The sequence below is a fragment of the Brevibacillus sp. BD137 genome, from assembly GCF_041644655.1.
GTDB classification, from domain to species: domain Bacteria; phylum Bacillota; class Bacilli; order Brevibacillales; family Brevibacillaceae; genus Brevibacillus; species Brevibacillus brevis_D.
Genome location: NZ_JAOTNO010000019.1, coordinates 1 through 57146 on the forward strand (window position 1 = coordinate 1; position 57146 = coordinate 57146).

Sequence of the window (57146 nt, forward strand, 5' to 3'; positions counted from 1 at the left end):
TTTTTTATATGCGGGTGTAGTTCAATGGTAGAACTCCAGCCTTCCAAGCTGGTCGCGTGGGTTCGATTCCCATCACCCGCTCCATATGTTTACGAGAAACGAGAAACCGAAATGGTTACTCGTTTTTTTTTGTGTTTTTGACAAAGCTTGTCCGACAGGTTATTTATGCAAAATCATGTCGAGTTGAGTCATTTTGCTTTCCGGGGCTACAATATAGAGGTAGAGAATGAAATGAACGAAGGAAAGGGTGGCACTTTTATGAACAAAAACATGAGCATTGTTGGTGTACCGATGGATCTAGGTGCAGACCGCCGCGGAGTTGATATGGGACCTAGCGCAATCCGTTATGCAGGTGTTGTAGCACGCCTGGAAAAGATGGGCTTCAATATTGAAGACCGCGGTGATATTTTTGTAACGCGCCCTCATCATTTCACCGAGACTGAAAACCATAAATACCTGGATGAAGTCGTGGAAGCCAATGAAAAGCTTGCAAATGTTGTAAGCGATATCATGACTGCTGGTCGATTTCCGCTCGTATTGGGTGGAGATCACAGTATTGCCCTTGGAACCATTGCGGGTGTGGCTAAGCACGTAAAAAATCTAGGTGTCATTTGGTTTGACGCTCATGGTGATTTGAATACAGGTGCCACTTCTCCATCGGGAAATATTCACGGTATGCCCTTGGCAGCGAGCTTGGGGTATGGGCACGAGCGTCTGACGAACATTGGGGGATATACACCAAAGGTAAAGGCAGAAAACGTGGTCATCATCGGAGCGCGTGATCTGGATCAAGGTGAGCGTGAATTGATCAAGCGTATCGGGATGAAGGTTTTCACCATGCATGAAATTGATAAGTTGGGTATGGCTCGAGTCATGGATGAAGCAATCGCGCATGTGTCCAAAAACACAGATGGCGTGCATTTGAGCCTCGACTTGGATGGACTTGATCCACACGATGCTCCGGGAGTAGGGACGCCAGTAATAGGTGGTATCTCCTATCGTGAAGGGCATGTCTCATTGGAAATGCTGGCAGATGCAGAAATTCTTTGCTCGGCAGAATTCGTAGAGGTCAACCCGATTCTTGACCGAGAAAACATGACAGCTCGCGTTGCAGTCGCTTTGATGAGTTCCGTTTTTGGTGATAAATTACTATAAAATAAATGAAGAAGATCATGAAAAAAGAGAGGCTTTTAGCCCTCTTTTTTTGTTTTACCGCATCTTTACTTTGATGAGGGAAAGCTGTACATTCTAAGGATGGAGACGAAGTTTATTTAATAGCTGATCCAGTTGTACACTTAGTGTAACTAATTCTGGAGTAATGCAGGCTTGTTTTTTGTACTGATCGTTGAGTTCTTTTCGCAGCATTTCAATCTCGAGGAGAACGTCTTTTTTTGACAATCGTTGCACTCTCCTTTCCACCCGTGAGATAAATGAGCTATCATTACTTATATATAGAAGAAAGCAATACGCTTATTCCTCTATTTCCCAACAAAATATCCGCACAAACACAAGATTAAAAATGAAACCATATGCAGTATCATCCGTATATAGGATTACGGTATTGTGGGGAGGATCGCATGGATTTTGTAGAGAAACGGTTGACTCAGCGGGCTAAACGCGGAGACCGTGAAGCTTTTGCGGAGTTAATCGAGATTTATAAAGATAAAATATTTCAGCTCGCATATCGTATGGTGGGAAACCGTCAGGATGCAGAGGACATCGCGCAAGAAACATTTTTGCGTGTCTATGCCAATCTGCATTCATACGATGACAGCTATAAGTTCTCCACGTGGATCTACAGGATCGCGACCAATCTATGTATCGACCGTGGCCGGAAAAAACGACCTGACTTTTCATTGGATGAAGAAACCGAACCAGGGCAAGGCCTGGACTGGTATTCACGCCTGTCTTCTAACGAGCGAACACCGGAGGACAAAGTCGTAACGCAGGAGCTGCAAGAGACTGTGCAAGATGCTTTGTCTCACTTACAGCCCAAATATCGCTCGATTATGATCTTGCGTTATATCGAGGATTTGTCGTTGCAGGAGATCAGCGATATCGTAAAGCTTCCCATAACGACAATCAAGACGCGTATTCACCGAGGAAGGGAAGCATTACGCAGCAAGTTGCGATTGATGTGAGAAAGGAGAAAATCACGATGGAATGCCGGGATATGATTTGCCTCATCCATGAATATCTAGATGGGGACACTGATGAATTAGCCAATCTGCAATTGCAAGCACACATAAAGACTTGTGTGAGTTGTCGTCAGCATATGCATGAGTTGCAGAGAGCCATCGCTTTTGTTCAAAGCGCTTCACATATTCATGTCTCTTCTGATTTTACAGCTCGTGTACTTGCGCAATTGCCTGCGCCGACGAAAGCGAATCTGTTATCAGGATGGCTTCGTAATCATCCGTTTTTGACAGCTGCAGCGGTATTTCTCTTTTTGATGACCGGCAGCGTACTCAACAGTTGGTTTGATCAGGATGACACTCTACAGGTATCCTCTGCTAATTTGGATAAATTAAAAATAGATCGTGAACGCAATGTCGTAGTTGTACCAGCAGGAACCAATATTGATGGAGACTTGGTTGTACGCAACGGAAACGTAGATGTTCAAGGCCATGTATCAGGAAATGTTGTGGCTATTGAAGGAAAAGTGTTCGTGGCATCTACCGCCCAAGTCGTGGGAAATACCGAATCGATCGAAGCGATCGTAGATTGGATCTGGTATGAGGTGAAAAATATTGGAAATGACTTGCTTCCGATCTTGCCATAAGAGAAAATAGAGAGTACAGCTATCAGAGCACGGCAGTGGAGCCGTGCTTTTTCCGCAGGAGATAGACTGACTTCATTAGATGGAGCGAGATATGGGGGCTTCGTTATGATATCGATATCCATGGATTATGGGGATTTGCTACGGTATGCAACGGATATTTTACTCGTTACATACGTGTTCTATAAAATCATTATGCTTATTCGCGGGACGCGCGCTGTACAATTGCTGAAGGGGATTATGGTCATCGTCATCACATGGTTCCTCAGCAAATACTTCCAGCTCACGGCGCTACACGCGCTGATGAATCAAGCATTTACATTCGGGGTTTTGGCCGTCGTCATCATCTTCCAGCCGGAATTGCGTCGAGCACTGGAGCAGCTTGGTCGAGGCAAGCTTTTTTCCCGTTCAAGCAGTACGCAGGATGAAGAGGTAGTTAGCCGCTTGGTTCAAGAGGTGGGCAAATCGGTTACGTACATGGCCAAGCGTCGCATTGGTGCATTGATCGTCATTGAGAGAGAGACGGGTCTGAATGACTACGTGGAAACGGGTATTGGCATTAACGGGCGAGTCAGCTCGGAGCTGCTGATTAATATTTTCATTCCGAATACACCGCTGCATGACGGTGCAGTCATTATGCGAAAAGACATGATTATGGCTGCTGCCTGTTATCTTCCACTGTCTGAAAACAATTCCATCTCCAAAGAGTTGGGGACGCGCCATCGAGCGGCAATAGGGCTAAGTGAGGTTTCCGATGGTATTGCGATCATCGTATCTGAAGAGACTGGACAGGTGTCCTTTGCCGCGCATGGAGCAATGAATCGCAATCTGACGGAGGCGCAACTGGCAGAGATGCTGACAGAACAGCTTCAGCCTCTGTCCAAAGGCAAATCCATGGGAAGTCGTTGGCAATGGAGGCGAAAACATGGATAAATGGTTAAACAGTCACTGGTTTGCACGTGCTGTTGCGTTGCTTTTGGCTATCATGACGTGGATGATTGTCAATTTGGAAGCCGAACAAACGACGACTCCTGAGGCAAGTCAGCCAACTTTTATTGACAGTGTCAATTTGCATGTGAAATACGATACCGATCGTTATCAGGTGGTCAAGCAGCAACGAACGGTAAAGGTCGCCCTGGAAAGTAATAATCCTTTTTATCGACACAATTTCTTCCCAGAGGAATCGTGGGAAGTGTATGTCGATGCGACGAGCCTGGGCAAAGGAACACATCGTGTACCTGTCCAGTACAAGGGATTCCCGGATGAAGTCAAGGTAGGGATCATCCCGAATATCGTGGAAATTACCTTGGAAGAGAAAAAGACCGTTGAGCGTGAAGTTTCTGTGGAGAAATTGGGACAGGTCGCCCCTGGTTACACGGCTGGAGAACCTATTGTAAAGCCGTTTAGAGCACTTGTAAGGGTACCTGAAAGCCAAGTGAATAAGGTAGCAGCAGTTAAGGCATCGGTTGACCTGGAAGGGGCTACTTCCGCAATCAAAACAACGGTTCCGCTCAAAGTCGTGGACAAGTCTGGCAACGTGATTCAAGGTGCCGATGTAGTGCCACTTACGGTAGAAGTGAACATTCCCGTAACGAGTCCGTTTGCCAAAGTGCCAATCAAATTAAACTTGACGAATGAATTGCCGAATGGCTATAGTTTGGCTAGTATGGGTATGAATGTGGAAGAGGTCACAGTCTATGGACCGAAGGAAGTCATTGATGGCATCAAATCCAACACTTATCCAGGGCCGGAAATCGATCTCAGCAACATTACATCAGATCGCGATATAGAGCTAAAGATACCGTTAATGGATAATATTGTGAAGGTAGAGCCGGAGTATTTGACCGTATCGCTGAAAGTCGTTCCATCAACGACTAAGCGTTTGGATAAGATTCCGATTCGCATTAGCGGGCTATCAGAAAGCATGGAAGCAAAGGTACTATCCACCGATGGCCAGGAGATGTCTACAATCGACTTCGACGTAATCGGCGCTCCAGTAGTGCTGAATCAGTTGAGGCATGAAGACTTGCAGGTCGTAGCAGATGTCAGCAATATGCCGGCTGGTGTGTACGAAGTACCATTGAATTATATTTTCAATCAGTCGGAGTATATCAAGACTTCTGCGGGCGCACCGAAAAAGGTCACAATTCAAATCACGAACAAGCAAAGGTAGACATAAGCTGTTGTGTGCACAAGGAAGGAAATGAGGGACAATCATGGGGAAGTATTTCGGAACAGACGGTGTACGCGGTGTAGCAAATACACAACTGACACCCGAACTGGCATTTAAAATCGGACGCGTTGGCGGTTACGTTCTCACCAGACACAAGCAGGAAGGGAAACCAAAAGTGGTGATTGGGCGCGATACGCGCATTTCCGGTCAAATGCTGGAAAACGCGCTTTTGGCTGGACTGTTATCGGTTGGAGCAGAAGTGGTCAGATTGGGTGTTATCTCCACCTCGGGGGTAGCGTATCTCACACGTGCACTTGGTGCAGATGCTGGAGTTATGATCTCCGCCTCTCACAATCCGTTTCCGGATAACGGAATCAAGTTCTTCGGCAGCAACGGTTTTAAACTGTCCGACGAAGTGGAAGCTGAAGTAGAACAGTATTTGGACGCGGCAGAGGATACGATGCCTCGACCAACAGGCGAACAAATCGGGACGGTTCTGGAATTCCTGGAGGGTGGACAAAAGTACCTCTCTCACTTGAAGAGCACCGTATCCGAGCGATTTGACGGTCTGAAGGTAGTTCTGGACTGTGCAAATGGTGCTGTCTCATCATTGGCAGCTCGTCTGTTTGCGGATGTGGACGCTGAAGTCATCACGATTGGTGCGAATCCGAATGGAATCAACATCAATGACCAGTGCGGTTCAACGCATCCTGAACGCTTAGTAGAAGAAGTTTTGAAGCATAAAGCTGACTTGGGTCTATCCTTTGATGGGGACGCGGATCGCTGCATTGCAGTAGATGATAATGGTGAAATCATCGACGGCGACTATATTATGGCGATCTGTGCCCGAGCGCTCAAGGCTAAAGGAAAGCTCAACAACAATACAGTTGTCACGACCGTAATGGCCAACATGGGCTTCTTCAAAGGGATGGAAGAGTGCTCCATCAATACGACGAAGACTGCTGTTGGGGATCGTTATGTAGTAGAAGAGATGCTGCGCGGCGGCTATAATCTCGGTGGCGAACAGTCCGGTCATATCGTCTTCCTGGACTACAATACGACAGGAGACGGTTTGTTAACGGGTCTGCAGCTCTTGAACATCATCAAGGAGTCTGGCAAGCCGTTGTCCGAGCTCAAACAAGTGATGGTCAAGTATCCGCAGCTTTTGATCAATGTTCGTGTAGAGGACAAGTCAAAGCTGAATGGTAATGAAGCTATTGCGCAGGCGATTCGTGAAGTAGAAGAAGATTTGGCTGGCAACGGTCGCGTTCTGGTTCGTCCGTCCGGAACAGAGCCAATCGTACGTGTCATGGCAGAAGGTCCAGATGCTGCACAATTGGAAGGGCTCGTGAATCGGATCGTTGACGTGGTCAAACAGCAATTAGTGTAAAAGTAGTGTAAAAAGTAGTGTAAAAAGTTGCAGGGAGCGGTTTCGATACCGCTCCCTTTTGCATACAACTAAAATACGACGACGAAATGTTGTCGCTCTTCACAATCTGTGGTACAGTGTTCATGTGCGCTAGCACCAAGAAAGAAAAACTTGGGAGGGGTTGTGCAAAAAAGAACAAGTACGTAAACCAAATGCATACCATTGGAAAGCGCCAGCACTGAGGCTGCCCGACATGGAGCCCAGTGGACGAGGTGGAGGTTTATCGAAGGATTCGGCGGATACCTCCCGGCAGCAGTATCACTGCCGCAGAGCACAGGGACAAAACATCAGGGTGATCTGATGGACAAAACCTTGTGTGTGATACGTTTTTTGCCATTGCCGAAATAGATGAAACAGTATGATCATAGAAAAAACATGGAATGGCGGGGGACTCACCCCCGTACCATTGTTCGGGTGGAAGTCCCTCGCCAAATTGGAAGGGGACCATACACTTATGTGCGGAATCGTTGGATATATTGGAAATAAACAAGCGCAAGACATCGTTATCGGAGGACTTCGCAAGCTGGAGTATCGCGGCTATGATTCAGCAGGGGTTGCTGTCGTGAATGAAAACGGCTTGGATTACTCAAAAGCGCAAGGCCGTCTGGCTGTTCTGGAAAGTCGTTTGGAGTCGAAGCCATTGACTGGTTCTATGGGGATCGGGCATACACGTTGGGCGACACACGGAAAACCGTCTGACGAGAACTCCCACCCACATACAGACGAGAAAGCGGCTTTTGCAGTCGTTCACAACGGGATTATCGAAAACTTCCTGCCATTGAAAGAAGAGCTGCTGGCAAAAGGCTACAAGTTTACCTCTGAGACAGATACCGAGGTTATCGCTCACTTGCTCGCTGACATGTACGATGGCGATATCGTTTCTACAGCGCGTCGTGCTGTACAACGTATGCGTGGTGCCTATGCATTGGGAATCATGACGGAGCACGAGCCAGATAAGCTGGTAGCGATTCGTTTGGCTAGCCCGTTGGTAGTTGGTGTGGGTCAAGGCGAGAGCTTTATCGGCTCGGATATCCCAGCTATTTTGGAGCATACACGTGACGTGTACATTTTGAACGAAGGCGAAATGGCTGTGTTGACTCGCGATGGTGTGGAACTGATGAACGCAGAGACCGGCGAGAAAATCGAGCGGGAACTGTTCCATGTCGAGTGGGATCTGGTACAAGCGGAAAAAGGCGGATATGATTCCTTCATGCTCAAGGAAATGCACGAGCAGCCTCAAGCTGTTCGCGATACCATGGGTGCCCGCATTGACGAGGACAACAAGCGAGTGATTTTGCCTGAGCTGAAAATGAGCGATGCGGAACTGGCGACATACGATCGCATCTACATCGTGGCATGCGGTACTTCCATGCACGCGGGTCTCGTCGGTAAGGATGTTATCGAAAAATGGACACGCGTACCTGTAGAGGTAGCAGTCGCTTCCGAGTTCCGTTACCGTGATCCAATCTACACAGACAAGACACTGATGATCGTCATCAGCCAATCCGGTGAGACAGCAGACACACTGGCTGCTCTGCGTGAGGCGAAAAAGAGCAACGTGAAGGTGTTGGCTATCACCAACGTGGTAGGCAGCTCCGTAGCTCGTGAAGCTGACGAAGTGATCTTTACGTGGGCTGGTCCAGAGGTAGCGGTAGCATCTACGAAAGCATACACCTCTCAAGTCGTTGCCCTGTACTTGTTCAGCCTGTATTTGGCTCAAGTAAAAGGCACCATGGCGGCTGCTGAGGTTGCTGAAGTGGTTGAGCACCTGAGCGAGATCCCTGGCAAAATCGCTTCCATGCTGAATGACGATGATCAAATTCGTCGCTTTGCAGAGGGCACGAAAGAGGTAAGCAGCCTGTTCTTCATCGGCCGCAGCCTCGACTATGCGGTATCGTTGGAAGGCTCTCTGAAGCTGAAAGAAATCTCCTACATTCACTCCGAGGCGTATCCAGCTGGTGAGCTAAAGCACGGTACTCTTGCGCTGATTGAAGATAATGTTCCAGTTGTAGCTTTGGCTACGCAACCAGACATCTACGAAAAAACGGTAAGCAACATCGTGGAAGTAAAAGCTCGCGGCGCTCATGTACTGGGCTTTGCGACTGAAGGCAACCACGACCTGGCGAAGAGTGTGGATGAGGTCATTTACATGCCAGCCACTCTGCCAATGCTCACACCGATTCTGACCGTCATTCCATTGCAATTGCTTGCTTACTACGCTTCTGTCGCTCGCGGCCTCGATGTGGATAAACCACGGAACTTGGCGAAGAGTGTGACGGTTGAGTAAGGGTTGAAGGGTTAATAAGTCGAGTTGATTCATTACAATAAAGTATTGTTCTAAGCAATAAACTTTTGCTCCAAGATAACTTCTAACAATAAAGTTATGTTTTAAACGAAATAAAGTTGGCAGCAAAAATATAAGTTCAGTTAATAATTTATATTGTCACTTCTTATATTTAAGTTTATCACCTGATTATAAGTAAAAGTGACAAATGACATCTGAAACCTGTTATGACAAATGTGTTGTCATAACAGGTTTTTTTGAGCTTTCTAAATAATTGTTAGTACTCAATGTTTTAGACTGACGATGAGGCATTAAGCTACGGGCAGAATAGCTGAAAAAAGAATGGTAATCCCTCATATCGAGTCTCTGTTCATCGAAACATGAAAAACCCTACAAAATCGTGCAGAAAAAGTCGGGAAGGTAAAAACCATCTCTGCTATCCTTTGATTAACGAGGGGAGGCTACGTCATGAATATGCTGGCACAACTGAACAAAGCTTTAAACTATATTGAGGAGAACCTGACAAATCCTGTTGATTATCAGGAGGTTGTGAAAATAGCCTGCTGTTCGGAATACCATTTTACTCGCATGTTCTCATTTCTAGCAGGCATTACTCTGTCGGAATACATCCGTCGTCGACGTCTAACTTTGGCAGCACTCGAGCTTTCACAAAGTGATATCAAAATTATCGATGCCGCTCTGAAATATGGATATAATTCGCCTGATTCCTTTTCTAGGGCTTTCCATAGCATGCATGGGGTTAGCCCTTCGGAAGCTCGGGTCCATGGACATTCCCTTAAGGCTTTCCCTCGGATGGTGTTTCAGATGACTATCAAAGGAGGAAATGAAATGATTTACCGTATTGAAAACAAAGAATCTTTTCACATCGTGGGGATAAAAAAACGGGTACCAATCATTTTCCAAGGGGTCAATCCGGAGATTGCATCGATGTATGAAGGGTTGACGCCGGAAATGATTGATGAGATGAAGAGATTTTCTGATGTTGAGCCTTCAGGGTTTATAAGCGCCTCTACAAATTTCTCTGAAGGGCGTATGGAGGAAAAGGGAGAGTTCGATCATTATATTGGCGTTGCCACTACGAAAGACGCATGGAATGGTTTAGATCAGCTGGAAGTGACGGCCTCTACGTGGGCTGTATTCACAGTCGTCGGCTCTTTTCCGAGTGCGCTACAAGAGATCTGGGGGCGAATATATTCGGAATGGTTTCCGTCATCGGGATATGAGCTAAGTAAAGGGCCTGAAATTCTTTGGAATGAGCACAAAGATATCACATCGCCAAATTTTAAAAGCGAAATATGGATGCCTATCAAAAAGAAATAAAAGCATTGGCTGCATTAACGGGAACGATAGCTTAATAAATAACGAAAACGCGGCTGCCGGTATAGATCGGCAGCCGATCTGCGCTAACGGGCAGATTAGTAGGATGGAAGACGTTGGCGGTATAAATCCAGTGTGTTCATATCTAAAATTATATTTCATTTGATAATCACCTCTTTTTTTAGATTTCAACAACAGATCAAATAGGAGTTGTTAGAAAAAGAGGTTCGCCGAAGTCTATAATATGAAAACGATTATTTTTAGAAAGAGGGGAAAATACATGTTATCTTACATCGGAAATAGTGCGTAGTTTCTTTGCCCATTAGGACTTCGAGCGGCCGTAAAAAGACGATCTGTTGTTGTTATGAATATAGAAGATATCATTATCGCAGCAGCAAGAATCTACCTAAAGAAAAACGGCACAATCTCTCTTTATCAGTTTGCCGTAGAGGAACAGTATCGTCATAAGAATCTCATGAGATATCTACTATCACAAATTGGTTACCCGATATTTTCCGCATGCCCGTCAAATCTTGAGTTCAATAATTAGTTATATGGACTCGAAATGGTCGTTTGTTGAGACGAAAAAGGGAATGAATATTTGGAAGCTTGAACCAGACTTACTTTCTGAGTCGACCTTTCAAAATTGATCGTTGAAGTAACGGGTATCGATAGCTTAGCAAAGACATCAGAGGCTGCTGGGGATCATCCGGCAGCCTCGCTAAGCTATACCAGCTAATAGGACGTTAACCATTTTTCATTAAATGCCTTTTTTGATTAATGCTATACTCAAAATAAGCATGTCAAATAACCTTCCAAAGCAGTGATGGAAAGGTCTCTCACTAATTTATCTTATTGAGAATTGAGCGATCTAAGCGCTGCATGAGATAAGCTGTCATGGGGAAATCGCTTTTTAAGAAACAAACCCCTTTTTCTCCAGCAAATCTTCTGTAGCCTGCCACAATTTGTGCTGCATTACAGCATCTCCCCCGGGATGCACCGGTTCAATTGGTTTTCCGGTCCCAACATTAAAGTACCCGCCTGTCATTTTTTGATATTCCGGCTCTACAATCAATCGTGTAATAATATCGGCTCCTCTTCGCGGGTCTCCAAGACGAAGGGCTTTCAACAATCGTTCTAATGCGGATGCAAACCAAAGCTCTCGTCCTAGTCCGGTAACATTAAATCCTGGATTTAGCGCATTTACGCTGATTCCCGTACCTGCCCACCTTCTTGCCAGTTCAGCAGTGAACATAATATTGAACAATTTGGTTTTTCCATAAATGGCGGATGAACCGCGAGCGGTAAAGGGAGTTGTATCTGTTAAATCTTCGGGGAGCTTTAAAACGCCGTGACGGCGTGAAGCTTCAGAGGCAACATTGACAACTTTGGCCTTCCCTGCGTTTTGTAGAGACGGTTTTATCGTATGTGACAACAGCCACGGCGATAAATAATTGACAGCAATCATTTCAGGAAGCCCCTCGGGAGTAATACGGGGCTCGAAGGCATGAATTCCCGCATTGTTCAACAGCACATCAATTTTAGGGTAAGCGGCTGCTATTTCACTGCCAACCCGTTTAACATCCTTTAATAGTGATAAATCTCCATAAAAAAAGTCAACCTTCGCTGATGATGTAATTGCTTCAATCTGTTTTCTAGTAGCTTCAGAACGTTCTTTACTCCTTGCAGTCAAGACAAGGTCAAAACCGCGTCTTGCCAATTCAATCGAGACAAGCTGTCCAAGACCGCTGGTGGCACCTGTTATAACAACCGTTGCTTTTTTAGGCATCATCATTTCTCCTTCATGTGATACAATTTTTTCGAATAAAAGTAGGCGAGTTAGATAGTTTGATTGATATATGTCCATCATATTGAGTTGATTGATATATGTCAATTAAAATTGAGTGATTATTTGATCGAAAGAAAGGTGAGTGAGGATGAACAATACTCCATCCAAAAATGAATCGAGGGAGAAACTGGAGATTGAGTTGGGCGAGCAGTTGAACGCACTCATCAGCGCTTCACATGCCCTAAATGTCAGATCCGCAGCGAAATTCGATTCCTCCTTACAGCCTGCAGCTTTCCATATTGTTCGCTGGCTGTACTCCTATGGCCCAACTAATGCTGCCACTTTAGCGGAATCAACTGCGATGGACCGAAGCTCGGTCAGTCGCCTTGTCAAACAGCTCCAGACTCTGGGGTATGTGAGCAGAGAAGCTTCCCCAAATGATGGTCGTGAAATTGTGCTATCTCTTACCGAGCATGGACAACAAAAATTAATAGAAGCGCTTAAGGAGAAAGAGTCTGTTTTTTTTGAACGAATCTCGGACTGGAAAGATGAGGAGCTTCATGATTTCACCCAAATGCTTAAGCACTTTAATGGATATAATCGTCGGATGAGAACGTAATCTTGGTAGCGGCTCTTTTGGAAGAACCCTCAAACAGAGGTGCCAAATCCTAGGGTTTCATGGGTATGAATAGAAGCACTATAACCACAGCGGTAGTCTAAGCCTTTATTTTTAGGTCTTAAGTCGCCGCTGTTTCATTCTCCAACAAACAATGACAGTGACTTTAAGCGGCTTTCCCCCGCTTGACTCCAGGGAGTAAGAGAGAGTATAATCATCGCTATAAAGGAACGATCGTTCCGGAAAGAGACAAACAGGCTTGTTTCGGAAATGATTTAGGCAGCACCATCGAGTCTCAGGGACTCGATTTTTAAAAACCCTTTCCGGAACGATCATTCCCAAATTCGTCAAAGAACATAAAATCGAAAAATATAGGAGGATCATTATTATGACTCAAAGATTAACGACAGCTTCCGGACATTATGTACCTGTGGGAGGCAACGTAACCTTGTATGTGGAAGATGTCGGAGAAGGGAAGCCGGTTGTGTTCATACATGGCCTTCCTGTCGGGCAAGCCATGTATGAATACCAAAGAAACGTTCTTCCATTCAAAGGAATTCGTTACATCGGTATTGATTTGAGAGGTTTCGGGAAATCTGACCGTCCGTTCAACGGCTATTCGTACAATCAGTTTGCGGATGACATTCGCCAGGTGTTTGAGCAGCTGGAGATTGAAAATGCGACACTGGTCGGCTTCTCGATGGGTGGGGCCGTTGCGGTGAGATATATGGCAAGACATCAGGGTTATGGCGTTTCCAAGCTGGTGCTAGCCTCCGCCGCTACGCCTCTCTTCACGCAAAGACCGGATTATCCTTATGGCTTGCTCGTTGAGGTTGTGGAGTCTCTTGTAGAAGCTGCACAGCAGGATCGTCCACAGCTAATTGAAGGGTTCAACAGCTCTTTGTTCCATCAAAAGCCGAGCCAGGCTTTTGTCGACTGGTACAATCGGATGTCGCTGGAGACTGATCCCATAGCTCTTGCAATGTCTCTCAAGAGCCTTGCTTATGAAGATTCGCGGGAAGAATTGGCCCAAATTCATGTGCCCGTTCGTATTTTCCAAGGCAAGCATGATACAATGTCTTTTGAGCCTCAGATTAACGGGCTTCCAAATGCGAAAGTCATCGTGTTTGAAGAAAGCGGCCATGGACTCGTGTTTGAAGAGAAGGACAAGTTTAACATCGAGATCCTGAAGTTTGTAGAAGCTTAAGTGAAACCGGACTTTCACGCACCTTCCTAGCCGCTTAAGGTTGTTTTGGGAAGAGGTGGGGTATGAGCAGAAATAAAAGTTTTGAAATTCCAAAAGTATTGGATCTGGCAATCGACGTGTTTTGGGATAAAGGGTACGAAGGTTGTTCTATGCAGGATTTGGTTGAGCAGCTTGGACTTAGCCGAAGCAGCATTTATGAGACGTTTGGAAGTAAAGAGGACTTGTACCTTCAGGCGCTGGAGCGTTACGACCGGCAATCCAAACAGCATCTGGCGGCTATCTTGTATGAACAAAGGCCTGCGAAAGAACTTCTGCTGCGCTATTTTCACGAGGTCATCGAATATACGCGCCGCAGAAGCTGCTTTATGGTGAATGCCTCGTTAGAACTGGCAGCTTCCCACCCGGAGGTATTTAAGCGGGTCCAAGCGAATATGGCTGAGAACGAGGAAGCCTTTTACCAACTGTTGGAACGTGCGGTGCAGACCGGTGAGCTGAAGGGAACCTGGGATTTGAAAGCATTGGCCCAATACCTGGTTAATGTTATGCACGGGATTACGGTGACCACGGTAACCGCGGAACGTGAAATGCTGGACAACATTGTGCGGAGTTCGCTTTACTTTCTACCGTAAGGCGTAAACAGGATAAAGAGCTGTACGACCGGAGTTGGGCTTCGGCGTGCAGCTCTTTTGGTTTATATAGATCCGTTTAGCTCGACCTTCTCCCGAGTGGTCCATAGTATCTTTGCTATGTCCCAAAAAGAACCCCACAATTAGGAAAGCCGGTAATCCTTAGCGTACAAGATACAGGCGTTTTTGTGTTACTGAGGTGTTTTCATGTTTTCAAGTTACTTTGTGGTCTGTGTCAGCTACGCTGGGGCTGGGACATTTTGCTTTGGTACTCCGCTTTTCGTAAAAAATCAACGGCACGGTCAGGGAAGTCTGTAAACAACCCGTCAACTCCTGCTGTGAAGTAGAACTGATCGAGCAACTCCTCGAAGCTTGCTGCATAGGCAGGGATTTGTCCTTTATCCGCTCGGAAGGTGTATGGATGCACTTCCAGGTCAGCTTCATGAGCCTCTTTGACAAGATTGGTAATGATCAGGTGGTCTCTTGTCGACTCTTCTTTGATGATCATCGGCTTCCATGGCCCTACGCCGTCTGCGTATTTCGCAATTTCTTTCATCGCCCCTTTTTCAAACATCCAATCGTAGTTGTAGGGAACGGCCTTACCGTTTTCATAGTTCATGGTTTCGTTCCAGCCGGTTTCTGCCATGAGCTGTACAAGCTTCACGTTCATATTCAATTGTGGATAGAGTTCCGTGCGAATCCGTTTTGCTTCATTGGGGTCGAAAGTCTGTATGTACGCTTTGTCATTCTTGGACACATAGCCGTACTTTTTCAGCACCTGCAGCACTGCGAGGCTGATGTCCTTTCCTTCGTGTCTGTGGAACCAGGGAGCTTTGATCTCCGTATAAATCCCTACGTTACGACCCGTGCTTTTGTTCATACCCTGGATCAGTTCAATCTCTTCTTCCAGAGTGTGAACACTGAAGTTGGATTTCCAGAGTGGGAAGCGATCCGGATAGTCTTGTACCTGCTTGCCGTTTTCTACTGTGAAGACCTCTGTTGTCTTCAGTTTCTTGATCTCGTCAAGAGTGAAATCAATAACGTAGTACCTGCCGTCTTTTCGTTTTCGATCAGGGTAGACCTCCGCTACATTGGTTACGCTGTCCAGATAATGGTCGTGCATGATGAGCAGTTTGTTGTCCTTTGTCATGACCACGTCTTGTTCAATGTAGTCGACTCCCATTGCGTAAGCCATCGCTTTTGCGGGCAGCGTATGTTCCGGCAAGTATGCGCTCGCTCCACGGTGGGCGATGACAATCTTATCCGCTTCGGCAAAGGATACGCTTCCAAAGCTTGTTGTAATAGCGAGAGCGGCTGCCAGGGATGTAACTAGTTTTTTCATGTTCTGCCTCCTCCATTTGGATGAAAAAAAGATCCACAAATTCCATTGGTAGGTTAAACCATACCAAATGAAATATTGTGAATCTCCTGATCTCCATCACAAAATATTATATTGTTTACTAATGTAAGGGATAAAGAAAGCGCTGTCAATAAATTGTTGGCGGCAGCGTCTTTCCTCCCTACAAATAAACAGCAAGGCTGATCGCAGGACCAACCTCACTGTTTTTTTCGTACATCAGAATGACAAATTACAACTTCACAGGCTCTCCTGCGAATACTTCCAAGTCCATAGCTGCTGCAAAAAAGGAGGGAGCTTGCTTCACAAAAGCCTGAAAATGAGCGCTTGCATTGTGGGACGCTACCGCGGCAGCGTCCTTCCACTTTTCTACCATGGTGTAGTGATATTCTTGCTCTGTGCTTTTCAGAAGGGTGTATCCCACATTTCCTTCTTCCGCTTGGCTTGCAGCAACCAGGGCTTTGGCGGCTTGAAGGAAGGCTTCTTCCTGTGCGGGTATCACTTGCAGATGGGCATGTATAATAAGCATGGTTTTCTCCCTTTCTTCCAACGAATTCGAATTATTTCCAGGTTGTCACTGTCTCAACAGGGAGACGGTAAGAGGGGTATCCTTCCTTGGCTGCTTTCCCGATACTGATCAGCATGATCGGTTGATAGCGATCCTTGTCCAAATCCAACGCTTCTGCTATTTGATCCTTTTCATAGCCGCCGATCGGGTTCGTGTCATAGCCGAATGAACGGGCAACCAGCATCAATTGCATGGATACGAGCCCAGCATCGATAAAATTGACATCGCGCAGGTCAGAAGCTGGTATATTAGCGTAGTAAGGCTTTACGGCTTTCAGTTGCATGTCCTTCACGTCCTGCGGCATGTATCCGAGCTCGACAGCTTTTCCAAATATCTCATCCATATATTCCGCATTATTCATGTCGACGAATACGGCAATGACGGCGGAAGAGGTGAGTACCTGCGTTTTGTTGAAGCGTGCCAGCTCTGCAAGCTTTTCTTTCCCTTCTTGACTTTCGATAACCACAAAGCGCCAAGGCTGCATGTTGACTGAAGATGGGGCACGTGTGGCTCCCGCTAAAATTTCAATCATTTCCTCGCGACCGATTTTTATTTCAGGATCATAAAGTTTGACAGAGCGACGACCAAACGTGATTTCACGAAAATCATTTGTTCTTTGTACAGTGTTTTTCATGTAAAAAGACTCCTTTCTGGAACAATCAAATGTTGTTTTGCATGCGTTTGAGAAAATCAGTTAAAATCAGCGTTTCATCCTCGCTGAAGCCTTCCAGAATCTGCTGGATAAAATTTCGTTTCTCGCTTTTGTACCCTTCAATCCGATGATGGCCTTCTTCGGATAGACGAACGAAGGTTTCGCGGTTATCATTTGGATTTTTGTGCCGGGTTACCATACCATCGGCTTCCAGTTGCTTCAGGTGGCGTGTAATGGCAGCACTGTCGATATTGATGTGCTTTTGTAGCTGGGACTGATTAATTTCGTTGCATTCGCAAAGGATTTGCAAGATCGCGAGACGAGTAGAGCTGATTCCGGTACAGCGTTCGAACTTGGGACTTATTTTATTGGTTAATCCGATGAGCAGATTCAGTATTTGCTCCTCTTCAAATTCCTTGCGTGTCATGAAAAATGCCTCCCGGGGGCAATATGGATAGGAATATTTGACGCATCAATAATTGATACGTCAATTAATATAGCATCTTATTTCAGGGTTTGCAACATATGGTCTGCAAAAGTCGCTGGACGGAGGTGATAGCAATTTCTTTAAGGTATCATCAAGTTCTCCCTCAAAAAAAGGCGGGACGGTATGGTCATAGCAGAAAAGTGAATCATACGAAGAGGAAATGGAGTAAGGGGAGAGGGGACATCTTACTCCAATCGCAATTAATGGATAACAGAACGAAAGGAAGCTTCACTTGCTAGGCCCTGATGCGCCGAAATCAGTAGTAGTAAGCTTTACGAAGTAAGTGATGGGTACAGTGCTGAATGTTTGATCCCAATCTTTTTTTACTTTCTCCCACGTTTTTGGATACTCGATTCGCAAACGTTCTCCGAATCCGGCAACATCCGCATGGAAATGGTTTTGCATTTTTGCTGTGACACTCTTGACCAGTTTCCGTACTTCCAATTCAGCCGCTTTTTCCACCCTTTTCAGGAATTCATTTTCAAAAGGATTTGCGTTCAACACCCAATTTTCAGACAAGCGTCCCTTCGAATTGATATGCACATCAAAGGAAATCTTGTTTCCGTCAACATGGGGAGTGATTTTGCTCTCCATGGTTTCGATCTCATAGATGATGAGTTGACCTGTCTCCTTGTCAAGGCTTCTCACTAGCCCTCCTTTACCTTTTCCGGTTATCCACGTTATGCCCTCCAAATCCATTTCGTTTAAAAATCCCGCCCATTTTTTTGTCTTACCATTGATCACGGCTGCCCCCTCAAACTTCACTTCCTTGTTAGAAGCGGTAACATTTTGCAAGAGAAAGCTTGATTCGGAATTCAACTTGGCCGTTAATTTGGCGAGTGACACAGGAGGTAAAATTTTGGCTGTTCGATTTCGGTTATCTACGATTCCAAGCAAATTCAGTGCTGGCAATTCTCCCGGTTTTTTGGTTTCCAAGACATCGCGGGCATTCCCGTTACTAACCAATACCAAGCAGCTTGGACGTATTTCATTATCCCGCAGAAATAGATCCAGCAAAGATTCCAAACGATGTGTGTGTAACAGAGCCTCGCTAATCACAATGACTTTTAAGTGTGGGCTGAACAAGGGGGTATCATGACTCAATGAAAATTCACGGATGATTGGAAGGATAGATTCACCAGTTTGGGACGCATTTAAATATGCTTTTTGTTGTGGTCCTGCCGAACTGCTTTCTTTGCTTGTTGCTTTTGGGTTAATAAATTGATAGGTCATGGTGATTGTGTCAACGTGAGGAGGGCTCTTTCCCTGCTTTTCCAGCTTTTTTTCAACATTTGATTTGTTGCTGGCATCCAATGCCAAACCGATGCCCATACCCATCTTGTCGATATCGTTGCTGCTCCAGCATCCGGTCAGTAAGAAGAGCAGGAAAACAGATAACGATGTCAAGAGGAGGAGCCACTCACGATGATGACTTTGCTTCATGCTTACCCACCTTCCAGCCAGAAATAATAAGAAGGAGAAGGGGCATTACACCAAATAAGAAAAAGGCTGCATCGCCCACAAAATCTCCAAGTGCAAATACACTATTGATTTCTTTTGGAGTCATCGTAATGATGTAGATAACAGGCAGCAATCCGAATAGAAACGGCTCCATATTTTTCTTGAAGAGCTGGGCGAGGCCTAGAGCGGCTGAGTAGTAAGCCAACGTGAAAGTAGAAAAGATTTGCATAATCCATAATACGAGCAGCAACGATTCAAACCGTTCAAAGAGTAAACCGGTAATTTCAAAGCTTCGTATGAGATCAATGGTCGGCCATGTCCTTGTGACGACTCCATCGATTGAAAACGCCCCAATGACCATCACGACTGTCATCAGGTAAAAGATTAACGAGGCGCTAATTCCCACCACAACGGCTTTCACGCCTTTGTTTGGCTGTCTCATGTATACCACTAGAATCATCATTATTTCAAAACCGGTATAGGCGAGCGCAGTTGGTTTAATCCCATCGAACACCGGTTTCCACCCTAGCCCCAATACGGGACGAAGATGATCGATTTCAAAAATTTTTATGCTCATCAAGGAAACCACCAAAAAAAAGAGGACAGTAATTGGCAAGATAATCTCAAGCATACGGGCGAGACAATTGATGCCACCTATGACAAGATAAAGAGCAACCCACAAAAATACCATAACAATGGCCCACATTGGGGTTTTCTCCAGCAAGTAAAAGGTTGTTACTTCAGCCATAGATCGGACTTGAAGAGATGAGGTCATACAAAAATAACAGATGATCAGAAGGCTGAGCATCCTTCCAACCCATTCCCCTGCAATTTCCTGGCTGTATTCAAAAAACGTTTTCTCAGGGAACCGCTGGCTTAATTTTACAATGATTATCCCAGCGAGCATCGCGAGTAAACCGCCAATGATGACACTTATCCAAACATCCGGTGTCTTTGTTTTTTCCACTGAGATTCTAGGCAGGGTAAGGATTCCCGCTCCCAATATAAAGTTGATGATGATCACTGCTGTTTGCGAGGTGGTGATCCGATCATTTCGGGTGGGTAACATTTTGGGCTTCACCTACTATACTGAGTGGCTATCCTTTGCGAGTCGGCTCTTTCGTATGCAGCATTTTTGGACGGCGTTTCATCATCATGAGTGGCATTCGCACCATGAAATCTTTCCAATCCCTTAACCGATAGGGAACAGCAGGAGTAACATAAGGTACACCAAAACTTTTTAGTTTTACCAAATGACTCGTAAGCAAGAGAAAAAACAAAATCACCCCGTACAATCCAAACATGGCTGCGGAGAACATAACCAAAAACCGAATGAGACGTAAGGAAATACCCAGGTTGTATGACGGAATGGCAAAGGAGGAAATAGCAGTGACAGCCACGACGATTACCATAATTGGGCTGACAATACCTGCTTGTACTGCAGCTTGACCAATAATCAGTCCACCGACAATCCCGATGGCAGGGCCGATTGGTTTCGGCAATCGAAGACCGGCTTCTCTCATAATCTCGATGGACACTTCCATGATCAGTGCCTCCAACAGAGCGGGAAATGGAACTCCTTGTCGAGTGCTGATGATGGAAATAGCCAATTCTGTAGGAATTAACCCTTGGTGAAAAGAGATAAAGGAAATATAGAGGGCCGGTATAAGCAAGGAAGAAAAGGCAGTGAAAAAGCGCAACAAGCGAATGAATGTGCTTGGAATCCAGCGCTCATAATAGTCTTCAGGCGATTGCAGGAGCATGCTGAACGTCACTGGAACGATTAAGGCAAAAGGAGTACCATCCAGCAAGATGGCCACTCGTCCTTCCATTAATGCACTGATGACGCGGTCAGGCCGTTCTGTGCTCTGCGCCTGCGGGAATGGGCTGAGATAATTATCTTCAATAAATTGCTCCACATAGCCGGATTCCGGCACATGGTCAATTTTAATTTTCGTAATTCGGTTTTTTACTTCTTCAACCAACGCGGGATTCGCAATCTCTTTCATATAGGCGATAATTAGCTCTTTTTTTGCACGCTCGCCCACCTGAAATTTTAGGAAGAGAAGATCTCCATTTTCACCGTGTCTCCGCAAGAGGGCGGTATTTTCGCTTAACGTTTCCGTGAAGCCTACTCTAGGGCCTCTGACCAAAGATTCTGAGACAGGTTCATCTATATTTCTTGTTTTTACTTTTACGGTATTAAGAAGGAGAGCATTTGCGGTCCCTTCAATCAACAGTGCCGTGAAGCCAGTCAGTACTTTTGTCCTCAGATCGTATACATCCCGGCATTCCAGTATTTCATGGATGGAAAGCACATGATTGATGAAAAAATCTTTGGATACAGAAACGTCCCCGGAAGAATTCTCCTGTACCATCACTGCCATAGAATCATTCATGAGTGTTTTCAGAATAGTATTATCGATCAGATCCCGATCGGATAACCCATCTACAAAAATAATGGAAGCACGACTGGCAGTCTGTCCGAAAGAAAATTCGCGGATATGCACATCTGCGTTTTGGGCGATTTCCTGACGGATAAGATTCAAATTCGATAGGTAATCGTCTGTAAATGAAGCGATACGTTCCATCTATATCACTCTTCCTCCGTTGTACGAATCCAATGAAATAATCTTGAAATCGCATAAGGAACAAGAAAAACGACTGCGGCTTGAATAAAAACTGGCCAGGCAGGAAGATTTGAAACAATTGTTTTCCACATGGTTTTCCTCCTTTGCAGCTTCATTACAGTCGTAAAAAGAACTTGTCCTATTTTGTTCTAGCATGACAATTCTTATTCCAGTCAGCTGGAAAATGTGGTATTCAATGTTCAGGTTAGGCCATGCTAAAACCACGCAGGTTATTCATTCCATAAAAAAGAAGGATAAAAATCACAACGATTTTCATCCTTCTTTTTGCTATTTTAATGATTTTTAACGACTTCCTGCCCACGCACATTCCACGTAAGGGCAAAAACAAGAGCAGCCAATGCGCATGAAGCTGTCAGCAACATAAATCCTGCATCCCAGCCGGAGGCATCAACGATAACCCCCATCAATGCATTCGCTGTGACTGTACCGCCCAGGTAACCAAACAGACCAGTAAGTCCTGCAGCGGTTCCGGCAGCCTTTTTCGGAACAAAATCAAGGGCTTGCAAACCAATCAGCATGACTGGACCGTAAATCAGGAAACCGATAGCGATCAGGCAAATCATATCGACTACGGAATTTCCAGGTGGGTTGAACCAGTAGACCAGAACAGCGATCAATACGCCGAGCATAAAGACAAACCCTGCGGGTCCACGGCGGCCCTTGAACAATTTATCGGACAGCCAGCCGCACAGAAGCGTTCCCGGGATACCTGCCCATTCGTACAGGAAGTAAGCAACGCTCGACTTGCTCATATCAAAGCCTTTTTCTTCACTCAAATAGGTCGGCGCCCAGTCCAGAACGCCGTAACGGACGAAGTAGACGAAGATGTTGGCAATCGCGATTGCCCAAACCCATTTGTTGTTCAATACATATTTGAAAAGGATTTCTTTTGTGGAGAATTCTGTTTCAAACGTTTTCTTCTCTTTGTTTGGATAGTCATTGCGATATTCTTCAATAGGCGGCAGGCCGACTGACTGCGGAGTATCGCGAATTAAGAAATACGTAATGAATCCAAAGACAATGGCAACCAGAGCAGGAAGGATAAACACGCCTTCAAACCCGGAAGAGGTATTACCCGAAAACCAGGTGAACATCGAAACACCTGCTACAGCGAGGGGAGCCATCAAGCCTCCGCCAACGTTATGGGCTACATTCCAAATGGCTGTTTTGTTTCCTCTTTCACTTACACTAAACCAGTGAACGAGGACACGCCCGGATGGAGGCCAACCCATTCCCTGGAACCAACCGCTCAGGAACAGCATCACAAACATGATCGTGACGGATGAGGTGAAGTAAGGAACAACCCCCATCAATAAACTGATAAGTGCAGAAAGAATCAAACCGGCAGGCAAGAACATTCGCGGGTTGCTTCGGTCTGAAAAAATGGCCATTACAAACTTACTGATCCCGTAGGAAATCGAAATGGCTGATAACGCAAAACCGAGATCTGTTTTTGTAAATCCTTCTTCGATCAAATAAGGCATGGCGAGCGAGAAGTTTTTGCGGATGAGATAGTACGCCGCATAACCGATGAAGATTCCAAGAAACACTTGAAGCCTGAGCTTTTTATACTCAGAATCAATTTGTTCGTCAGGCAATCTGTCAATAGGTGGTGCAGGCTTAAACAGTTTGAGCATCATATTCCTCCCCCTAGATGATTTCTAACAAAGACGGAGATGCACGTAAAAAAACCCATACTTTAATGGCGCTTTCAAAAATGAAAGTGCCAAAAAGTATGAGTCTCCGAATCTCCATCATAGTTAACTTGTCGTAAGTGTATTCTATTATTCTGTGAAAACGTTGTCAATGCCGATAGAGGTTTTCTTATGGATATGTTATCGAAAAAAATACATTTTTTCCAAATATAAGTATATCTTTATATTAGCTCATTTGTATGAGGCATCTTTTTTGCACAAGTAAAAATGAAGGAGGCTTTGTTTGATGTATTTTTTGATGAGAAAAGCAGGAGCTTTGGTAGTACTATCGCTTCTCTTAATTTTTTCTCTATTCCCGCAGTCTTCTCACGCCATGACACCGTGGACTCCCAACACCGTATACAAGGTAGGAGACATGGTTACGTATCAAGGGCAAGATTACAAATGTACATTTGCTCATACATCGCTTGTCGGGTGGGAACCGCCTAACGTACCGACACTGTGGCAACTGCAAGGTCCCTCTGCTCCCGATACCATTCCACCTACGTCCCCCACAAATCTTAGTGAAGTAGGCAAATCGAGTAGTTCAGTTAGCTTGTCTTGGTCAGCTTCTACGGATGACAGAGCTGTTAAGGAGTATCTCGTCTACAACGGAGATACACTCGCTGGTATATCGAGTACAACATCCTATACCGTGACAGGGCTTCTAGCAAATACGACATATTCATTCACGATCCAGGCAAAAGATGCCGCAGGTAATGTATCCCCACCCAGCACCTCGATAACGGTAACCACTTTATCTACATCCCCGAATGAACCGGTGTCCAAACGAGTTTTGATCGGCTACTGGCATAATTTTGACAATGGTTCTACCGTACTCAAGCTAAGAGATGTCTCAGATAAATACGATGTAATCAATGTTGCGTTCGCTGAACCAGTCGGTGGCGATCATGCGACAATGGGATTCGTGCCGTTCAATGCATCCGTAGAGGAATTTAAGTCGGATATTGCCTTGTTACAGTCAAAGGGGAAGAAGGTCCTCATCTCAATTGGCGGAGCGAATGGTACAGTCGAGCTGACGACGGAAGCTGCCAAACAAAGTTTTATTACCTCGATGACCTCGATTATTCAAACGTACGGGTTTGATGGTATGGATATTGATCTGGAAGGAAGCTCCTTGTCGTTAAATGCGGGGGACACTGATTTTAGAAATCCGACAACGCCCAAAATTATAAACTTGATCGCAGCGACTCAGACGATCACGAATACATTTGGTCCATCTTTCATTTTGACAATGGCGCCAGAAACGGCTTATGTCCAGGGAGGTTACGCTGCCTATGGTGGGCCGTGGGGCGCTTATCTACCTGTGATTCATGCCCTTCGCGACCGGATGAATTATATCCACGTTCAGCACTATAATTCTGGAGCGCTGGAAGCATTGGATGGCCGTACGTATCAACAAGGAACGGCTGATTTCCAAGTAGCGATGGCAGAAATGCTATTGAAAGGATTCCCTATCGGGAGGAATCCAAACAACATGTTTCCAGCCTTGAGGGAAAACCAAGTCGCGATCGGGCTGCCTTCTGCTCCAAGTGCTGCCGGGGGAGGCTATACGTCTCCTGCCGATATCCAGAAAGCCCTTCACTATTTGGTAAAGGGTACGTCTTTTGGGGGAACCTACAAACTCCAAAATCCAGCTGGTTATCCGCAGTTCCAAGGAGTTATGACCTGGTCTATCAACTGGGATGCTAGAAATAACTATTCGTTTGCCAATCATGTTCGTAATTCGCTTGATTCGTTGAGCCAGTAATGACGGAATATTCATGTAACAGGAGAGACACCAGAAATTAGCTGACAGACCAAACCCTCCCTAGGTTCTTACCGGGGAGGGTTTTACTCTTGGTTCCCCCCAAGTAGAGGACACAAGGGTGGCGGCTAGGACCAATTTCGCACTGCATTCTTGGTGGTGTAAGTGAAGCCATAAACTCATTAAAAACGAAGTTGTTCAGTTTGGGAAAATATACACGTTTGTAATATATCAAAAAATCAGTATAATGATACTTATTTGTCTTTGTGGAGCGGACTGTGATTAGAACCATCCATCGAAGATAGAATCATACAGAAAGAGAGAATCTATTGCAGGAAGTTTATCTAAGTGGGGGGCATCTATGAAAAGTATACTGACGAAGCTAAATCAAGTAAGTTTGGTAAAGCAAATCATTGTGGGTTTGATTATTGGTATTATCCTGGCTGTAACGATCCCCGAAGTAGCAAAACCCGTAGTAATTTTAGGTTCTTTATTTGTGGGCGCTTTAAAAGCGATTGCACCTTTGTTGGTACTCTTTTTGGTTATGTCAGCCATTGCTCAACATAAAAATGGGCACCAAACGAATATGAAATTCATAATTGTCCTATACCTTTTAGGAACCTTCTTAGCTGGATCAATCGCCGTTATTGCAAGCTTTATATTCCCTGTAGACTTAACACTTGTAGAGGGAGCTAAGGATGTGACGCCTCCTAGCGGTGTTGTAGAGGTTCTCAAGACATTGTTGCTAAATGTGGTTGATAACCCGATTAATGCGATTGTTAAAGCGAACTATATCGGTATTTTAGCTTGGGCAGTACTTATTGGTTTGGCTTTACGAAATGCCGCTGATACGACAAAAACGATGATTACTAATCTTTCGGATGCGGTATCGAAATTGGTTGGTTGGGTAATTAAGCTTGCCCCATTAGGAATCATGGGACTAGTATTTGACTCTATTACAACAAGTGGACTTGATGCGTTAGTAGGCTATGCGAAATTACTTGCTGTTCTGATTGGTTGCATGCTCTTTGTGGCACTGATTGTCAATCCAATCCTTGTGTATGTAGCTATACGACAAAACCCTTACCCGCTTGTTTTCAAGTGTATAAAGGAAAGCGGCATTACAGCATTCTTTACACGAAGCTCAGCTTCAAATATTCCTGTAAATATGAAATTATGCGAAAATCTAGGTTTGAATAAAGATAGTTATTCGGTCTCGATACCATTAGGGGCTACTATTAATATGGCTGGTGCAGCTGTCACGATTTCTGTTTTGACCCTTGCAGCGGTTCATACACTTGGTATTCAAGTGGATATTCCTACCGCTATCATCCTTAGCATAGTATCGGCTATATGTGCTTGCGGTGCATCAGGGGTAGCTGGTGGATCTTTATTACTGATTCCTCTAGCATGTAGCCTATTCGGTATTTCAAATGAAGTTGCGATGCAGGTAGTCGGAGTCGGCTTTATTATTGGAGTGTTACAAGACTCTTTTGAAACGTCACTTAACTCCTCTTCAGACGTTCTTTTCACAGCAGCAGCTGAATTTAACGAGTGGCGAAAAGAAGGGAAGAAAATAAATATCTCCAAAGCAGCATAGGCGAATGATCTGCACCCCAATTGTGAGACTGGATTAACAATTGGGGTGCAGTTTTATTTTGGTAGATCGAGAAGCTCACAGAATCGCAATCAATATCTCTTTATCCATCTTTTCAAACAACTGTTTAACAGCCACGTTGACAGCCATTCGCCCGGGTTTCCCGGTATTTTCCTCTGAAAACAAACTGAAAAAACCTCCAGAGCTATCAATGTGTAGCAGCAGGAGGTTTCTCGCTTACAAGTTATGCAATCCAATCGATGGTAGATCCAGACACTTGTTGGTTTTCCATTCGCTGTTGCAGATAAGGGTTTTTCTTTTGCTCATCTGCTTGCTTGTCGTTAGAAGAATGCTCTGCCTGATTAGCATCTTGAGATTTCTCAAGCCTTTTGTCGATCTCGTCAGCCATCTTCAGCAGTTTGCCGTCCAAGCCTTCTGCCTTCCGCTTCAGTTCTTCTGACTTCGTAAAATCTCCGTCCTTTGACGCGGGTTCCCACGCCTTCGCCTCTAATTCCAAGGTAATCTGAGCGCGTTTTACACTGTGCATATTCTTGAGATAGTCGGTTGCCGTTAAAACAGCATGGAGGGTAGAGGAGGATTGTAGGGATTCGTCTTGTTTGGGGGCGATGTCGGAAGCTTTCTGTTCCTTGCTCTTCTCTTCATCCGTGCCTCTCGCCTTGCGTTGTTCTTCCAACTGAATTAGTTTCATCTGCGTATCGATTTCCTCGATCTGTTTGTCCATCTCATCCAGTCGTTCTTTCATGACTTTTGGGTCTGTCAGTTTTTCAACCGCATCCGCATAGTAGTTGTTCCGTCTCTCCAGCATCGCTTGCTTTTGCTCCATGAGGCTTTGCAGCATCTTATTCTTATTGGGAGAGTTGTTCCCATTGCTTAGCTGTAGGCCTTGCTGGCTAATCGTAATATGATCCTGCTTTTTGTTACTGTCGTGCTCCAGTGCTTTCGTCTGTGGGTGAATTCCCGGGCTTCTATACTGGACAGACGAGCTGATGGCGTATCTAGGTGTAACAGACAACATGAATGATGGTACCTCCTTTCATGAATCGAGTCGTTGGCCAAAACGGCAGCCAATCCAGAATGCGGATTACTGGTTTTTGGTTATTATTTGTATCGGAAAGAAGTTTTCCAAATTTTACTTATTTGATGTCCTGAAGTTTCAAATTGATACTAACGGGGAAAATATACTTTGCAGAAATGTCCATGTGGAAAAGATGGGCATAGGTATGTATCTGGCCTGATAGGAACGCGCCTTCTGACGACCGGTGAGGCGTTGTTTGCGTTGCAACTCGTTATTCTACTTCACTAGAGAGGAGTCATCATAGATGATAAAGAAAATGATTACTGGTTATAAAGCATCGCTATCTAAGCAGATCCTGTTTTTGCTCGTCTTGCTTATTGTTGTTCCCTCTGTCGTTCTGAGTCTGACCTTGACACAACTGGCGCGCAACCAGTTAGAGCACGAATTGTTGTCCCAAGTCGAATCGGTTACCACGATGATTACACAGGTGCTCAATAATTCGTACGAGGATTATTCTGCTACGATCGATAGCTTTGCGGATGTTCAAGTTCCGCCGGGGCAAAGTGCGGATACGTATATCTATGATCGCATTCGCAACATAGAGAAAGACATCGATAATGTTTTGGCTGCGTTCATGTACTACGACAATCGATATTATAATTCGGCGAAAAAGGAAATTGATCCGACTACCCGTGAATGGTACAAGGAAGCGATGCAGCATAAAGGGCAGGTCGTTGTGACGCCACCTTATATCGACGCGATAAGCGGAGGTTACGTGATTACGTTTGCCAAGACGCTCTCCGATGGTAAAGGGGTAGCGGGAATCGACGTTTCTATCGATCACTTAAACGAGCTGGTAAAGACGTACAAGATCGGAGAAAAGGGATATGTCAGCTTGTTCGATCAGAACAATGTGACAATGTCGCATCCACGATTCCCGCAGGGCAAGCCGCTTGAAGACAATCGCTTCCAAGTGATGCGTGATGGAGCGGAGGGTTCTTTCGAAGTGGATGATGACGAGCTTCGTGAACATTATCATTTCAACAAGCAAAATTCGCTCGGATTGAACGTCGTTTCCGTGATAGATTGGAATGAAATCAATCAAAAAACGGGGCCACTGTTGCGGACCTCATTTTTGTTCATCGTACTGTTGCTTGCCCTCATTGCCCTGTTCGTTTGGATATTCATGAAACGCACGGTGCGACCCATTCTGCAATTAAAGCAACTGACCGACTTAATCGCGCAGGGGGATTTGACGGTCCGGTCTATCGAGAGTCGAAGAACGGATGAGATTGGGCAGCTGCAATCCAACTTCAATACGATGTCGCAATCGTTGTCCGATGTCCTGCGTCAAATTACCGATCATTCCGAGCAAATCTCTGCTTCCTCCCACCATCTGTCTGCGAATTCGGAGGAGAACGTGCAAACGATTGAACAAGTCGCTACCTCCATGCAAGAAATAGCGTCCATGTCTTCCGATATGAATCAGAGTATAGATACCGTGAAGCAATCGGCAACGCAAGCGCAACAGGAGCTGGATGATGCCATCCGCATCCTGCGTGAGAGCACGGAAATGTCGCAGCTCATTACAGGTCTGGCTAATACCGGAGAGGAGTCCCTTGGAGCGGCAAGACAACAGGTGAATATGATCGTGGAACATTCTGCCCGTTCTAAGCAGGAGATGGAGGAGTTAAAACAGGTTGCTGAAGAAATTAGTGGGGTGACGAATTTCATCCAGGATATCGCCTCTCAGACGAATTTGCTTGCGTTGAATGCTGCTATTGAAGCGGCGCGCGCCGGGCAAGAAGGTCGCGGGTTCGCTGTCGTCGCTGATGAGGTACGCAAGCTGGCTGATCAGACAGGCTCTGCTGCTGAAAGGATCGACAGTTTGATCGGCGAGGTTCAGAATCGCGTCCTTCACATGGTTAGACGAACGGAGGAAGGCGTGGATTCTGCTACAGCGGGAAGTGATTTGACACAATCGGTTGAGCAGCGTTTTACGGAGATGTATGAGGCCATTAACCGCATTGACGCGCACCTTGCGCAAGTAGCCCGCGTCAGCGAACGGTTAATGCAATCTAATACGGCGATGCTTGTAGCCTTTGGTGAATCGAGCGCCATGAGCCAAGCCACTGCACAAGAGGTCGACCAAGTCGCAGCAGCTAGTGAAGAACAGAATGCTTCGATGGAGGAAGTGGCAGCATCGGCAGTGCATCTTGCCAACATTGCGGAAGAGTTGCAGTTATTGGTGCAGCGTTTTAAATTGGAGCGTACACAGTAGTTGTAGTGATAGATTGAAAGACCAACAGATGTTGGTCTTTTTTTTGTCCAAGCTGGCCCGGACACTTACCTAAGTAACGTAAGCGTAACCTCTATTGAATTATCAACAAATGAGCGATTTGGACGAGACTTCAAGATTACGGTCAGTCCAATTAGCGATACGATAAGTGCTTGGGCGGTAGCTTTCGCGTCTATACTCGAATCGAGTTCACCTGATTGGATACCTCGCTCAATCGTTTCTTGAAAAATGACAGAGAGGTACATTTGGTGTTCCCTTGTCAAAATCTCAAATTTTTCATCATGAGGGGCTAGCTCGACCATGGTATTAATGCAAAAGCATCCTCGGCTGAGACCTTCCGTATATTCTTCGTCGGCCACCTCTTTAAAAAAATGGCGAAATGCCTCTTTTACGGATGGCTGGTTTTGAAGCTTCGTTCGTATCTCGGAAGCACGAGACATCGTGTATCTGCGTAGTGCGGCTTCGAACAATTCTTTTTTGTCTCCAAAGGTTGAGTAAATACTGGGGCGCTGGATGCCCATTCGGGAAGTTAAATCACTTAAGGAGGTAGCTTCATACCCCTTCTCCCAAAAAAGCTGCATAGCTGCATCGAGTACTTTTTCTTCGTCAAATTCGCGTGTTCTTGCCATAAAGAGTTCCTTTCATTACTGATGTACTCAAATCTATGTAACGGTCAATAAACCTTTTTGTACTGAACGGTATTTTATATTTTATTGATTTTTATCTGCTTTGTCAATTCCAGCTTGGTTTATTCGAGTTTGAAAAGAATGGTGTTGACAGAAAAAGAAATGTTGGGATATATTTACTGGGCACAATAACGTACTGATCGGTATGTTATTGTGGATTAAACCAAAAATGAAAGGAGGTAAGGTGAAGTCAGATGGACGAAGTTATTGAAAAAGTAACGGCCAATTCGCCCATGCCTCGCTATGTAACACTATTGTTTGCAGTTGCTTGCGGGATGTCAGTTGCGAATATTTACTTCGCGCAGCCTCTACTTGATCATTTGTCGAGTGAGTTCAGAATTGACTATTCCATCATTGGGATTCTGATCACCCTTACTCAAATCTTTTATGCGGTAGGACTTTTGTTGCTAGTCCCGCTTGGCGATTTATGGAACCAGCGCCGCTTGATTATCGGTCAGATGCTTTTATCTGTGGTAGCGCTGGTTATCGTAGGGACTGCTTCCACCAGCACGGTACTATTCGCAGGTATAGCAGCGGTCGGATTGCTTGCCGTTGTGACGCAGACGATTGTTGCATTCGCGGCGACCATGGCTGCTCCTGCTGAGCGAGGACGAGTGGTTGGAGTAGTTACAAGTGGAATCGTCATTGGCATTCTTCTAGCGCGAACCATTGCGGGAGTTTTAACAGATCTAGCGGGGTGGCGTTCCGTATATCTGGTCTCTGCTGCATTTCTATTGTTACTGGTTTGCGTGTTATTTCGGGTATTGCCAAATAGGGAACGGCAGGTAAAATCGCTATCCTATCTCCAGTTGCTTGGATCGGTACTGATGTTGTTCGCCCAAGAACGGCTCTTACGTATTCGCTCTGTTCTGGCGATGCTGATTTTTGCTGCGTTTAGCATTTTGTGGACGCCATTGGTACTGCCTCTGAGTGCGCCGCCATTATCTTTGTCGCATACGGCAATCGGGGCGTTTGGTCTCGTGGGAGTTGCCGGAGCGCTAGCGGCAGCAAGGGCAGGGAAGCTTGCAGATCGAGGCTACGGACAGAGAACGACGGGCTTTGCTTTGAGCCTATTGCTACTATCGTGGCTGTTAATCAGCTATATAGAACAGTCGTTATTTGCCTTGGCGATCGGTATCGTTTTACTTGATTTGGCGGTACAGGCGGTGCATGTTACAAATCAAAGCATGATCTTCACCTTGGGCGCAGAGGCGCGGAGTCGGCTCACGGCGGGGTATATGGTTTTCTATTCGATCGGCTCTTCTGCTGGCTCCATTGCCTCGACCTATACATATGCGCATTTTGGTTGGGAGGGAGTATGCACGCTCGGAGCCTCTGTTAGTGCGTTGGCTCTGATGTATTGGGCAGTGACCAGACGCGTTTCGGCTATCCCAGGGAAATAGAGCTACTGAAATATTTCAAAATGAAGATATATCAAATGGAACTATTCTGCTTCCAGAGCTGTTGATTATACAAGTTTTGCAAAAGGAGAGATGGTCTGTGGAGATTGGTATTACTTCGTTTGTGGAAACGACACCGGATGTTCAGACGGGTGAAGTGATGAGCCATGCACAGCGATTGCGTGAAGTTGTCGAGGAAATCGTCCTCGCTGATCGGGTTGGGCTTGATGTATTTGGCATAGGTGAACATCATCGCAAGGATTATGCTGCTTCTTCTCCAGCCATGGTGCTGTCTGCGGCTGCGCCACTGACAAAAAAGATTCGGCTGACCAGTGCAGTGACAGTACTTTCTTCGGCTGATCCAGTGCGTGTTTTTCAAGATTTTGCTACGCTCGATGGCATTTCAAATGGACGGGCAGAGATTATAGCTGGACGCGGTTCCTTTATCGAATCTTTTCCCCTGTTCGGCTATGACTTGAATGACTATGATGAGCTGTTTGAAGAACATTTGGAACTGCTCCTGAAAATACAGGCGTCCGAAAAGGTAACCTGGAGGGGCGGTCATCGGCCAGCTATTCAGAATTTGGGTGTGTATCCACGGCCCGTTCAGAATCCTTTACCCATATGGATTGGCAGCGGAGGCAATCAGGAATCTGTTGTTCGTGCGGGTCTGCTGGGATTGCCACTGATGCTGGCGATCATTGGTGGAAGTCCGCGACAGTTTGCACCACTTGTGCAGCTTTATAAAAAGGTGGCTATGCACGCTGGCCATGACGTATCGCGATTAACGGTTGGGTCCCATTCACTCGGATTTGTTGCAGAAGAAACGGAACTGGCGGCAGATACATTCTTTCCTTCTACCCAAGCAGGAATGAATAAAATCGGAAGGGAGCGGGGCTGGGCCCATTATAACCGTGCTAGCTTCGATGCCGCACGCAGCTTGGAGGGGGCATTGTATGTGGGTGATCCGGAGACGGTTGCTCAAAAGATCATCCACCTTCGCAAACAGGTAGGCATGACGCGCTTTATGATGTATGTACCGATATCTACGATGCCGCATGAACAGGTAATGAGAGCCATTGAGCTGCTAGGGACGGAGGTAGCGCCTCGGGTGCGAGAGGAAATAACCAAGTGGGAAGCAGAGACAGAGCAAGAATCAACATTTGCTTAATGGAGGGATTCACGTGGATTTTCATCGTCGAGTACTGCCGGAATTAAGGCAAACAATAGCACAATTCCCTGGTTTTCAACTGGAAGAAAATTTGGAGTCGAGCAGGGCCATGCTGAAAAATCCTCCTATTGTGAAGTCGGAGTATGTACGTACTACAAGTCGAATGATTCCAGGCGCAGCAGGAGAGATGCTGGCGAAAATATACGAGCCCGTCCAGCGAACAGGTAGTAAGCTTCCGGCTATGCTGTGGATTCACGGAGGTGGCTATGTGATGGGGCACCCCGATATGGATGACGCTCTATGCGAACGCTTTGTACAAGCAGCTAATTGTGTCGTCGTATCGGTTGATTATCGTCTGGCTCCCGAGCACCCTTATCCTGCTGCCATCCATGACTGTTACGCTGGTTTAACATGGATGACAGAAAAAGCTGAGTTACTCGGCATCGATTTGGATCGGGTTGCGATTGCTGGTGCAAGCGGGGGAGGAGGGCTGACCGCAGCACTTGCTTTAATGGCTCGCGACAAAGGGGGACCAGCCCTTATCTTCCAGATGCCGTTGTATCCAATGATCGATAACCGTAATCGTACAGCGTCGAGCTATGAAATCGAGGCGGAAAATGCAACCTGGAACCGGACGAATAATTTGGCGGCGTGGAGCATGTACCTGGGCGAAGGTGTCGACGACAGTCAGGTATCCGCATATGGGGTGCCGTCGAGAGCAGAAAGCTTGGCGGGGCTACCGCCGACGTATACGTGCGTAGGACAGCTGGATCTGTTCCGAGATGAGACGATCGAATATGTGACGCGCCTTGCACAAGCGGGCGTAGACGTAGAATTTCATCTGTATCCCGGATGCTATCACTGCTTTGAAGTGTTTGTCCCCGAAGCGGAAGTGAGCCAGCGCGCCAGCCAAAGCTATATAGATGCGATGGCAAGAGCGCTTCATCCTAAATAATCGAGGAGGCAAAAAGCACAACAATCGTTCGAGGGAGATCTCGGCGATTGTTGTGCTTTTGTATGCTTTTGTAAACGCAGTGGTACAGGAATTTTTGTTCATCTTCTCATTGAATCGTTCCCTGTTTTTCCTCCATCACATCATTGATTAATATGACGCCATGCGAAAGGGTAGTTCCGCCGCCGAATGCTCCGGCTACTGCTACTGTTTCAGCAATTTCTTTTTGGGAAACTCCGTCGTTGAGAGCTGCTTCCAAATGATAGACAATGCAGTGCTCATTTCCGGAGTAAAGGGAGATAGCCAGTGCCTGCAAGTGCTTATGCTTGGATGACAAATCACCGGACGAAAAGCATTGGCTGGTGAATTCATTGTATGCTCGCAAGGCCTCTGGCATCAGCTGTCCAAAAGCTTGCAGCCCTTCTCGATACTGTTCGGCCAAATAGTGCTCCATGGTTCCATTTCCTCCTATTTTGAAATCGCTGATAGTATTTCTTTGCTGGGAAATTTTCATACTGCTTATCCTTTATGGAGGTAGGATCACATCTGTATTAATTGATTTTTCATGTGTTTTTTCTTCTTCTTGAATGCAAACATATTTAACTATCAAGTATTTTCCTTGTAAATATAATTGTGGATATTATTAAAACATATTAAAATATATGAAGTGATCTACGAATATAGCGTAAAGCGGAGAGGTGAATAATCTTACTAACCAGTAGGAATGCTTGAAAAGAAGTGAAGAGAGATGTAAGGGACAGTTTTTTAATCAATAAAACGAGAATGACTAGAAGCTATCCGAAATACCGCCAACAGCAGAGAGGAAGAGGAAGCTTACGTGGAAAACAAGGAACTGAAGAGAGGCCTGGAAGCGCGTCATATTCAGATGATTGCTTTGGGCGGTACGATTGGTGTTGGGCTTTTTATGGGGTCAGCCAGCACGATCAAATGGACAGGCCCATCCGTCATGCTAGCTTATGCAATTGTAGGAATTTTTATTTTTTTCATCATGCGTGCAATGGGTGAAATGTTGTATATGGAACCGAGTACGGGTTCATTTGCGACCTTTGGGCATAAGTATATCCATCCGTTAGCAGGTTATATCACGGCTTGGAGTAACTGGTTCCAGTGGGTTGTTGTCGGGATGGCAGAGATCATTGCTGTCGGGACGTATATGAAGTACTGGTTCCCAGATTTGCCGGCTTGGATACCTGGTATTATTGCCATGGTGATACTCGGTGTAGCGAACCTGGTTTCTGTGAAGTCATTTGGTGAATTTGAGTTTTGGTTTGCCATGATCAAGATTGTAACGATCGTTTTGATGATTTTTGCAGGGATTGGTTTGATTTTCTTTGGTATTGGAAATGGTGGAAACGCAATCGGCTTATCGAATCTGTGGGAAAATGGCGGGTTCTTTACAGGCGGTTGGACAGGCTTTTTCTTTGCCCTTTCCTTGGTGATTGGGGCGTATCAAGGTGTCGAGCTCATCGGGATTACAGCAGGGGAAGCAAAAGACCCGAAAAAAACATTAAGAAGTGCGATTCAAAATATCATTTGGCGCATTTTGATTTTCTATATTGGTGCGATTTTTGTTATTGTAACCGTTTACCCTTGGGATCAATTGCAGGCAATCGGTAGTCCGTTCGTTGCTACCTTTGCGAAAATTGGTATTACCGCAGCGGCAGGTCTCATTAACTTTGTCGTGATCACTGCTGCCATGTCTGGCTGTAATAGCGGGATTTATAGTGCAGGGCGTATGCTGTATACCTTAGGTGTAAATGGCCAAGCGCCGAAAGTTTTTACCAAACTATCTTCGAATGGTGTACCGCTGTTAGGTACGATTGGTGTTCTGATCGGCCTCGGTATTGGGGTTATCTTAAGCTATATCGCCCCAGAAAATCTCTTCGTGTACGTGTACAGTGCAAGTGTGCTACCTGGTATGGTTCCATGGTTTGTCATTTTGATCAGTCAAATCAGATTCCGAAAAGCAAAGGGTGCTGAAATGGACAACCATCCATTCAAAATGCCTTTTGCCCCAGTAACCAACTATTTGACCATTGCTTTTCTCATCATGGTACTCATCGGTATGTGGATCAATGATGAGACACGCGTCTCCCTGATTGCCGGGATTGTCTTCTTGGCGATTGTGGTCATTAGCTTCTTTGCACTCGGAATAAACAAGGCAGTACCGCTGGACGAGCAATCAAACAAGCAATAACGAAAGGGGGCCAACATTTGTTGGTCCTCTTTTTTGTTCATCAAATCGCCTTTGTACGGCATACCTACTTCGTTTATCATTAGGATGACTGGACTGGTTAACCGTTTGCGGAAGCCAATGTCCGGGCTCGTCAATGGGTAGACTAAAGCGGGATACTCATTCATGATCTGAGAAAAAAGGAGCATAAGAATGAAACAACGCAACTATACACCGATTATCGTTATTCTCACCATAGCGATTAACACGCTTGTCGCCATCTTGTACTTCATGCCGAAAAACAATGATTTCAGCCATCTCGACCTGACGTTTCTGCCGTTTTTTAATGCGGTCATGAACAGTTTTACCTTTATATTTTTGATTGCTGCGCTTGTTTCCATCGTGAAGTTCAAAAACATAAAGATGCACCGGGGATATATTTTTGCAGCCTTCTCTACTACAGCTCTCTTCCTGGTTTCGTATGTGATCTACCACGGAATGGCACCTAGTACTTCCTACGGGGGAGAGGGAATTCTGCGTCCGATTTATTACTTCATCTTGATTACACATATTCTGTTGTCGGTAATCATCGTTCCATTTGCGCTGATTACGACTGCACGTGGACTCAACATGAAGGTGGAAAAGCATAAAAAAATCGCTCGCTGGACGATGCCGATGTGGCTGTATGTCAGTGCGACGGGTGTCATTGTTTACCTCATGATTTCTCCGTACTATTAAGCAAAAAAGAGCATTAGCTGCTGAAGCTAACGCTCTTTTTTTATGGTCGAAGCCTTGTTACGGTTCCACTTACCAATCCCAGTGGCTTTGTTTGATTCCGAGATTTACGGCGAGTACGGAAGCAATCGGTTGCTTGATGGGTGCAAGTGAATTTGCCGTGCAGCTCGATTCTGGCTGATAATTTAATTCCTGCGCTTTTTGAATATCGGCTTCGGCTAGATTGTTCGTTTTGTTGGCTTGCTCATAACAGGGCGGTGAAATATACCTCTTGTTCGTGTGCTCCAATATGACTCGTGTATCGGGTGAGGGTTCTGCCTCAACAGGAATGGAAAGCACGCCTGCAACTACGACTACAGCACCAATGCCAATAAGAAGTCCGCGTTTCATCCTATTCACTCCATCTATTTAGTAAAGGATTGTCCAAATGAGCCGATTCATTGTAACACCTTACTTCCAAGTGGGAAATGGCTCCATGTAGCTATTTACATAAAAAACCACCGCCTCCAATATGGGACGGTGGTTGGTTTATCTAGGAAGTGATCTCTATGCCGTGTTCGTCGACACCCAGAGCTTGTCGTGCCATGATCTTGAACTCTTCCAGCCCTGATTTCAATGCGAAGGTGGCAAGAGTGACGGGATACGCAGCCGTCATTTCGACGATATGCTCATGCATACGTGACCATACACGGCCTCCTGCTTTCTCATACCGTTGGATGAAATCGGCCAAACCAGTATCTCCGAACAACAGGTAAACGACCGTGAAATCAATAGCAGGGTCAGAGACTTCTGCCTCCGTCCAATCCAGGAGCCCTGTTACCTTGCCGTTTTCAGCAACCAGGATATGCCCCGGATGGAGGTCACCATGCACAAGTGCAGAGTGAGCAGGCCAGAATGTTTCATCTGCAAGCCATTTTTGCCATCGATCCCATAGCGCCCCAGAAACGCCAAAGACGCGTTTGATTTCATTCATCTTTTCTCGAAGGCTTACTCGTGCTTCGCTAGGCTGCTTGACGCGGATACCAGCATCTCGAGCGAGATCATGATGAATACCGTGTAATTCCACGACTGCTTCCGCCCACGTTTGGATGCATAGTTCGGGTAGGGATTCGGGATTCAAATACCAGTCATAATTTTTGGTTTCCATATTGATCGTCGCCATCGGTGTGCCACCTAGAATCGGATAAGCGATGAATTCAGAGGTGTGAACCTGCCAATCCGGTACTCCGACACGCAGATGTTTTGCAACGAGATCTAGCACCCTTTTCTCATAACGGGCTGTCTCCACGACATCGTCCCGGCGCGGTTGCCGCAATACCCATGGAACACCATCTATCGTACTTGCAAAAATCGCAAGAAAATCCAAGCCGGATTCATTCACTTTCACGGTAGTGGGGTCTACTAGGATTCCGTTATTTTTCGCGAGTGCAAGCATGTACTCTACATTGTTTTTTGACATAACAAAAACACCTCATTCATGATTAGTTAAAATCAATCAAACAAAAATAAACTCATACCATTCCGTTTTTCAAAATGGCTGAGCCTACATGGGGTATTGTCGATTTTAACGAAGTCTCATGAATGCGATGCCCATTGCAATGTCCATCATCGTAACCTCCTATAATTGAAAACAAAGATAGTGTACCATGGAATCTAACGAATAGCGACGAGGAGATTAGCGACGATGAAATTGATTTCTTGGAATGTAAATGGACTTCGCGCATGTGTGAACAAGGGTTTTTACGAGTACTTCAAGGAAGCGAATGCCGATATATTTTGCTTGCAGGAAACGAAGCTGCAAGAAGGTCAAATCGAGATGGAGATCGGCGAGGCGTATCATCAATATTGGAACTACGCAGAGAAAAAGGGTTATTCAGGAACGGCTGTTTTCACAAAAAGGGAACCATTATCTGTCCGTTACGGCTTGGAAGAAGATCATGAGCCTGAGGGACGAGTCATTACGTTGGAGTTCCAGGATTTCTACTTGGTCACCGTATACACCCCGAATGCGAAGCGTGATTTGTCGAGATTGGATTATCGGCTGGAATGGGAGGAGCGGTTTCGGAACTACTTATTGCAGCTGGATGGGAAGAAGCCCGTGGTGATTTGTGGGGATCTGAATGTCGCCCATCAAGAGATTGATTTGAAAAATGCGAAGTCCAATCGCGGTAATTCCGGGTTTACTCTTGAAGAGCGTGAGAAGATGACGAGCTTGCTGGCAGCTGGGTTTGTGGATACCTATCGATATTTTTATCCGGATCAGACAGATGCCTATACGTGGTGGTCTTTCATGCCGAAAGTGAGAGAGCGGAATATCGGGTGGCGTATTGATTATTTTCTCGCGTCTGAGAGATTGGCTCCGTCGTTGCTTAGGGCGGGAATTGACTCACAGGTGATGGGAAGCGATCATTGTCCGGTCGTGTTGGAGCTGGGGACCATCCTGAAATAGCAAAACTGGCAGCAGAAGTTCCAGTTCGTGAGCTACAGGACGTAACGTAATCAAAATCCATTAAGATTACGCTGTAATTTCACAAAAGAAAACGGGGCCGAATAATGCGGTCCCGTTTTTTTAGTAAGCAAGATTATATATAAACAATGTTGTAAGTAGGCTTCGTAACGCCGTTCGCGTACTGTTTCATGTCCACTAACTCGAGTTTGAGACGTGGCTTCGCACTTCCAAATAGCGGGACACCTTCACCGACCATCACCGGATTCACTTTCAGCACTAATTGATCAATCAGTTGATGCGCCAGTAACGCTCCTGCCAATTCACCGCCCCCACATAGCCATAGCTTGCCGTTTTCTTGCTGTTTGAGATTCCTGATAAATTCGATGGCATCGCCTTTGACTAGCTCGACTTCTGCATTGGATTCAAACTGCATGGCGTTTGAGAAAATATAATGCTTGATTCCCTTATAGCCTGGTTCGCCCGGCTTGGCACCAAATTTGAACCCAAACTCGTAGGTTTTGGCGCCCATAAGCACAGCATCATATTCCTGAATTTCAGATAAAAAGTCCGGTACATGTTCTCCATCAAATAAAAAGAGTGTGCTGTCGATATTTCCGTCCATCATGGCTTGATCGGCAATGAAATTGTCTAACGATACGGCAACATGATAAATTAATGAGGCCATTTGGAAATCCCTCCTTTTTTCTCCACTTCATTTTATGTGAAACGATTTAGGGCTTGCACGCATTTTATTTGAGCACTTATTTGATACAGTCTGATTCATAGGATAAAGAGGAGGATCGACATGAAGCAATTGACGCCGAAAGAACAAGGGCTTCTTGAGGAATTGTATAGATCGGACGAAAGAAAAGTAGAAATTCTCCACTCCTTGGGCAAGATGGGCAGCATGATCACTCTGACCTTTCTATTACCATTTGCCTTGGAGAAAGGAGAAGAAGTACGAAAAGCAACGCTTGCGGCTGTCCATCAAATAACCTCGCGCCTGCGTAGACAAGATTTCATTGGCTTGGATCAATACATACGGAGATTGACCCCTTATTCAAATAGAAACCAGTTGGCAGCGTGGCATGAATTGTTGCCGGAGGATATCCGGAACTTTTCGATAAACGATGAGGCAGACCTTAGCTTCATCGGAATTTGCAGCTTTCATCGAAATGGATATGTAAGGGAAGCAGCAATTGAAGTGTTGTTAAAACAGGTTACGGGTGCGGAGCTTCCATTTTTATTAATCCGCTTGAATGATTGGCAGCCCAAAATTCGTTATCTGGCGTTTAAGGCGTGCAAGGTGAGATTCCGTCCCAATTATGTGAAACACTTTCTCGAATCGATTTTTTTGTTGAAGCATTTGTCCGCCTACTATAACCGTGAAAAGTTTTCCGATTTCCTAGAGGAGATCGACGCAATGTTTCGTCATCCAGATAATCGGGACGTGTTACGCAGTGGTTTTCGCTCAAGGGACCCGATTGTTCGGCGATTTTGCTTTGATTTGGCACTCAACCTACGTGATATCGATCCAGATGAAGTCATTGCAGCGGCTTTGATTCAGAAGGATGCCATGATCAGGCTCCAGACGGTTAGGTATCTGTGCAAGCAGGACGACAATGAGCGTCTGCGAAAATGGCTCGATCGAATTCGCCGTGACGTTTTTCCTTCGATTCGCCAACTAGCCCTACAAGCTTATGTGGATCGCTTACCTGAAGAAGCGACGGATGCGTTGCTTGCTGCTCTGCTTGATGGACATAAATCCATCCGCGAAATGGCCCGATTTTATTTGAGGGACAAGAAGATCGATCTCGTTGCCTTCTATCGGGGGAAATTGATAGATGCCGAGGAGCAGGTGATATCAATAGCGATTGTGGGAGTAGGAGAAACGGGTGTGAAAGTACATGATCAATCGATTCTCCCGTTTTTGCGCCATGAAAATGAACGAATACAAAGAGCAGCCGTGAAGGCACTCGCTATGCTGAATCCGGATGATCACATTGAAGTTTTTATCCGCGCGCTACAAACCAATAAACGAAGCGCATCCCGTGAAGCAAGACAAATACTAGCGGATCGAGTAGAGCTTCGTCATACGGACATGCTCTGGGAGATGCTTGAAAAAGATGTGGGCCTTCATGTGAAGAAAAACATTCTCTTCTTATTTTCGAAGATGAACAAGGCGGACAGTATTTCATTATTATTACGGGCATGTGCTGTGCAGGAAAAAGAAATACGCGATGATGCAATCCTGCATGTCGAGTATTGGCTGTATGGATATAATAGAAGGTTCTACCTGCGATTAAAGGATGAACAGTGTGAAAAGATTAGCCATACTCTTGAAGTAGTTCGAAAGTTTCTGCCGGAAGATATAGCTGAATCCGTCGAGTCACTCTTGGCAAAATGATAAGGAAGGGCACCATTATAGGTGTCCCTCTACTTCGTATTTTCAGTTCGTTCCCAACAGTTCTTTTAACGTGTTATTAATAAAAGCGGTATCGACTGGGTTAAGTCCAAACCCAGCCAAGTGACCCCAGATTGATTCAATCGGCTTAAAGGTAGCGTTAGGGATGTGCTTCGTCTCATATTCACTGTCTTCTGGCGTGAAATACAAATCAGTCCGTACGGGCATCACAACCGTTCGTGCCTGGATGCTTCGTAAGGCTGTCTCAAAGTCTCCCTTGTACCTATCATTTTGGCTAATGTCGGCATGCTGCCACGTCCACATCATCGCCAGCAAGTCATTTGCATCCGAAGGAACAAAGCTCTCCTCCCAAAATCCCGAGATAAATTCGGAAAGTGTCTCATAGCCCAAAGCTTTATAGCATTCCTCTCGGTAAAATGGCTGTGAAAACCCCCAACTCGCATAAACGCGGCCCAAGGTACGTAAGCCCACCTCGGGAGGCGCTGTATACTGCCCGTTATTCCAAGTTACATCGGCTTGCAATGCTGCTCGGATGCCTTCGATCAAGACGATGTTATGCGGCCATGTTTTTGCGGTTCCGGCAAAAGGAGCCAATCTTTCGACCATATCTGGGTAGAGCGCCGCCCAATGAAAAGCCTGGATGGCCCCCATCGACCAGCCAGTTGCCAGCGCAATTTTTTTGATGCCAAACCTCTCCGTAATGAGTCGATGCTGAACTGCGACATTATCGTAGATCGTAACGTGTGGAAAATGGGACTGATCATACGGGCTTGCCGTGTTGCTCGGGGAGGACGATAGCCCGTTGCCGAGCATGTTGGGAATGATGATAAAATATTGATTCGGGTTCAAAGCCTTATCTTCCCCGATAAGCCATTCGTTTTGGTAATGCTGGTCTCCAAACGATGTAGGAAATATAATGACGTTATCCTTGGTTGCGTTGAGCGTGCCGTACGTTTTGTAAGCAATAAATGCATGCGGTAGTGTCACTCCTGACTGCAAGCGAACCTCTCCCAAGTGAAAAATGTCGTAATCCATTTCGCATTGCTCCTTTTCTAAGCATGATTGTTTTCAACTATAAACGTTCCCGTACAGGGGAAAGTCAAGGGGACGATAGAGTGAGGTTTTTCCATGTTTAAGATCAGTGAATTTTCCCGATTGAGCAGAGTGTCCCTAAAAACGCTTCGTTTTTATGACCAAATTGGCATTTTAAAGCCAGCGGATATCGACAAAGAGACTGGCTATCGGTTTTATGCAGCAGAGCAATTGGTTACGCTCAATCGAATCCTCATGTACAAGGACTTGGGATTTACGTTGCAACAAATTCAGCAATTGCTGCATGAAGAAATGTCCATAGACCAACTACAAGGCATATTCAGGCAGAAAGAAAGGGAGATGGAACGGCTACTTGAGGAGGAGCAAGCACGATTGAATCGAATCAAGGAGCGTCTGTTGTCGATCGAGCAAAAGGGTTACATAGAACAAGAGGTTGTCTTTAAACAAGTCGAAGCCCAAAAAGTTGTTTCATTCCGTTCAGAAGGGACGGTGGAAGAGATTCCGATGCTTTTTGATCAGCTGGCTCATTATGCAGGCAAGCAGCAGAGAGGGATGCTTTCCTCCATCGTTTTGTGGAAAGAGTCGGAGAGAGACGAGACGGCATTCGAATTAGAGATCGGCTATGTACTCAAACAGGACATTGCCTTGCCATCCGACAAGCTGGAAGTACGTATGCTGCCAGAGGAGCCGATGATGGCCACCCTGGTCCAACGCGTAGAGCCATTCGTTCCTTCTACGGCCTGTATTGACTTGGCAAAATGGATAGAGCGCAATCAATACCGGATCAAAAAAGATCAGCCAGGCAGAGAAAACTATCTGCAATCCCCACATGGGGGCGATACGTATATAGAAGTACAAATTCCCATAGAATCCCCATGAAGAAGGCCAGTACCTGTATAGACGATGAGGTACTGGCCTTTTGCTATGTTCATTTGACGATGGTGGAAGGCAGGTAGTACAGTAGGATTGATTGAAAATACAGAAAACTCAAAGGGAGAAAGAAGGGAATCCTGCTATGAATAGAAAAGCACGTCGGTTCATTGATCTGAGTGTGCCTCTTGATCGTCTGGCAAAAGAACCGTTCCCACCTGAGATTCAATACAATAGTCATGAAGAAGGGGCTGTCCAAGCCGCCCAGTATTTCGGATTGCAACCAACGGATTTTCCCGAACAGAAGGCTTGGGCGAGTGAAACAGTGACACTCACGACACATACAGGGACACATGTCGATGCTCCTTGGCATTACTGGCCTACTTCAGAGGGAGAGCCAGCGAAAACGATTGATCAGTTGCCGTTGGAGTGGTTCTACGGAGATGGTGTCCTGCTTGATTTTAGTGAAAAGCCGTCTGGCTATGAAATTACGGTGAAGGATGTGAAACAGAAGCTCGCCCTAATTGAATACGAACTGAAACCGTTCGATATTGTCCTGATCAGGACCGACGCGGATAAACGATACTATGAAGCGCACTATTTTCAATCACATGCGGGAGTATCCGCCGAAGCGACACATTGGTTGATCGATCAAGGAATCAAGGTCATGGGAACCGATGGGTGGGGATGGGATATCCCGTTTTCCGTTCAAGCCGCTGATTATAAACAAAATCCGCGCGATGGCGTTTTATGGGCAGCTCACTATGTGGGAAAAGAGAAGGAGTATTGCCAAATTGAAAAGCTGGCGAATTTGGAGCAATTGCCGAGGCCCTACGGGTTTACCGTTTCTGTGTTCCCTGTAAAAGTAAAGGGAGCAAGTGCGGGATGGGCGCGTCCTGTTGCTATTTTTGAAGAAGAGGAGTAGTTGCATGGGCATGAACAAGCGAGCGAAAGTTCTGTTCCTCCTATTCTTCTTGGGTTTTTGTTTCATCATGATCGCATATGTTTCTCTGATCTGGCATCCTGCATTACCATTCGACTCCAAGTCCAAAAGAGAAGTGACGGAGCTGTTGGGCGAAAACACGGGAACTATCGTCAAATTGACAACGGAGAAAAACGTCGATTGGTATGGGTATGGGCCGCAAGCGAATGAGGCTTCAGCGGCAGAAGCGATGAAACGAGCGGTGACAGAAAAAGGCTGGACCTTTATCCAACAAGATGGGGCCGGATACTTTTTTGAACGGGGGAAAGAGAAGCTAATCATTACCTCACAAATGTGGACGGGCAACTATGTACTCTTTCGAATCCCCGCAGGTGTTCTATAGAGAGACCAGGAGGCTGGCAAATGAGCCGGATTGATAAAAGAAATCGTTTAGACGAAAATCCCTTTCACTATCGAGTAGCAAAAGATCAGACGGTATTCATCGACTATCAAGGGAAGCTGGTAAAAACGTTAAAGGGGAAGGAAGCGGAAAGATTTCTGGATAAAATAAAGGCAGCGGAAGATGACAAAACGGTACAATTACACCTCGCGAAAATCACAGGGAATTTCAAGCGAGGAAATGAACGAAATGGAAAGACTCTTTAAATCTACGCTCGCAGCGCTTTCCACAACAAATATTTCTCCCGAAAACAAACAGCGCAAGGTCGATACCCCGCAGCAATAGCAGTAGCTTCATCCGCAAAAAATACGCGATGACGGACATAACCGCCTCGCGTAATAGCTCTGATGGCAGAGGGGCAATCCAGTCGGCCGTATATTTTGCGTGGTCGATAGCCCCCCAATGTACCCGGAGTATCACTTTGATAAAAGGAACGATCAGCTCCGAGCAGGGTGTATGTTTTGGCAGAGTCAGCATCTTGAGGTGCTGGCTTTTTCGGTGTAGGCATATGGCTCCCCCTCTATTGGTCATATGACGTTTTCACTCCAAAAGGAGGAAGCCACGGTCAGCCTACAAGTAGTGTTCTTACCTTACGAGTATTTCGGAATCGCGAAGTAGGCAGTCAAACGGTGGTTGATCTGTTCTTCGGTTAGCTCTGGGAACAGTCTCGCTTCCTTCACCATATCGTACAGACGCTCCATCGGCTCACGACCATCGGCTTTCTTTGCCTTCGCGTCGTTTTTGAGCAGCTCCCAAATCCCAACTACATACTCGCGTCTGGTGACATCTTGTTTGCGGAAAAAGAAATCGAGGCGCTCCACATGATCCATGAATTCGTTGCCGAAGCGCTTGTCCACTTCCCCGCGCAGGAGGGCGATTTCTGCTTCGTACATCGGACGCTCGTTGCCTTTTTCCTTGCTGATCCAAGGTGTCTCCAGTACAAGCGGCAGGTGGCGGATTTTCTCGTGGTTCACGATGTAATTCATCGCATCAAAGCCAATGAGTCCCGCACCAATTGGCGCATGGCGGTCTTTGCCTGCCCCGCGGAAGTTTTTGCTGTCATTCAAGTGAACGACGGCGAGACGATCCAAGCCGATTGTCCGGTCAAACTGTTCCAAGACGCCATCGAAGTCGTTGACGATATCATAGCCAGCGTCGTGAATGTGGCAAGTATCCATGCAGACGGTCAGTCTGTTATTGTCTTCTACTTTCTCGATGATGGCCGCGATTTCCTCAAAGCTGCGACCGATTTCCGTCCCTTTGCCCGCCATAGTCTCCAACGCGATTTTTACATCAGTGTCTTTAATGCCTGTCAAAACCTCATTCAAGCCTTCCGCGATTCGGGCGATGCCGTACTCCGCATCTTTGTCAGTGTAAGCACCAGGGTGCAGCACGATATTTTTGACACCAATGTAGTCGGTCCGGCGAATCTCTTCTTGCAGAAAGCGGACAGCGAGCTCATAGGTATCGTCCTTGTAAGAGCCCAAGTTAATAATGTACGGGGCATGTACCACAATTTCATCCACGCCCTGCTTCGCCATTACCTCTTTGCCTTCCGTAATGTACTGGTCCTCGATCGGCTTGCGGCGGGTGTTTTGCGGCGCACCCGTGTAGATCATAAAGGTACTCGAGCCGTAGGTGGCTGCTTCTTGGGCGGCATTCAGCAGTCCTTTACCGGAGAATGATACGTGCGAACCTATTTTTAGCATAGGATAGAACCTCCTTAGTTTAATAAAGAAAACGCCATAAATAAAAAGTAGCGTACGACTCCCAATTCGTCCAAGTCTTGGACAGCTCTCGTATTTCTGCTTTTGTCGGCTTTTTTTCTTTGTCTAGTAAAAATTTGATCGCATTGTGCAGGCCGACATCATCAATAGGAAAAGCAGAGGGCATTCGCAGACAGCGCATGAGCACATAATTGGCCGTCCACGGTCCAATCCCGCGGATACTGGTCAATCGTTTCTCCGCGGTTTGATAATCTCCTCCGTCCCATAATAGCTCTTTCGATAGTTTCCCTTCAACGATGAGTTGTGCGACGTCAATCAAATACTCGCATTTCTTGGTCGTCATGCGCAATCCATCCAGATCAGTGACGGATAATCCGGCGATTTTTTCTGCAGTGGGAAAAAGCCAATACGTCTCTCCTTCGAATTCTACCCGTCTTCCGAATGTCTCTACCAACCGTCGTTTAAGCGTGTACGCGTAGGTTAGGTTAATTTGTTGTCCAATGATTCCCCAACTGAGTGCTTCAAATAGGTCGGGAATACCCATGGTCCGCAGCCCGTAAAACTTTTCAACGGCCTGCTTTAGAAGAGCATCCCCTGCGGCAAGCTCATAAAACGGAACGAGATCCCTGTCCAGATCGAACCAGTCTCGCACATAGCGTGCTACTTCTGTTCGTACTTTTTCATTGGGAAGTGAAGGGCTGAGAAAACGCACAGTCAATCCTTGATTATTCTCTGCGTGAATTTCGACCACTTGTGAATCTTGTTCCATCGGGATGGCTTTGTAGAGGCGCCCGTTTCGAATGTGAAACATGCATTCGTTGGATGCTCTGGACAAGTAGTGAAGATTTTGCGGAAAACTAAATTCCGTAGGTACGGACAAAATGATTTCATCTCTATTATCGACCCAAGCCGAGTGGGATAGACCGCTTGTCATATGAAAACCTCCTGTCTGACTTCCTCCTAGTTTTATACCAAGATAAGCGGAGCTGTCATTTCGTTATCTTGCTATTTTAATCTTTCTAGCAGTACGGATCATGTAGTGTGGGGGTATACTGTCGGTAAGAGCAAGCGATTCGATGGCAGCTATGGCAAAGGAGATGACATGTGTTGGAGGAACGGGTAACCGATGAGCGATGGCAGGCTATTATTCATAACGATGTGTCTTACGATGATCAATTTTTTTATGCGGTAAAAACGACGAAGATCTTTTGTAGACCGTCATGCAAGTCGAAGCCACCGAAGAGGGAGAATGTGCGGGTTTTCCAAAATGCAAGCCAAGCCCTGCGGGAAGAATTTCGGCCATGTAAACGTTGCAAGCCCACGGGAGAGAGGTTGCCTGATCGTGAGTGGGTGGCACAAATTACACAGTATATTGATTCTCATTATAACGAAAAGCTGACGTTGGAGCATTTGGCTGATATGTGCCATGGCAGTCCGTTTCATTTGCAGCGAACGTTTAAACGACTCATGGATATGACGCCCGTGGAGTACATCCAGAAAAAGCGGATAGAAAGGGCGCGAGAGCTGCTGGCTCATTCGAACAACCAGATCGCGGATGTGGCGCAATTGGTAGGAATGCCGAATACGCCGTATTTTATCACATTGTTTAAAAAAATGACGGGTAAGACCCCGAGTGAATATCGCCAACTGTACGTCAAACAACAAACGACATGAGCTGCTTGTGAAATGTGATATCTTTAGAAGTAAGAAGCATCAGCATCTGAGAATAACGACCACTTCCATGATAGTTTTTACAAACGGGACGGAGGGGTTAAAGGATGAGTAAGGGAGCATTTTCACTAGACAGGCTCGGACGCATGCATGACAGGCTGAGTGGCTATGTCGAGCGCGGAGAACTGCCAGGACTGGTCTCACTGGTTTATCGTAAAGGTGAGGTGCATGTCGATGCGATTGGCATGCAATCACTGGAGGGCGGTGAACCGATGCGGCGTGACACGATTTTTCGCATCGCTTCCATGACGAAGCCGATTGTTGCAGTAGCCGCCATGATTTTGGTGGAGGAATGTCGGGTGCGGCTGGATGAGAGTGTAGATCGATGGCTGCCAGAACTGAGTCAGCGTCAGGTGTTGCGTAGAATCGATAGTCCGTTGGATGACACGGTACCAGCCAAGCGTCCAATTACGCTCCGTGATTTGCTTACCTTTCAGCTTGGGTTCGGATACATCATGGCTCCTCCGGACGTGTACCCCATTCAGCGCGCCATGGCAGAAAACGGATTCGCCCCTGGACCGGACCTCCCTACAAAATCACCAGATGAATGGATGAAGCAGTTCGAGAGCTTGCCACTGATCCACCAACCGGGAGAATCATGGGCGTATCATATCGGATCCGATGTCCTGGGTGTACTTATTTCACGCATAACCGGACAATCGTTTGAAGCATTTCTACAGGAACGTATTTTTGAGCCGCTCGGCATGAAGGATACCGGATTTCATGTTCCGGCGGAAAAGCTGGATAGGCTGCCACCGAGCTACATGCGTGATTCCACCAATGGAGGACTGAAGGTTCACGATGATCCAAAAACGGGTCAGTGGAGCAAGCCGCCGGTTTTCCAGTCAGGTGGGGGAGGGCTTGTCTCCACCGTGGACGACTATTTGGCGTTTTGCCAGATGATGCTGGGCAAGGGACGTTACGGACGCGAGCGCATTTTGTCCCGTCCATCCGTAGAGCTGATGACAATGGATCATCTGACAGCACAACAGAAGGCTGATTTCCATGTTTTCTTCGGTGGACATAGTAGCTGGGGCTTCGGAATGGCGGTAAACATCAGTCGTTATGATCTGTGGACAGTGCCTGGGCGATTTGGCTGGGACGGTGGTTTCGGAACGTCAGCCTACACAGATCCGCAGGAAGAAATGATTGGCATTCTCCTGACGCAGCGTCTGATGGATTCACCACAACCACCTGGTGCTTTCCTTGATTTCTGGACCACTGCCTATCAAGCGATTGAAGATTAGAAAAAGGAGCCCTGCCAAGATGAACGAGACGAAAACCTTGCGAGAAGTATTTAAAAAGACCACTTATCCAATCGCCGGGCACAGCAAGAGAGACCTCCATCAATTGCAGCAGGTCCTGTCCAGGGTGGATGGGAATGTGGAGGGCGATATGTACGGAACAGGCGAACTCATCGAGAATTTCCAGCGCAAGATGGCCGAATATTTGGGCAAAGAGTCTGCCGTGTTCTTTCCGAGCGGTACGATGGCCCAACAAATCGCGTTACGCATCTGGTGCGATGAGAAGGGAATCAAAAAGGTCGCCTATCATCCGCTGTGCCACTTGGAGATCCACGAGGAGGATGGGCTCAAGGAGCTACATCAAATCGAGGCTGTCTTGCTGGCGGATAAAAACAGCGTGATTGAATTGGACGATGTTCTCGACATGGACGACGATATCGCGTGCCTGTTGCTGGAATTGCCACAGCGTGAGATTGGCGGACAGCTGCCCGCGTATGAGAATTTGGAGGCGATCTCCTGTTATTGTCGGGAAAAAGGAATTCGCCTGCATCTGGATGGTGCCCGGCTTTTGGAAATCCTGCCGTATTACCAGAAGACAGCCGAGGAGGTATGCGCATTGTTCGATAGCGTGTACGTTTCCTTTTACAAAGGGATAGGCGGAATTGCCGGGGCGATCCTGGCTGGGGATGAAGACTTCACGAAGCAATCGAAGGTATGGAAAAGACGCCATGGCGGGGACCTGATTAGTTTGTACCCGTATATTGTCACGGCAGAATACCATTTTGAGCAGAGAAAGCATAAATTCAGTCAATATTACGAGCATGCAAAAGAGCTGGCGGCACTCTACAATCAATGCCAGGGGATATCCACGAGACCGACCGTGCCTGTGTCCAACATGTTTCATGTTCACGCAAATTTGCCGAAGGAAGAGCTCGAGCGTATCATGGTCTCACTTAGTGAAGAGACAGGAATTGGCTTCACGCATTATGTCAGACATGATGACGAATCTTCTAGCTCCTATGAGGTAAGTATTGGCGATCGGTATGCGATGATCCCGAAGGAAGAGCTGGCATTGGCGTTCGAAAAGCTGCATCAGAAAATAGGGGAGCAGAAATCAAATGCCGTGTAAATGAATCAATTTCGGGGCGGTGGCAGTCTGGTGCTTACAGATCATACCAAGCTGCCGCTAATTTCTCCGTAAGAAGAGAAAGGAACCAAGATGTTCATTATCAGACCGTACGAAAAAAGCGACTACCCTTCAATCATGGCTTACGATTTGCCACAAGAACAAGCGATCTACACATCTATTCCAGTCGATGTGATCGAAGCAACTCAAAACAATCCTGGTTATAAGCCCTATGTAGTTTTCGACGAAGGCCATTTAATCGGCTGTTTTGCCTTATTCACACCATACACAGGCAATCCCTACACACCAAATGACCAGGCGATTATTTTCAAATCATTTTCGATCGATTCCCGCCATCAAAAGAAGGGCTACGCCTTGCGAGTATTCCAGGGCTTGGCTGACATCGCGAGAGAGCATTACCCGGAGCGAGATGAAATCGTGTTGACGGTTCATCATACGAATACGCCCGCGATCCAACTGTATAAAAAGGCGGGGCTAGTCGATCAAGGATGGAGATTTGCGGGCGAGTATGGCGAAGAGCTGATTTTTCATCTCGATTTGACAGCATCCACATGTAGTAGCGAAAAGCCCCTTTCTGGCAGCGTGTAAGAAAGGGGTTTTTCATTTTGGCTGGAGAAGGAAGCATCACTGACCGTATTTGTCAGGGAAGCAGGTCTATGATAGAGCTATCGACGAACCAAGAGGGGGCTTTATCATGACACACTATGCCAAAAACATGTACGACTTTCACGCGTGGGCGAATCAGACGTTAATCAATCGCTTGAAGGAACTTCCGGAAGGTGTTTACGAGCAGGAGGTCCAAAGCGTTTTCCCGACTGTTGCAAAAGTAATGGAGCATATTTATATGGTGGATCAAAGCTGGCTTCTCATATTGCTGGGGATGGATATGCAAGCTGCCATGGATGAGACATGGCAGCAAGAGAAGAAAATTACGGGGAAAAGCCTGGAGGAAGTAGAGCAGTTGTATGCCGAGTTGGTCGAGCAATTCAGAGCTTTTCTCAGCCAAGAAGAAGATTTGGAGCGGCGCATTGTCCTTGATAATCCGTACACGAGAGTACGCAATACGAGCTTGGCAGAAATCATCATGCAAGTGGTCAATCACGGAACGTATCATCGTGGAAATATAACAGCGATGCTGCGCCAAATGGGGTATCCTTCTGTCATGACCGAGTATGCTCTATATTGGTACGCCAACTGAAAATAGCTTTAGGCTGGAAGAGATTTCATTCTTCTGGCCTTGGGCTGTTGACAAGGGAGAATTTTCGTCCTATAATTATCTTAAATTCAAGATATTCATTTTTGTAACATCGTCATCCTACTTCCCCAAGCAGGAACATTTTTAAATCCATTATCTTTAATTTGAGATATTAAAAAATGAATGAGATAGAAAAAATCGAGGAGGAAGTCCCATGAGTGAATTCACTACCCTTGTAAAAAACAGAAGATCCGCAAACAAGTTTCTAACGGACGTAACGATAACACCAGCTGAGATCGATGAAATCATGTCGCTGGTCAAATTCGCACCATCAGCATTCAATTTGCAGCATGCCCATTATGTAGTTGTCATCGATCCAGAAGCCAAAGAGCGTGTATATGAAGCGGCATATAGACAATATAAGGTAAAGACCGCGTCAGCAGTAGTGCTTGTATTTGGAGACAAGGAAGCGTACCAAAGCGTAGAGCGCATTAATGAAGGTCTGCTTCATTTAGGAATTATGGATCAACGCGAGTACGAACACAACAATTCTCAAGTCAGAGCAATGCACGAGGCTGGAGGAGAGCAGTTCAAGCGTGATGAAGCAATCCGCAATGCCAATTTGTCCGCAATGCTGTTCATGCTCGCTGCAAAGGATAAAGGCTGGGATACGTGCCCGATGATCGGATTCGACCCGGTAGCGTGCAAGAGATAGCGAAGGTTCCGGACAGCTTTGTGCCAGCATTGATGATCACGATTGGAAAAGAAGATACATCCAGCCAGCGTGCCAGAGGGTACCGCAAGCCCGTTGGAGAGTTCGTAAGCTACAATACATTCCAAGCAACTAAATAATAAATTTGAGGAGGCAATTCAAAATGACACAGCAAACAGCAGGAATTCACCATATCACAGCTTTTGTAACAAGCGCCCAAGATAACGTTGATTTTTATGCAGGGTTTCTCGGATTGCGCTTGGTGAAAAAAACGATCAACTTCGATGCACCAGATGTATATCATCTGTACTTCGGGAATGAGGTAGGTAGTCCAGGAACTGCGATCACCTTTTTCCCGTGGGAAACTGGTCGCCGTGGACGCGTTGGCGGTGGGCAGGTTGGCTATACAACTTTCTTGATTCCGGTGGGGGCGTTTTCCTTCTGGGAGGATCGACTGAAAAAATTCGGAATCGAGTACAGCCGCGTGGAGCGTTTTAATGAAACGTATCTGCAATTTACAGACAGAGACGGCTTACAGCTGGAGATCGTGGAACGTGAAGGCGGTCCAGCGAGCAAATGGTCCTTTGGCGGAGTGCCAGCTGACAAGGCCATCAAAGGCTTCGGCGGAGCGATCCTGTACAGCATGGCTCCAGCCCACACCATGGATGTTCTCGAGAGACTGATGGGACTGACCAGAGTCGGCGAAGAAAACGGTCTTGTCCGTTTCAAAGCTCACGGCGATTTGGGAAATGTCATTGATGTGAATGCCGAGCCGATACCAAGAGGAGCAGGCGGAGCAGGTACGATCCACCATATCGCATGGCGTGCCGTAGACGATCAGGATCACCAACTGTGGCAACAGCGTGCGGCTCAATCCGGTCTCCATCCGACGGATATTATCGACCGTCAATATTTCAACGCCATCTACTTCCGCGAGCCAGGCGAGATTTTGTTTGAGATTGCAACAGATCCTCCAGGCTTTGAACGAGATGAGCCATTTGAGGCATTGGGTGAAAAACTGATGCTCCCTGAGTGGTATGAGCCACGTCGTGCCCAGATTGAGCAAGGCTTGACGCCGATTACAGTCAGAGTGTTGGAGGAAGATAAATCATGAATTTGAAGCACATTTTTCGAAAAGGAACCGAATCAGAAGCACCAACCCTGTTGTTGCTTCATGGCACGGGCGGAGATGAGAACAATCTCTTGCCACTGGCCGATCGCATTTATCCAGGCGCTTCTGTTCTGAGCGTCCGTGGGAATGTTCTCGAAAACGGCATGCCGCGATTTTTCCGACGCTTGGCAGAGGGAGTTTTTGACGAAGAAGATTTGGTCTACCGCACGCAGGAGCTGCATGAGTTTTTGGATCAAGCGGCGGTTACGTATCAGATCGACCGCGACAATATCGTGGCAGTTGGCTATTCGAACGGGGCAAATATTGCAGGTAGTCTCCTGTTCCATTACCCGAATCCGCTAAAAGGAGCGATTCTTTACCACCCAATGGTTCCACGTCGTGGGATCGCTCTGCCTGATATGTCAGCCATCCCGGTGTTCATCGGAGCGGGCACGAATGATCCGATCTGTACTGCACAAGAGACGGAGGAGCTGAACCAACTACTGACAGAAGCAGGTGCTGACGTGACGGTGCATTGGGATTCGTATGGTCATCAGCTCACGGTGAAAGAAGTAGAGGCTTCGGCCGCGTGGTTTACGGAGAAGTTTCGCAAGTAATGGATGAGTAACAAGAGCGGCGGACCTCAGTGTCTGCCGCTTTTTTGTTCGCGCAAACAGTTGTTTTTCCGGGAAAATAGCATGTTTCCCGCAGATTTAATCAAATGTGTAAGAGTCTTCAAGAGCCAGCAGGATTCGTTCATCTCTTGTTCATATTGCTTCTTTACGATTGATCCGACTAGATAGGCGCAAGCCAGTGACGATTTGCAGGAGGATCGACAAGTGAGTATCATTCAAAATAATGATGAAGCAAGAGAACTAGAGGGCGGAGTAGCAAGGGGGCCAGCTTGATGAAACTGACGATACTGATTGCAGATGACGACCCACATGTACGTGAGCTATTGCGATTTTACTTAGCAAAAGAAGGGTACAACGTCTTGGCTTGTGTGGATGGAGAAGAGGCTTCACAACTGTTGGAACAGGAATCCGTCCAGCTCGCAATCGTGGATGTGATGATGCCAGGCAAAAACGGTTGGGAGCTGTGCCGGGAGATCAGAGAATTTTACGACCTTCCTGTTATCCTGCTAACGGCAAAAGGAGAGGTGCGGGATAAGGAAAAAGGTTTTTTGGCGGGGACGGATGATTATTTGACCAAGCCATTTGAGCCTACCGAATTGCTGTACCGCATCAAGGCCTTGCTGCGTCGCTATCAGATGGTCAGCAAACAAATCATTGTCATGAATGATACTGTCATTGATCGGATCAGCCATGTCGTGAAGGTGAAAGATGAGTTGATTCATTTACCTTTAAAGGAATTTGAACTGCTTGCCCAGCTTGCCAGTTTTCCTGATCGGATTTTTACCCGGGATCAACTGTTGGAGCTTGTGTGGGGCGGCGATACCGTGAGCGATAGTCGTACCATCGATGTGCATATTAAGCGGCTGCGAGAAAAGTTTACGGAGAAAACAAATGACTTTGTCATTTCTACCGTTCGCGGCTTAGGCTACAAGTTGGAGGTACGAGGCACGTGAAATCTCTCTACGTTCGGGTAGTTCTTACCTTCGTCGCCATTGTACTAATTAGCGGCACGCTGGGATTTTTGCTGGCAAATGAGTATTATCAACGAAATCTACGCGCTTATAATGAACAAAAAATCATGAGCATCGGACAGCAAATGATTGATTTGTATGAGCATAAATCGTCGCTCGACCTGCCCGCCTTTATGACTCATGTCGCCAATTTGAATTTTCAGCTGTATCTCGTGGATGAGAATGGTGCAGCAAGCCAGTTCGGAGCGCCTTTTCGCGATCAGCAGATAGAACCTGCCATTATTCAAAAAGTGTTGGCGGGTGAGACCTACAGAGGGATTACAGAAGAACAGCACGGCTTGTTTGTGACCGGATTTTTTGAAAACACGTTGACAAACAGCATTGGCTTGCCGCTTACAGCAGAAGGGAAAAAATACGCTCTGTTTGTACGGCCAAATATTGAGCAGCAGTTTGGCGAGGTGCACATTATGTTTGCTTTGCTGCTGGCAGCGATGTTTATGCTGAGCTTGGTCCTGATCTTGATCTTTACCCGTTACTTGGTGAAGCCGATCGAGAAGCTGAGCCATGCGACCAAAAAACTGGCAGAAGGCGAGTACGATATCCACTTGGACATCTCTCGCCGGGATGAAATCGGCGATTTGGCTATGCATTTTGCCAGGATGACAGAGTCTCTCAAGCAATTAGATGAGATGCGCCAAGAGTTTGTCTCCAATGTCTCTCATGAAATTCAGTCTCCATTGACATCGATCCAAGGCTTTTCTCAAGCCATCCGCAGCGGTGGTGTGACGAACGAACAGAGGGAAACGTACTTGACTATCATCGAAGAGGAGAGCAGGCGGCTGTCTTCCTTGAGCAAACAGCTGTTGACGCTCGCTTCCCTGGACAAGGAGACAGGTCTGTACGAACCGACACGTTTTCGTCTCGATGAGCAGATCAGGCAAGTCCTCTTAGTTTTGGAGCATCAGTGGCAACAAAAAAAGCTCACGATGGAGCTGACCTTACCGGAGACCTTTATCGTGGGTGACAAGCAGCTGCTCAATCAGGTATGGATGAACCTGATTGCCAATAGTATCAAATTCACCCCAAAGGCTGGCACTATTTATATTATGATACAGAAGGATACGCGAATCGTCGTGACCATTCGGGATACGGGGATTGGCATGTCAGAAGAAGAGCTGGAGCATGTCTTTGACCGTTTTTACAAAGGAGACAAGTCACGCAATCGGGAAGCGACGGGAAGCGGTCTGGGTCTTTCAATCGTGCAAAAGATTTTGCAGGTCGCAAAAGGCGGCATACATATTCGAAGTCGTATAGGCGAAGGGACAACGGTTACGGTCAGCCTCCCGACGGGTGAACATCCTACTACGCGAACGACAAAGGAATCATAACGAAGCAAAGCAAAGGAGTGATTTCCATGAATATCGGCATGCGTATACTCGCCGCAGTCATATCCCCTTTTATTACCGGTCTGTATGCTGCGCTGATCATCTACCTTTATCGTGATCCAAGCGCGCCGTACGGGTTTGGAAAAGAGTATTTGCTGGG

Annotated in this window: 56 protein-coding genes, 1 tRNA gene and 1 pseudogene (1 of these 58 running past the window's edge); 37 read left to right on the forward strand and 21 right to left on the reverse strand. The window is 46.3% G+C overall.

The features are described from left to right. Positions 1-10 precede the first annotated feature (10 nt). Both ODZ53_RS26855 and rocF read left to right on the forward strand, forming a co-directional pair. Positions 11-84 (forward strand) — tRNA-Gly (locus tag ODZ53_RS26855). Positions 85-258: 174 nt separating this feature from the next. Further along, positions 259-1155 (forward strand): arginase, encoded by an 897-nt coding sequence (rocF, locus tag ODZ53_RS26860; protein WP_064203430.1) that lies wholly within the window; start codon positions 259-261, stop codon positions 1153-1155. Positions 1156-1248: 93 nt separating this feature from the next. On the opposite strand, the gene ODZ53_RS26865 is transcribed toward rocF, so the two are convergent. Beyond that, positions 1249-1407 carry an aspartyl-phosphate phosphatase Spo0E family protein gene (locus ODZ53_RS26865; protein ID WP_007725277.1) on the reverse strand — a complete coding sequence of 53 codons (159 nt, stop codon included), beginning with the start codon at positions 1405-1407 and terminating at the stop codon, positions 1249-1251. A 170-nt stretch (positions 1408-1577) separates the two neighbouring features. Between ODZ53_RS26865 and sigW the strand changes: the two genes are divergently transcribed. From sigW to ODZ53_RS26900, 7 genes are all read left to right on the forward strand, one after another. Further along, positions 1578-2141, forward strand: coding sequence for an RNA polymerase sigma factor SigW (gene sigW, locus ODZ53_RS26870; RefSeq protein ID WP_016742677.1), 564 nt, complete (start codon positions 1578-1580; stop codon positions 2139-2141). A 17-nt stretch (positions 2142-2158) separates the two neighbouring features. After that, on the forward strand, positions 2159-2782 hold the full coding sequence (locus tag ODZ53_RS26875; RefSeq protein ID WP_016742678.1) for a zf-HC2 domain-containing protein: 624 nt from the start codon (positions 2159-2161) through the stop codon (positions 2780-2782). A 105-nt stretch (positions 2783-2887) separates the two neighbouring features. Then, the gene (cdaA, locus tag ODZ53_RS26880; RefSeq protein ID WP_016742679.1) at positions 2888-3712 is read left to right on the forward strand and encodes a diadenylate cyclase CdaA; all 825 of its coding nucleotides are present in this window, start codon (positions 2888-2890) and stop codon (positions 3710-3712) included. Next, the gene (locus ODZ53_RS26885) at positions 3705-4952 is read left to right on the forward strand and encodes a CdaR family protein (protein WP_087349885.1); all 1248 of its coding nucleotides are present in this window, start codon (positions 3705-3707) and stop codon (positions 4950-4952) included. The genes cdaA and ODZ53_RS26885 overlap by 8 nt, the downstream gene beginning before the upstream one ends. 43 nt (positions 4953-4995) lie before the next feature. Continuing rightward, complete coding sequence (gene glmM / locus ODZ53_RS26890) at positions 4996-6342, forward strand: phosphoglucosamine mutase (RefSeq protein ID WP_173627630.1); 1347 nt, start codon at positions 4996-4998, stop codon at positions 6340-6342. 493 nt (positions 6343-6835) lie between these two features. After that, positions 6836-8668, forward strand: coding sequence for a glutamine--fructose-6-phosphate transaminase (isomerizing) (glmS, locus tag ODZ53_RS26895; RefSeq protein WP_064203426.1), 1833 nt, complete (start codon positions 6836-6838; stop codon positions 8666-8668). A gap of 465 nt (positions 8669-9133) precedes the next feature. Beyond that, on the forward strand, positions 9134-10006 hold the full coding sequence (locus tag ODZ53_RS26900) for an AraC family transcriptional regulator (RefSeq protein ID WP_372681273.1): 873 nt from the start codon (positions 9134-9136) through the stop codon (positions 10004-10006). A gap of 910 nt (positions 10007-10916) precedes the next feature. On the opposite strand, the gene ODZ53_RS26905 is transcribed toward ODZ53_RS26900, so the two are convergent. Beyond that, a complete protein-coding gene (locus ODZ53_RS26905; RefSeq protein ID WP_372681275.1) occupies positions 10917-11792 on the reverse strand; it encodes an SDR family NAD(P)-dependent oxidoreductase in 876 nt (291 codons plus the stop codon). 148 nt (positions 11793-11940) lie between these two features. Between ODZ53_RS26905 and ODZ53_RS26910 the strand changes: the two genes are divergently transcribed. The 3 genes from ODZ53_RS26910 to ODZ53_RS26920 all read left to right on the forward strand — a co-directional run bounded on the left by ODZ53_RS26910 (position 11941) and on the right by ODZ53_RS26920 (position 14244). Beyond that, positions 11941-12411 (forward strand): MarR family winged helix-turn-helix transcriptional regulator, encoded by a 471-nt coding sequence (locus ODZ53_RS26910; RefSeq protein ID WP_372681277.1) that lies wholly within the window; start codon positions 11941-11943, stop codon positions 12409-12411. Between the two features lie 385 nt (positions 12412-12796). Further along, positions 12797-13615: an alpha/beta fold hydrolase gene (locus tag ODZ53_RS26915; RefSeq protein WP_372681279.1), complete on the forward strand. Its 819-nt coding sequence runs from the start codon at positions 12797-12799 to the stop codon at positions 13613-13615. Positions 13616-13677: 62 nt separating this feature from the next. Continuing rightward, the gene (locus tag ODZ53_RS26920) at positions 13678-14244 is read left to right on the forward strand and encodes a TetR/AcrR family transcriptional regulator (protein WP_142498823.1); all 567 of its coding nucleotides are present in this window, start codon (positions 13678-13680) and stop codon (positions 14242-14244) included. A 232-nt stretch (positions 14245-14476) separates the two neighbouring features. On the opposite strand, the gene glpQ is transcribed toward ODZ53_RS26920, so the two are convergent. The 9 genes from glpQ to glpT form a co-directional block, all read right to left on the reverse strand. Beyond that, positions 14477-15583 carry a glycerophosphodiester phosphodiesterase gene (gene glpQ, locus ODZ53_RS26925; RefSeq protein WP_372681281.1) on the reverse strand — a complete coding sequence of 369 codons (1107 nt, stop codon included), beginning with the start codon at positions 15581-15583 and terminating at the stop codon, positions 14477-14479. 247 nt (positions 15584-15830) lie between these two features. Then, positions 15831-16127: a putative quinol monooxygenase gene (locus ODZ53_RS26930; RefSeq protein WP_372681283.1), complete on the reverse strand. Its 297-nt coding sequence runs from the start codon at positions 16125-16127 to the stop codon at positions 15831-15833. 31 nt (positions 16128-16158) lie between these two features. Continuing rightward, positions 16159-16800, reverse strand: coding sequence for a nitroreductase family protein (locus ODZ53_RS26935; protein ID WP_372681285.1), 642 nt, complete (start codon positions 16798-16800; stop codon positions 16159-16161). A gap of 25 nt (positions 16801-16825) precedes the next feature. After that, entirely contained in the window at positions 16826-17245 is a 420-nt protein-coding gene (locus ODZ53_RS26940) for a MarR family winged helix-turn-helix transcriptional regulator (protein ID WP_372681287.1), read from the reverse strand. A 288-nt stretch (positions 17246-17533) separates the two neighbouring features. Further along, positions 17534-18748 (reverse strand): Ger(x)C family spore germination protein, encoded by a 1215-nt coding sequence (locus tag ODZ53_RS26945; protein ID WP_372681289.1) that lies wholly within the window; start codon positions 18746-18748, stop codon positions 17534-17536. Further along, a complete protein-coding gene (locus tag ODZ53_RS26950) occupies positions 18726-19835 on the reverse strand; it encodes a spore germination protein (protein ID WP_199928627.1) in 1110 nt (369 codons plus the stop codon). The genes ODZ53_RS26945 and ODZ53_RS26950 overlap by 23 nt, the downstream gene beginning before the upstream one ends. A gap of 28 nt (positions 19836-19863) precedes the next feature. Then, positions 19864-21357, reverse strand: coding sequence for a spore germination protein (locus ODZ53_RS26955; RefSeq protein ID WP_372681291.1), 1494 nt, complete (start codon positions 21355-21357; stop codon positions 19864-19866). A 5-nt stretch (positions 21358-21362) separates the two neighbouring features. Then, complete coding sequence (locus ODZ53_RS26960; RefSeq protein ID WP_012684041.1) at positions 21363-21488, reverse strand: hypothetical protein; 126 nt, start codon at positions 21486-21488, stop codon at positions 21363-21365. A gap of 201 nt (positions 21489-21689) precedes the next feature. Beyond that, positions 21690-23054, reverse strand: a complete 1365-nt coding sequence (gene glpT, locus ODZ53_RS26965; protein ID WP_372681372.1) for a glycerol-3-phosphate transporter — start codon at positions 23052-23054, stop codon at positions 21690-21692. Between the two features lie 304 nt (positions 23055-23358). Here glpT and ODZ53_RS26970 point away from each other — a divergent pair, with 304 nt between their 5' ends. Both ODZ53_RS26970 and sstT read left to right on the forward strand, forming a co-directional pair. Then, positions 23359-24882, forward strand: a complete 1524-nt coding sequence (locus ODZ53_RS26970) for a chitinase (RefSeq protein ID WP_372681293.1) — start codon at positions 23359-23361, stop codon at positions 24880-24882. 358 nt (positions 24883-25240) lie between these two features. Continuing rightward, positions 25241-26479 (forward strand): serine/threonine transporter SstT, encoded by a 1239-nt coding sequence (gene sstT / locus ODZ53_RS26975; protein WP_372681295.1) that lies wholly within the window; start codon positions 25241-25243, stop codon positions 26477-26479. Positions 26480-26720: 241 nt separating this feature from the next. Here sstT and ODZ53_RS26980 read toward each other — a convergent pair whose 3' ends face one another. Continuing rightward, positions 26721-27512 carry a hypothetical protein gene (locus ODZ53_RS26980; RefSeq protein WP_372681297.1) on the reverse strand — a complete coding sequence of 264 codons (792 nt, stop codon included), beginning with the start codon at positions 27510-27512 and terminating at the stop codon, positions 26721-26723. 304 nt (positions 27513-27816) lie between these two features. Here ODZ53_RS26980 and ODZ53_RS26985 point away from each other — a divergent pair, with 304 nt between their 5' ends. After that, a complete protein-coding gene (locus ODZ53_RS26985) occupies positions 27817-29793 on the forward strand; it encodes a methyl-accepting chemotaxis protein (RefSeq protein ID WP_372681299.1) in 1977 nt (658 codons plus the stop codon). A 65-nt stretch (positions 29794-29858) separates the two neighbouring features. Here ODZ53_RS26985 and ODZ53_RS26990 read toward each other — a convergent pair whose 3' ends face one another. Further along, complete coding sequence (locus tag ODZ53_RS26990) at positions 29859-30440, reverse strand: TetR/AcrR family transcriptional regulator (protein ID WP_016742704.1); 582 nt, start codon at positions 30438-30440, stop codon at positions 29859-29861. A 251-nt stretch (positions 30441-30691) separates the two neighbouring features. Between ODZ53_RS26990 and ODZ53_RS26995 the strand changes: the two genes are divergently transcribed. The 3 genes from ODZ53_RS26995 (at position 30692) to ODZ53_RS27005 (ending at position 34023) form a co-directional block, all read left to right on the forward strand. After that, positions 30692-31900: an MFS transporter gene (locus ODZ53_RS26995; RefSeq protein ID WP_372681302.1), complete on the forward strand. Its 1209-nt coding sequence runs from the start codon at positions 30692-30694 to the stop codon at positions 31898-31900. A 97-nt stretch (positions 31901-31997) separates the two neighbouring features. Further along, on the forward strand, positions 31998-33068 hold the full coding sequence (locus tag ODZ53_RS27000; RefSeq protein ID WP_372681304.1) for an LLM class flavin-dependent oxidoreductase: 1071 nt from the start codon (positions 31998-32000) through the stop codon (positions 33066-33068). Positions 33069-33081: 13 nt separating this feature from the next. Continuing rightward, positions 33082-34023: an alpha/beta hydrolase gene (locus ODZ53_RS27005; RefSeq protein ID WP_372681306.1), complete on the forward strand. Its 942-nt coding sequence runs from the start codon at positions 33082-33084 to the stop codon at positions 34021-34023. Positions 34024-34129: 106 nt separating this feature from the next. Here the strand turns inward: ODZ53_RS27005 and ODZ53_RS27010 are convergent, their stop codons facing one another. Beyond that, positions 34130-34474 carry a carboxymuconolactone decarboxylase family protein gene (locus tag ODZ53_RS27010; RefSeq protein ID WP_087349247.1) on the reverse strand — a complete coding sequence of 115 codons (345 nt, stop codon included), beginning with the start codon at positions 34472-34474 and terminating at the stop codon, positions 34130-34132. Between the two features lie 384 nt (positions 34475-34858). Here ODZ53_RS27010 and ODZ53_RS27015 point away from each other — a divergent pair, with 384 nt between their 5' ends. Both ODZ53_RS27015 and ODZ53_RS27020 read left to right on the forward strand, forming a co-directional pair. Continuing rightward, the gene (locus ODZ53_RS27015) at positions 34859-36238 is read left to right on the forward strand and encodes an amino acid permease (RefSeq protein WP_372681308.1); all 1380 of its coding nucleotides are present in this window, start codon (positions 34859-34861) and stop codon (positions 36236-36238) included. Between the two features lie 189 nt (positions 36239-36427). Then, a complete protein-coding gene (locus ODZ53_RS27020) occupies positions 36428-36952 on the forward strand; it encodes a DUF420 domain-containing protein (protein ID WP_012684056.1) in 525 nt (174 codons plus the stop codon). Between the two features lie 69 nt (positions 36953-37021). Here the strand turns inward: ODZ53_RS27020 and ODZ53_RS27025 are convergent, their stop codons facing one another. After that, on the reverse strand, positions 37022-37339 hold the full coding sequence (locus tag ODZ53_RS27025; protein WP_199928616.1) for a hypothetical protein: 318 nt from the start codon (positions 37337-37339) through the stop codon (positions 37022-37024). A gap of 142 nt (positions 37340-37481) precedes the next feature. Continuing rightward, entirely contained in the window at positions 37482-38408 is a 927-nt protein-coding gene (gene mphJ, locus ODZ53_RS27030) for a macrolide 2'-phosphotransferase MphJ (protein ID WP_372681311.1), read from the reverse strand. 225 nt (positions 38409-38633) lie between these two features. On the opposite strand from mphJ, the gene ODZ53_RS27035 reads away from it, so the two are divergent. Then, positions 38634-39398, forward strand: a complete 765-nt coding sequence (locus tag ODZ53_RS27035; protein ID WP_372681313.1) for an exodeoxyribonuclease III — start codon at positions 38634-38636, stop codon at positions 39396-39398. 133 nt (positions 39399-39531) lie between these two features. Here the strand turns inward: ODZ53_RS27035 and ODZ53_RS27040 are convergent, their stop codons facing one another. Further along, complete coding sequence (locus ODZ53_RS27040; protein WP_372681315.1) at positions 39532-40083, reverse strand: dihydrofolate reductase family protein; 552 nt, start codon at positions 40081-40083, stop codon at positions 39532-39534. Between the two features lie 120 nt (positions 40084-40203). On the opposite strand from ODZ53_RS27040, the gene ODZ53_RS27045 reads away from it, so the two are divergent. Further along, the gene (locus ODZ53_RS27045) at positions 40204-41805 is read left to right on the forward strand and encodes a HEAT repeat domain-containing protein (protein WP_372681317.1); all 1602 of its coding nucleotides are present in this window, start codon (positions 40204-40206) and stop codon (positions 41803-41805) included. A 42-nt stretch (positions 41806-41847) separates the two neighbouring features. On the opposite strand, the gene ODZ53_RS27050 is transcribed toward ODZ53_RS27045, so the two are convergent. Then, positions 41848-42858, reverse strand: a complete 1011-nt coding sequence (locus ODZ53_RS27050; protein ID WP_372681319.1) for an alpha/beta fold hydrolase — start codon at positions 42856-42858, stop codon at positions 41848-41850. Between the two features lie 93 nt (positions 42859-42951). On the opposite strand from ODZ53_RS27050, the gene ODZ53_RS27055 reads away from it, so the two are divergent. The 4 genes from ODZ53_RS27055 (at position 42952) to ODZ53_RS27070 (ending at position 45334) form a co-directional block, all read left to right on the forward strand. Then, positions 42952-43755, forward strand: a complete 804-nt coding sequence (locus ODZ53_RS27055; RefSeq protein WP_372681321.1) for a MerR family transcriptional regulator — start codon at positions 42952-42954, stop codon at positions 43753-43755. Between the two features lie 136 nt (positions 43756-43891). Further along, the gene (locus tag ODZ53_RS27060; protein WP_372681323.1) at positions 43892-44671 is read left to right on the forward strand and encodes a cyclase family protein; all 780 of its coding nucleotides are present in this window, start codon (positions 43892-43894) and stop codon (positions 44669-44671) included. 10 nt (positions 44672-44681) lie between these two features. After that, positions 44682-45071 carry a hypothetical protein gene (locus tag ODZ53_RS27065; RefSeq protein ID WP_372681325.1) on the forward strand — a complete coding sequence of 130 codons (390 nt, stop codon included), beginning with the start codon at positions 44682-44684 and terminating at the stop codon, positions 45069-45071. 20 nt (positions 45072-45091) lie between these two features. Then, the gene (locus ODZ53_RS27070) at positions 45092-45334 is read left to right on the forward strand and encodes a hypothetical protein (protein ID WP_137031316.1); all 243 of its coding nucleotides are present in this window, start codon (positions 45092-45094) and stop codon (positions 45332-45334) included. A 2-nt stretch (positions 45335-45336) separates the two neighbouring features. Here the strand turns inward: ODZ53_RS27070 and ODZ53_RS27075 are convergent, their stop codons facing one another. The 3 genes from ODZ53_RS27075 to ODZ53_RS27085 form a co-directional block, all read right to left on the reverse strand. Continuing rightward, positions 45337-45636 carry an Ada metal-binding domain-containing protein gene (locus tag ODZ53_RS27075; protein ID WP_372681327.1) on the reverse strand — a complete coding sequence of 100 codons (300 nt, stop codon included), beginning with the start codon at positions 45634-45636 and terminating at the stop codon, positions 45337-45339. An 82-nt stretch (positions 45637-45718) separates the two neighbouring features. Continuing rightward, entirely contained in the window at positions 45719-46837 is a 1119-nt protein-coding gene (locus ODZ53_RS27080) for a deoxyribonuclease IV (protein ID WP_016742722.1), read from the reverse strand. Between the two features lie 19 nt (positions 46838-46856). Next, a complete protein-coding gene (locus ODZ53_RS27085; protein WP_372681329.1) occupies positions 46857-47789 on the reverse strand; it encodes a DNA-3-methyladenine glycosylase 2 in 933 nt (310 codons plus the stop codon). 170 nt (positions 47790-47959) lie between these two features. Between ODZ53_RS27085 and ODZ53_RS27090 the strand changes: the two genes are divergently transcribed. The 11 genes and pseudogenes from ODZ53_RS27090 to ODZ53_RS27140 form a co-directional block, all read left to right on the forward strand. Then, on the forward strand, positions 47960-48529 hold the full coding sequence (locus tag ODZ53_RS27090; RefSeq protein ID WP_199928604.1) for a bifunctional transcriptional activator/DNA repair enzyme AdaA: 570 nt from the start codon (positions 47960-47962) through the stop codon (positions 48527-48529). Between the two features lie 104 nt (positions 48530-48633). After that, positions 48634-49833: a serine hydrolase domain-containing protein gene (locus ODZ53_RS27095; RefSeq protein ID WP_372681331.1), complete on the forward strand. Its 1200-nt coding sequence runs from the start codon at positions 48634-48636 to the stop codon at positions 49831-49833. A 19-nt stretch (positions 49834-49852) separates the two neighbouring features. Further along, positions 49853-50959, forward strand: coding sequence for a threonine aldolase family protein (locus ODZ53_RS27100; protein WP_372681333.1), 1107 nt, complete (start codon positions 49853-49855; stop codon positions 50957-50959). Between the two features lie 90 nt (positions 50960-51049). Beyond that, on the forward strand, positions 51050-51565 hold the full coding sequence (locus tag ODZ53_RS27105) for a GNAT family N-acetyltransferase (RefSeq protein ID WP_372681335.1): 516 nt from the start codon (positions 51050-51052) through the stop codon (positions 51563-51565). 106 nt (positions 51566-51671) lie between these two features. Further along, positions 51672-52175: a DinB family protein gene (locus ODZ53_RS27110; RefSeq protein WP_372681337.1), complete on the forward strand. Its 504-nt coding sequence runs from the start codon at positions 51672-51674 to the stop codon at positions 52173-52175. Positions 52176-52386: 211 nt separating this feature from the next. Then, a pseudogene (locus tag ODZ53_RS27115) lies at positions 52387-53024 on the forward strand (nitroreductase family protein). Positions 53025-53047: 23 nt separating this feature from the next. Beyond that, the gene (locus ODZ53_RS27120; protein WP_372681339.1) at positions 53048-53998 is read left to right on the forward strand and encodes a ring-cleaving dioxygenase; all 951 of its coding nucleotides are present in this window, start codon (positions 53048-53050) and stop codon (positions 53996-53998) included. Further along, positions 53995-54612, forward strand: coding sequence for an alpha/beta hydrolase (locus tag ODZ53_RS27125; protein ID WP_372681341.1), 618 nt, complete (start codon positions 53995-53997; stop codon positions 54610-54612). The genes ODZ53_RS27120 and ODZ53_RS27125 overlap by 4 nt, the downstream gene beginning before the upstream one ends. A 290-nt stretch (positions 54613-54902) precedes the next feature. Next, positions 54903-55583: a response regulator transcription factor gene (locus ODZ53_RS27130; RefSeq protein WP_372681343.1), complete on the forward strand. Its 681-nt coding sequence runs from the start codon at positions 54903-54905 to the stop codon at positions 55581-55583. After that, positions 55580-56989: a sensor histidine kinase gene (locus ODZ53_RS27135; RefSeq protein WP_372681345.1), complete on the forward strand. Its 1410-nt coding sequence runs from the start codon at positions 55580-55582 to the stop codon at positions 56987-56989. Before ODZ53_RS27130 ends, ODZ53_RS27135 begins: the two co-directional genes overlap by 4 nt. 26 nt (positions 56990-57015) lie before the next feature. After that, positions 57016-57146 carry the beginning of a hypothetical protein gene (locus ODZ53_RS27140; RefSeq protein ID WP_372681347.1) on the forward strand. The gene runs 310 nt beyond the window's last position, so 131 of the gene's 441 nt are visible here — the first part of the coding sequence; the start codon lies at positions 57016-57018; its stop codon lies beyond the right edge, outside the window.

What these genes read in the sequence shown, in the direction of transcription:
- ODZ53_RS26945 (WP_372681289.1), bottom strand. Translation starts at nt 18,748, where the DNA reads ATGAAGCAAAGTCATCATCGTGAGTGGCTCCTCCTCTTGACATCGTTA.
- ODZ53_RS26940 (WP_372681287.1), bottom strand. Translation starts at nt 17,245, where the DNA reads ATGACACGCAAGGAATTTGAAGAGGAGCAAATACTGAATCTGCTCATC.
- ODZ53_RS26915 (WP_372681279.1), top strand. Translation starts at nt 12,797, where the DNA reads ATGACTCAAAGATTAACGACAGCTTCCGGACATTATGTACCTGTGGGA.
- ODZ53_RS27040 (WP_372681315.1), bottom strand. Translation starts at nt 40,083, where the DNA reads ATGGCCTCATTAATTTATCATGTTGCCGTATCGTTAGACAATTTCATT.
- ODZ53_RS26920 (WP_142498823.1), top strand. Translation starts at nt 13,678, where the DNA reads ATGAGCAGAAATAAAAGTTTTGAAATTCCAAAAGTATTGGATCTGGCA.
- ODZ53_RS26905 (WP_372681275.1), bottom strand. Translation starts at nt 11,792, where the DNA reads ATGCCTAAAAAAGCAACGGTTGTTATAACAGGTGCCACCAGCGGTCTT.
- ODZ53_RS27095 (WP_372681331.1), top strand. Translation starts at nt 48,634, where the DNA reads ATGAGTAAGGGAGCATTTTCACTAGACAGGCTCGGACGCATGCATGAC.
- ODZ53_RS26950 (WP_199928627.1), bottom strand. Translation starts at nt 19,835, where the DNA reads ATGTTACCCACCCGAAATGATCGGATCACCACCTCGCAAACAGCAGTG.
- ODZ53_RS27050 (WP_372681319.1), bottom strand. Translation starts at nt 42,858, where the DNA reads ATGGATTACGACATTTTTCACTTGGGAGAGGTTCGCTTGCAGTCAGGA.
- ODZ53_RS27120 (WP_372681339.1), top strand. Translation starts at nt 53,048, where the DNA reads ATGACACAGCAAACAGCAGGAATTCACCATATCACAGCTTTTGTAACA.
- ODZ53_RS27085 (WP_372681329.1), bottom strand. Translation starts at nt 47,789, where the DNA reads ATGACAAGCGGTCTATCCCACTCGGCTTGGGTCGATAATAGAGATGAA.
- ODZ53_RS27065 (WP_372681325.1), top strand. Translation starts at nt 44,682, where the DNA reads ATGAACAAGCGAGCGAAAGTTCTGTTCCTCCTATTCTTCTTGGGTTTT.
- ODZ53_RS27060 (WP_372681323.1), top strand. Translation starts at nt 43,892, where the DNA reads ATGAATAGAAAAGCACGTCGGTTCATTGATCTGAGTGTGCCTCTTGAT.
- ODZ53_RS26910 (WP_372681277.1), top strand. Translation starts at nt 11,941, where the DNA reads ATGAACAATACTCCATCCAAAAATGAATCGAGGGAGAAACTGGAGATT.
- ODZ53_RS26955 (WP_372681291.1), bottom strand. Translation starts at nt 21,357, where the DNA reads ATGGAACGTATCGCTTCATTTACAGACGATTACCTATCGAATTTGAAT.
- rocF (WP_064203430.1), top strand. Translation starts at nt 259, where the DNA reads ATGAACAAAAACATGAGCATTGTTGGTGTACCGATGGATCTAGGTGCA.
- ODZ53_RS27035 (WP_372681313.1), top strand. Translation starts at nt 38,634, where the DNA reads ATGAAATTGATTTCTTGGAATGTAAATGGACTTCGCGCATGTGTGAAC.
- glpQ (WP_372681281.1), bottom strand. Translation starts at nt 15,583, where the DNA reads ATGAAAAAACTAGTTACATCCCTGGCAGCCGCTCTCGCTATTACAACA.
- ODZ53_RS27075 (WP_372681327.1), bottom strand. Translation starts at nt 45,636, where the DNA reads ATGCCTACACCGAAAAAGCCAGCACCTCAAGATGCTGACTCTGCCAAA.
- ODZ53_RS27070 (WP_137031316.1), top strand. Translation starts at nt 45,092, where the DNA reads ATGAGCCGGATTGATAAAAGAAATCGTTTAGACGAAAATCCCTTTCAC.
- ODZ53_RS27045 (WP_372681317.1), top strand. Translation starts at nt 40,204, where the DNA reads ATGAAGCAATTGACGCCGAAAGAACAAGGGCTTCTTGAGGAATTGTAT.
- ODZ53_RS26885 (WP_087349885.1), top strand. Translation starts at nt 3,705, where the DNA reads ATGGATAAATGGTTAAACAGTCACTGGTTTGCACGTGCTGTTGCGTTG.
- ODZ53_RS26935 (WP_372681285.1), bottom strand. Translation starts at nt 16,800, where the DNA reads ATGAAAAACACTGTACAAAGAACAAATGATTTTCGTGAAATCACGTTT.
- ODZ53_RS27010 (WP_087349247.1), bottom strand. Translation starts at nt 34,474, where the DNA reads ATGGAGCACTATTTGGCCGAACAGTATCGAGAAGGGCTGCAAGCTTTT.
- ODZ53_RS27125 (WP_372681341.1), top strand. Translation starts at nt 53,995, where the DNA reads ATGAATTTGAAGCACATTTTTCGAAAAGGAACCGAATCAGAAGCACCA.
- ODZ53_RS27100 (WP_372681333.1), top strand. Translation starts at nt 49,853, where the DNA reads ATGAACGAGACGAAAACCTTGCGAGAAGTATTTAAAAAGACCACTTAT.
- sstT (WP_372681295.1), top strand. Translation starts at nt 25,241, where the DNA reads ATGAAAAGTATACTGACGAAGCTAAATCAAGTAAGTTTGGTAAAGCAA.
- cdaA (WP_016742679.1), top strand. Translation starts at nt 2,888, where the DNA reads ATGATATCGATATCCATGGATTATGGGGATTTGCTACGGTATGCAACG.
- ODZ53_RS27080 (WP_016742722.1), bottom strand. Translation starts at nt 46,837, where the DNA reads ATGCTAAAAATAGGTTCGCACGTATCATTCTCCGGTAAAGGACTGCTG.
- ODZ53_RS27025 (WP_199928616.1), bottom strand. Translation starts at nt 37,339, where the DNA reads ATGAAACGCGGACTTCTTATTGGCATTGGTGCTGTAGTCGTAGTTGCA.
- ODZ53_RS27130 (WP_372681343.1), top strand. Translation starts at nt 54,903, where the DNA reads ATGAAACTGACGATACTGATTGCAGATGACGACCCACATGTACGTGAG.
- ODZ53_RS26970 (WP_372681293.1), top strand. Translation starts at nt 23,359, where the DNA reads ATGTATTTTTTGATGAGAAAAGCAGGAGCTTTGGTAGTACTATCGCTT.
- glmS (WP_064203426.1), top strand. Translation starts at nt 6,836, where the DNA reads ATGTGCGGAATCGTTGGATATATTGGAAATAAACAAGCGCAAGACATC.
- ODZ53_RS26985 (WP_372681299.1), top strand. Translation starts at nt 27,817, where the DNA reads ATGATAAAGAAAATGATTACTGGTTATAAAGCATCGCTATCTAAGCAG.
- mphJ (WP_372681311.1), bottom strand. Translation starts at nt 38,408, where the DNA reads ATGTCAAAAAACAATGTAGAGTACATGCTTGCACTCGCGAAAAATAAC.
- sigW (WP_016742677.1), top strand. Translation starts at nt 1,578, where the DNA reads ATGGATTTTGTAGAGAAACGGTTGACTCAGCGGGCTAAACGCGGAGAC.
- ODZ53_RS27110 (WP_372681337.1), top strand. Translation starts at nt 51,672, where the DNA reads ATGACACACTATGCCAAAAACATGTACGACTTTCACGCGTGGGCGAAT.
- ODZ53_RS27055 (WP_372681321.1), top strand. Translation starts at nt 42,952, where the DNA reads ATGTTTAAGATCAGTGAATTTTCCCGATTGAGCAGAGTGTCCCTAAAA.
- ODZ53_RS26980 (WP_372681297.1), bottom strand. Translation starts at nt 27,512, where the DNA reads ATGTTGTCTGTTACACCTAGATACGCCATCAGCTCGTCTGTCCAGTAT.
- ODZ53_RS26990 (WP_016742704.1), bottom strand. Translation starts at nt 30,440, where the DNA reads ATGGCAAGAACACGCGAATTTGACGAAGAAAAAGTACTCGATGCAGCT.
- ODZ53_RS26875 (WP_016742678.1), top strand. Translation starts at nt 2,159, where the DNA reads ATGGAATGCCGGGATATGATTTGCCTCATCCATGAATATCTAGATGGG.
- ODZ53_RS27105 (WP_372681335.1), top strand. Translation starts at nt 51,050, where the DNA reads ATGTTCATTATCAGACCGTACGAAAAAAGCGACTACCCTTCAATCATG.
- ODZ53_RS26930 (WP_372681283.1), bottom strand. Translation starts at nt 16,127, where the DNA reads ATGCTTATTATACATGCCCATCTGCAAGTGATACCCGCACAGGAAGAA.
- ODZ53_RS27020 (WP_012684056.1), top strand. Translation starts at nt 36,428, where the DNA reads ATGAAACAACGCAACTATACACCGATTATCGTTATTCTCACCATAGCG.
- glpT (WP_372681372.1), bottom strand. Translation starts at nt 23,054, where the DNA reads ATGCTCAAACTGTTTAAGCCTGCACCACCTATTGACAGATTGCCTGAC.
- ODZ53_RS26960 (WP_012684041.1), bottom strand. Translation starts at nt 21,488, where the DNA reads ATGTGGAAAACAATTGTTTCAAATCTTCCTGCCTGGCCAGTTTTTATT.
- ODZ53_RS26995 (WP_372681302.1), top strand. Translation starts at nt 30,692, where the DNA reads ATGGACGAAGTTATTGAAAAAGTAACGGCCAATTCGCCCATGCCTCGC.
- glmM (WP_173627630.1), top strand. Translation starts at nt 4,996, where the DNA reads ATGGGGAAGTATTTCGGAACAGACGGTGTACGCGGTGTAGCAAATACA.
- ODZ53_RS26900 (WP_372681273.1), top strand. Translation starts at nt 9,134, where the DNA reads ATGAATATGCTGGCACAACTGAACAAAGCTTTAAACTATATTGAGGAG.